The organism is Geodermatophilus ruber (genome assembly GCF_900114385.1).
GTDB classification, from domain to species: domain Bacteria; phylum Actinomycetota; class Actinomycetes; order Mycobacteriales; family Geodermatophilaceae; genus Geodermatophilus; species Geodermatophilus ruber.
In genome coordinates, this window is record NZ_FOSW01000014.1 from 1 (window position 1) to 57,034 (window position 57,034).

The 57,034-nt window shown below is 73.8% G+C and carries 51 protein-coding genes, 1 pseudogene and 2 riboswitches (1 of these 54 cut by a window edge); of the genes and pseudogenes, 19 read left to right on the top strand and 33 right to left on the bottom strand.

Annotated features, from left to right (window positions below):
* The 10 genes from BMZ50_RS18895 to BMZ50_RS18945 form a co-directional block, all read right to left on the bottom strand.
* On the bottom strand, positions 1-1,250 hold a 1,250-nt coding region (locus BMZ50_RS18895; protein ID WP_245753737.1), incomplete at its 3' end, for a methyl-accepting chemotaxis protein.
* Positions 1,251-1,519: 269 nt separating this feature from the next.
* The gene (locus tag BMZ50_RS18905; protein ID WP_245753738.1) at positions 1,520-3,091 is read right to left on the bottom strand and encodes a methyl-accepting chemotaxis protein; all 1,572 of its coding nucleotides are present in this window, start codon (positions 3,089-3,091) and stop codon (positions 1,520-1,522) included.
* Positions 3,092-3,504: 413 nt separating this feature from the next.
* Entirely contained in the window at positions 3,505-5,121 is a 1,617-nt protein-coding gene (locus BMZ50_RS18910; RefSeq protein WP_091328126.1) for a methyl-accepting chemotaxis protein, read from the bottom strand.
* Between the two features lie 403 nt (positions 5,122-5,524).
* Positions 5,525-6,268, bottom strand: a complete 744-nt coding sequence (otsB, locus tag BMZ50_RS18915) for a trehalose-phosphatase (protein ID WP_091328127.1) — start codon at positions 6,266-6,268, stop codon at positions 5,525-5,527.
* Positions 6,265-7,680, bottom strand: a complete 1,416-nt coding sequence (locus BMZ50_RS18920) for an alpha,alpha-trehalose-phosphate synthase (UDP-forming) (protein WP_091328128.1) — start codon at positions 7,678-7,680, stop codon at positions 6,265-6,267. The genes otsB and BMZ50_RS18920 overlap by 4 nt, the downstream gene beginning before the upstream one ends.
* A 160-nt stretch (positions 7,681-7,840) precedes the next feature.
* Complete coding sequence (locus tag BMZ50_RS18925) at positions 7,841-8,194, bottom strand: fluoride efflux transporter FluC (RefSeq protein WP_091328129.1); 354 nt, start codon at positions 8,192-8,194, stop codon at positions 7,841-7,843.
* Positions 8,191-8,577 carry a fluoride efflux transporter CrcB gene (crcB, locus tag BMZ50_RS18930; RefSeq protein WP_091328131.1) on the bottom strand — a complete coding sequence of 129 codons (387 nt, stop codon included), beginning with the start codon at positions 8,575-8,577 and terminating at the stop codon, positions 8,191-8,193. Before crcB ends, BMZ50_RS18925 begins: the two co-directional genes overlap by 4 nt.
* A 110-nt stretch (positions 8,578-8,687) precedes the next feature.
* Positions 8,688-10,445: an N-acetylglutaminylglutamine synthetase gene (gene ngg / locus BMZ50_RS18935; RefSeq protein ID WP_218146342.1), complete on the bottom strand. Its 1,758-nt coding sequence runs from the start codon at positions 10,443-10,445 to the stop codon at positions 8,688-8,690.
* A gap of 10 nt (positions 10,446-10,455) precedes the next feature.
* Positions 10,456-12,237: an N-acetylglutaminylglutamine amidotransferase gene (locus BMZ50_RS18940; protein WP_091328136.1), complete on the bottom strand. Its 1,782-nt coding sequence runs from the start codon at positions 12,235-12,237 to the stop codon at positions 10,456-10,458.
* A 166-nt stretch (positions 12,238-12,403) separates the two neighbouring features.
* Positions 12,404-13,855: a S8 family serine peptidase gene (locus BMZ50_RS18945; RefSeq protein WP_091328138.1), complete on the bottom strand. Its 1,452-nt coding sequence runs from the start codon at positions 13,853-13,855 to the stop codon at positions 12,404-12,406.
* A gap of 183 nt (positions 13,856-14,038) precedes the next feature.
* On the opposite strand from BMZ50_RS18945, the gene BMZ50_RS18950 reads away from it, so the two are divergent.
* Positions 14,039-15,031, top strand: a complete 993-nt coding sequence (locus tag BMZ50_RS18950; RefSeq protein ID WP_091328140.1) for an aldo/keto reductase — start codon at positions 14,039-14,041, stop codon at positions 15,029-15,031.
* Here BMZ50_RS18950 and BMZ50_RS18955 read toward each other — a convergent pair.
* Positions 15,001-15,852 (bottom strand): PaaX family transcriptional regulator, encoded by an 852-nt coding sequence (locus tag BMZ50_RS18955; RefSeq protein ID WP_091328145.1) that lies wholly within the window; start codon positions 15,850-15,852, stop codon positions 15,001-15,003. The two genes, BMZ50_RS18950 and BMZ50_RS18955, sit on opposite strands and share 31 nt — an antisense overlap.
* A 137-nt stretch (positions 15,853-15,989) precedes the next feature.
* On the opposite strand from BMZ50_RS18955, the gene BMZ50_RS18960 reads away from it, so the two are divergent.
* Positions 15,990-16,355 carry a hypothetical protein gene (locus tag BMZ50_RS18960; RefSeq protein WP_091328148.1) on the top strand — a complete coding sequence of 122 codons (366 nt, stop codon included), beginning with the start codon at positions 15,990-15,992 and terminating at the stop codon, positions 16,353-16,355.
* Positions 16,348-16,767: a hypothetical protein gene (locus BMZ50_RS18965; RefSeq protein WP_091328153.1), complete on the top strand. Its 420-nt coding sequence runs from the start codon at positions 16,348-16,350 to the stop codon at positions 16,765-16,767. The genes BMZ50_RS18960 and BMZ50_RS18965 overlap by 8 nt, the downstream gene beginning before the upstream one ends.
* 10 nt (positions 16,768-16,777) lie before the next feature.
* Here the strand turns inward: BMZ50_RS18965 and BMZ50_RS18970 are convergent, their stop codons facing one another.
* The 3 genes from BMZ50_RS18970 to BMZ50_RS18980 form a co-directional block, all read right to left on the bottom strand.
* A complete protein-coding gene (locus BMZ50_RS18970; RefSeq protein WP_091328156.1) occupies positions 16,778-17,434 on the bottom strand; it encodes a hypothetical protein in 657 nt (218 codons plus the stop codon).
* An 88-nt stretch (positions 17,435-17,522) separates the two neighbouring features.
* The gene (locus BMZ50_RS18975; protein WP_218146343.1) at positions 17,523-18,041 is read right to left on the bottom strand and encodes a flavin reductase family protein; all 519 of its coding nucleotides are present in this window, start codon (positions 18,039-18,041) and stop codon (positions 17,523-17,525) included.
* A 22-nt stretch (positions 18,042-18,063) separates the two neighbouring features.
* Complete coding sequence (locus BMZ50_RS18980) at positions 18,064-18,999, bottom strand: hydroxymethylglutaryl-CoA lyase (protein ID WP_091328159.1); 936 nt, start codon at positions 18,997-18,999, stop codon at positions 18,064-18,066.
* Between the two features lie 141 nt (positions 19,000-19,140).
* Here BMZ50_RS18980 and BMZ50_RS18985 point away from each other — a divergent pair, with 141 nt between their 5' ends.
* On the top strand, positions 19,141-20,025 hold the full coding sequence (locus BMZ50_RS18985) for a sensor domain-containing diguanylate cyclase (RefSeq protein ID WP_091328162.1): 885 nt from the start codon (positions 19,141-19,143) through the stop codon (positions 20,023-20,025).
* 23 nt (positions 20,026-20,048) lie between these two features.
* Here BMZ50_RS18985 and BMZ50_RS18990 read toward each other — a convergent pair whose 3' ends face one another.
* From BMZ50_RS18990 to pgm, 4 genes are all read right to left on the bottom strand, one after another.
* Positions 20,049-22,295, bottom strand: a complete 2,247-nt coding sequence (locus BMZ50_RS18990) for an MMPL family transporter (protein ID WP_091328165.1) — start codon at positions 22,293-22,295, stop codon at positions 20,049-20,051.
* 12 nt (positions 22,296-22,307) lie between these two features.
* Complete coding sequence (locus tag BMZ50_RS18995; RefSeq protein WP_143087224.1) at positions 22,308-22,928, bottom strand: TetR/AcrR family transcriptional regulator; 621 nt, start codon at positions 22,926-22,928, stop codon at positions 22,308-22,310.
* 75 nt (positions 22,929-23,003) lie between these two features.
* Positions 23,004-24,098 carry a M20 family metallopeptidase gene (locus BMZ50_RS19000; RefSeq protein WP_177212889.1) on the bottom strand — a complete coding sequence of 365 codons (1,095 nt, stop codon included), beginning with the start codon at positions 24,096-24,098 and terminating at the stop codon, positions 23,004-23,006.
* A 91-nt stretch (positions 24,099-24,189) separates the two neighbouring features.
* A complete protein-coding gene (gene pgm, locus BMZ50_RS19005) occupies positions 24,190-25,824 on the bottom strand; it encodes a phosphoglucomutase (alpha-D-glucose-1,6-bisphosphate-dependent) (RefSeq protein WP_091328170.1) in 1,635 nt (544 codons plus the stop codon).
* Positions 25,825-25,973: 149 nt separating this feature from the next.
* On the opposite strand from pgm, the gene BMZ50_RS19010 reads away from it, so the two are divergent.
* Genes BMZ50_RS19010 through BMZ50_RS19025 form a run of 4 tightly spaced genes read left to right on the top strand, consistent with a single transcriptional unit; the run spans position 25,974 to position 29,659 of the window.
* Complete coding sequence (locus tag BMZ50_RS19010; protein WP_218146344.1) at positions 25,974-26,642, top strand: ABC transporter permease; 669 nt, start codon at positions 25,974-25,976, stop codon at positions 26,640-26,642.
* Positions 26,639-27,859, top strand: a complete 1,221-nt coding sequence (locus BMZ50_RS19015; RefSeq protein ID WP_091328173.1) for a betaine/proline/choline family ABC transporter ATP-binding protein — start codon at positions 26,639-26,641, stop codon at positions 27,857-27,859. Before BMZ50_RS19010 ends, BMZ50_RS19015 begins: the two co-directional genes overlap by 4 nt.
* A gap of 2 nt (positions 27,860-27,861) precedes the next feature.
* On the top strand, positions 27,862-28,653 hold the full coding sequence (locus BMZ50_RS19020; protein WP_218146345.1) for an ABC transporter permease: 792 nt from the start codon (positions 27,862-27,864) through the stop codon (positions 28,651-28,653).
* 34 nt (positions 28,654-28,687) lie between these two features.
* Positions 28,688-29,659, top strand: coding sequence for a glycine betaine ABC transporter substrate-binding protein (locus tag BMZ50_RS19025; protein ID WP_091328176.1), 972 nt, complete (start codon positions 28,688-28,690; stop codon positions 29,657-29,659).
* Positions 29,660-29,782: 123 nt separating this feature from the next.
* Here the strand turns inward: BMZ50_RS19025 and BMZ50_RS25310 are convergent.
* Positions 29,783-31,045, bottom strand: a pseudogene (locus tag BMZ50_RS25310) (asparagine synthase-related protein); the annotation flags it as partial.
* 241 nt (positions 31,046-31,286) lie between these two features.
* Between BMZ50_RS25310 and BMZ50_RS19045 the strand changes: the two are divergent.
* Positions 31,287-32,033: a glutamine amidotransferase-related protein gene (locus tag BMZ50_RS19045; RefSeq protein ID WP_091328179.1), complete on the top strand. Its 747-nt coding sequence runs from the start codon at positions 31,287-31,289 to the stop codon at positions 32,031-32,033.
* A gap of 52 nt (positions 32,034-32,085) precedes the next feature.
* Here the strand turns inward: BMZ50_RS19045 and thiC are convergent, their stop codons facing one another.
* Both thiC and BMZ50_RS19055 read right to left on the bottom strand, forming a co-directional pair.
* The gene (thiC, locus tag BMZ50_RS19050; protein WP_091328182.1) at positions 32,086-33,846 is read right to left on the bottom strand and encodes a phosphomethylpyrimidine synthase ThiC; all 1,761 of its coding nucleotides are present in this window, start codon (positions 33,844-33,846) and stop codon (positions 32,086-32,088) included.
* A riboswitch (TPP riboswitch) is annotated at positions 33,840-33,952 on the bottom strand. (Overlaps the previous gene by 7 nt.)
* 22 nt (positions 33,953-33,974) lie before the next feature.
* Complete coding sequence (locus BMZ50_RS19055; protein ID WP_218146346.1) at positions 33,975-34,820, bottom strand: alpha/beta fold hydrolase; 846 nt, start codon at positions 34,818-34,820, stop codon at positions 33,975-33,977.
* A gap of 70 nt (positions 34,821-34,890) precedes the next feature.
* Between BMZ50_RS19055 and BMZ50_RS19060 the strand changes: the two genes are divergently transcribed.
* The 6 genes from BMZ50_RS19060 to BMZ50_RS19085 all read left to right on the top strand — a co-directional run bounded on the left by BMZ50_RS19060 (position 34,891) and on the right by BMZ50_RS19085 (position 41,136).
* Positions 34,891-36,618 carry a DEAD/DEAH box helicase gene (locus tag BMZ50_RS19060; RefSeq protein WP_091328186.1) on the top strand — a complete coding sequence of 576 codons (1,728 nt, stop codon included), beginning with the start codon at positions 34,891-34,893 and terminating at the stop codon, positions 36,616-36,618.
* Between the two features lie 118 nt (positions 36,619-36,736).
* Positions 36,737-36,835: riboswitch (TPP riboswitch) on the top strand.
* Positions 36,829-37,617 (top strand): hydroxyethylthiazole kinase, encoded by a 789-nt coding sequence (gene thiM / locus BMZ50_RS19065; RefSeq protein ID WP_091328189.1) that lies wholly within the window; start codon positions 36,829-36,831, stop codon positions 37,615-37,617. It overlaps the preceding riboswitch by 7 nt.
* The gene (thiE, locus tag BMZ50_RS19070; RefSeq protein ID WP_091328193.1) at positions 37,614-38,279 is read left to right on the top strand and encodes a thiamine phosphate synthase; all 666 of its coding nucleotides are present in this window, start codon (positions 37,614-37,616) and stop codon (positions 38,277-38,279) included. Before thiM ends, thiE begins: the two co-directional genes overlap by 4 nt.
* Positions 38,276-39,103 carry a bifunctional hydroxymethylpyrimidine kinase/phosphomethylpyrimidine kinase gene (gene thiD / locus BMZ50_RS19075; protein ID WP_245753739.1) on the top strand — a complete coding sequence of 276 codons (828 nt, stop codon included), beginning with the start codon at positions 38,276-38,278 and terminating at the stop codon, positions 39,101-39,103. The genes thiE and thiD overlap by 4 nt, the downstream gene beginning before the upstream one ends.
* A gap of 75 nt (positions 39,104-39,178) precedes the next feature.
* The gene (locus BMZ50_RS19080) at positions 39,179-40,534 is read left to right on the top strand and encodes a DNA polymerase IV (protein WP_091328196.1); all 1,356 of its coding nucleotides are present in this window, start codon (positions 39,179-39,181) and stop codon (positions 40,532-40,534) included.
* Entirely contained in the window at positions 40,531-41,136 is a 606-nt protein-coding gene (locus tag BMZ50_RS19085; RefSeq protein WP_091328199.1) for a class I SAM-dependent methyltransferase, read from the top strand. Before BMZ50_RS19080 ends, BMZ50_RS19085 begins: the two co-directional genes overlap by 4 nt.
* A 75-nt stretch (positions 41,137-41,211) precedes the next feature.
* Here BMZ50_RS19085 and BMZ50_RS19090 read toward each other — a convergent pair whose 3' ends face one another.
* From BMZ50_RS19090 to BMZ50_RS19100, 3 genes are all read right to left on the bottom strand, one after another.
* Positions 41,212-41,601 carry a hypothetical protein gene (locus tag BMZ50_RS19090; protein ID WP_091328204.1) on the bottom strand — a complete coding sequence of 130 codons (390 nt, stop codon included), beginning with the start codon at positions 41,599-41,601 and terminating at the stop codon, positions 41,212-41,214.
* A gap of 103 nt (positions 41,602-41,704) precedes the next feature.
* Positions 41,705-43,012: a CoA transferase gene (locus tag BMZ50_RS19095; RefSeq protein ID WP_091328207.1), complete on the bottom strand. Its 1,308-nt coding sequence runs from the start codon at positions 43,010-43,012 to the stop codon at positions 41,705-41,707.
* A gap of 135 nt (positions 43,013-43,147) precedes the next feature.
* Positions 43,148-44,335 carry a PucR family transcriptional regulator gene (locus BMZ50_RS19100; protein WP_091328209.1) on the bottom strand — a complete coding sequence of 396 codons (1,188 nt, stop codon included), beginning with the start codon at positions 44,333-44,335 and terminating at the stop codon, positions 43,148-43,150.
* A gap of 93 nt (positions 44,336-44,428) precedes the next feature.
* Between BMZ50_RS19100 and BMZ50_RS19105 the strand changes: the two genes are divergently transcribed.
* Positions 44,429-45,529 (top strand): ferredoxin reductase, encoded by a 1,101-nt coding sequence (locus tag BMZ50_RS19105; RefSeq protein WP_091328212.1) that lies wholly within the window; start codon positions 44,429-44,431, stop codon positions 45,527-45,529.
* 27 nt (positions 45,530-45,556) lie between these two features.
* Positions 45,557-46,753 (top strand): fatty acid desaturase family protein, encoded by a 1,197-nt coding sequence (locus BMZ50_RS19110; RefSeq protein ID WP_091328216.1) that lies wholly within the window; start codon positions 45,557-45,559, stop codon positions 46,751-46,753.
* A gap of 142 nt (positions 46,754-46,895) precedes the next feature.
* On the opposite strand, the gene BMZ50_RS19115 is transcribed toward BMZ50_RS19110, so the two are convergent.
* Positions 46,896-47,849, bottom strand: coding sequence for a hypothetical protein (locus BMZ50_RS19115; RefSeq protein WP_091328220.1), 954 nt, complete (start codon positions 47,847-47,849; stop codon positions 46,896-46,898).
* A gap of 72 nt (positions 47,850-47,921) precedes the next feature.
* Positions 47,922-49,490, bottom strand: coding sequence for a bifunctional 3-(3-hydroxy-phenyl)propionate/3-hydroxycinnamic acid hydroxylase (locus tag BMZ50_RS19120; RefSeq protein ID WP_091328223.1), 1,569 nt, complete (start codon positions 49,488-49,490; stop codon positions 47,922-47,924).
* 337 nt (positions 49,491-49,827) lie between these two features.
* Between BMZ50_RS19120 and BMZ50_RS19125 the strand changes: the two genes are divergently transcribed.
* Positions 49,828-50,628: a GNAT family N-acetyltransferase gene (locus BMZ50_RS19125; protein ID WP_091328227.1), complete on the top strand. Its 801-nt coding sequence runs from the start codon at positions 49,828-49,830 to the stop codon at positions 50,626-50,628.
* A 63-nt stretch (positions 50,629-50,691) separates the two neighbouring features.
* Here the strand turns inward: BMZ50_RS19125 and dnaB are convergent, their stop codons facing one another.
* The 6 genes from dnaB to BMZ50_RS19155 all read right to left on the bottom strand — a co-directional run bounded on the left by dnaB (position 50,692) and on the right by BMZ50_RS19155 (position 55,499).
* Complete coding sequence (dnaB, locus tag BMZ50_RS19130) at positions 50,692-52,062, bottom strand: replicative DNA helicase (protein ID WP_218146347.1); 1,371 nt, start codon at positions 52,060-52,062, stop codon at positions 50,692-50,694.
* Between the two features lie 710 nt (positions 52,063-52,772).
* On the bottom strand, positions 52,773-53,228 hold the full coding sequence (gene rplI, locus BMZ50_RS19135) for a 50S ribosomal protein L9 (RefSeq protein WP_091328234.1): 456 nt from the start codon (positions 53,226-53,228) through the stop codon (positions 52,773-52,775).
* 2 nt (positions 53,229-53,230) lie between these two features.
* Positions 53,231-53,467, bottom strand: coding sequence for a 30S ribosomal protein S18 (gene rpsR, locus BMZ50_RS19140; protein WP_091328237.1), 237 nt, complete (start codon positions 53,465-53,467; stop codon positions 53,231-53,233).
* A 92-nt stretch (positions 53,468-53,559) separates the two neighbouring features.
* Positions 53,560-54,039, bottom strand: coding sequence for a single-stranded DNA-binding protein (locus BMZ50_RS19145; RefSeq protein WP_091328242.1), 480 nt, complete (start codon positions 54,037-54,039; stop codon positions 53,560-53,562).
* Between the two features lie 2 nt (positions 54,040-54,041).
* On the bottom strand, positions 54,042-54,329 hold the full coding sequence (gene rpsF, locus BMZ50_RS19150) for a 30S ribosomal protein S6 (protein ID WP_091328246.1): 288 nt from the start codon (positions 54,327-54,329) through the stop codon (positions 54,042-54,044).
* 162 nt (positions 54,330-54,491) lie between these two features.
* Positions 54,492-55,499 (bottom strand): hypothetical protein, encoded by a 1,008-nt coding sequence (locus BMZ50_RS19155; RefSeq protein WP_143087225.1) that lies wholly within the window; start codon positions 55,497-55,499, stop codon positions 54,492-54,494.
* 125 nt (positions 55,500-55,624) lie between these two features.
* Between BMZ50_RS19155 and BMZ50_RS19160 the strand changes: the two genes are divergently transcribed.
* Positions 55,625-56,437 (top strand): deoxyribonuclease IV, encoded by an 813-nt coding sequence (locus BMZ50_RS19160; protein ID WP_091328253.1) that lies wholly within the window; start codon positions 55,625-55,627, stop codon positions 56,435-56,437.
* Positions 56,438-56,449: 12 nt separating this feature from the next.
* Here BMZ50_RS19160 and BMZ50_RS19165 read toward each other — a convergent pair whose 3' ends face one another.
* Positions 56,450-57,034, bottom strand: the 3' end of a protein-coding gene (locus tag BMZ50_RS19165) for a glycosyltransferase family 87 protein (RefSeq protein WP_091328256.1). 993 nt of this gene lie beyond the right edge of the window; only the last 585 of its 1,578 coding nucleotides appear in the window; its start codon lies beyond the right edge, outside the window; the stop codon is at positions 56,450-56,452.

Genomic DNA, 57,034 nt, shown 5'->3' on the forward strand with positions numbered 1-57,034 from the left:
GCCTCCCCGGCCCGCGCCGCCTCGATGGTGGCGTTGAGCGCCAGCAGGTTGGTCTGCTCCGCGATGCTGGTGATCACCTTCACCACGTTGCCGATCTCCGCGCTGGAGTCACCCAGCTTCGCCACCGTCGCCGTCGTGGTCTCCGCCGCACTCACCGCGCGGGCCGCGACCTCGCTGGCCTCCGCCGCGTTCGACGCGATCTCCCGGATCGAGGCACCCATCTGCTCCGCCCCGGCGGCCACCGTCTGCACGCTCCGCGACACCTCCTCCGCCGCACCCGACACCACGCCCGACTGCGCCGAGGTCTCCTCCGCCGACGCCGAGATCTGCGCCGACGAGGCCGACAGCTGCTCGGAGGAGGCGGCGACGGCGTCGGCCGACGCCACGATCTCCTCGACCGTCGACGCCATCACGGCCGCCGCGGTGTTGAGGGCGGTCGCCATCTCCCCGATCTCGTCCCGGCCGCGGACGGGCAGCCGCACGGTGAGGTCACGCCCAGCCAGCCGCTCGAGACCGGCCCGGATCTCGCGCACGCCACGGACGATCCCCCGGGCGACGACGAGGGCCACTCCACCGCCGACGACGAAGGCCAGGGCAGCCACGCCGAGGGAGATCAGAAGGGTCTCGGACTCCGCGTGCTCGACCTCCGCCTCGGTCTGCGCCACCCGCGCGTCCACGGACTCGACCAGGGAGGTCATCGCCTGGTCCAGGACATAGAAGACGTCCCACTTCTCGCCGGTGGAGACGGCGTCACCCTCGTCCAGCCGGTCCTGCGACCAGAGCGTGAAGATCTGGTCGTTGTAGTCGCTCATGACCGCCCAGTTCTCCTCGATCGTGTCGAGGCTCGCGCGCCCCTCCGCGTCGAGCTGGCTCCGGTCGAGGTCGAACAGCCGCTCGAAGGCCTCGGCGCCGCCGCGGTAGGTCGTGACGTTGTCGCCGTCCGGTGCAGCCGCCACCGCACCGCCGTCGACCCGCGCCCGCCAGGCGGTGATGTTCTGCCAGTTGGCCGCCCAGAGCAGGTCGTATCGCGCCGTCTCGACCGTCCGCTGGACCGCGGCGGCCTCGTCTGCCTCGGCATTCAGGTCGGCGACGCGGTTCATGCCGACGGCCCCGGTCGCGGTGGCCGCCACGATCCCGAACAGCAGGGCGCCGCTGAGGGCGAGGATCCGGGTGGCGATGCCCCGGTCGCGGTACCAGTGCCGCCCGGGAGACGACGGGGCCGTCGTCCCCGCCTGTGGTGCTGTGGACATTCTGCTGCTCTTCTCTCGTCTGCTCTCGGCCTTGCGGGTGGGCTCCGACCCGTTGGAACGCGTGATGCGCGTGGGGATCCTGAACGACGAGAACCCAATTTCTCAGCGCTGAGATAAACGTGTCGGGAATCGGCGCCGAGATTGGTCGGCGACCGTCCCGATTCTGTTGTCTTGTCGACAGGAGCGAGCCCGGAAAAGCAAGAAAGCGCACGGCCCGGTCCGGCCGTGCGCTTTCCTGCTCGTCTACCGCCCGCGGCGGCGTCGTGGTCTCAGTAGGTGAACCTCCCGACGGTGGAGCGCAGGTCGGCGGCCATGCGGGAGAGCTCGTCGACCGCGGTGCGGGTCTGGGTCAGCGCCTGGGTGGTCGAGTCCGCCGCGGTGGAGACGCCGGTGATGTTGTCGGCGATCTGACCCGAGCCGCTGGCCGCCTCCTGCACCGACCGCGACATCTCGTTGGTGGTCGCGGTCTGCTCCTCCACCGCGCTGGCGATGGTGGTCTGCCGATCGGAGATCTGCGCCACGATCGTGGAGATCTCCCCGATCGCCGAGACGGCGGCCCCGGTGTCGTGCTGGATGGCCTGCACCCGCCGGGCGATGTCCTCGGTCGCCTTCGCCGTCTCCTGCGCCAGCTCCTTGACCTCGTTGGCCACCACCGCGAAGCCCTTGCCCGCCTCCCCGGCCCGGGCCGCCTCGATGGTGGCGTTGAGCGCCAGCAGGTTGGTCTGCTCGGCGATCGAGGTGATCACCTTCACCACATTGCCGATCTCCGCCGAGGACTCCCCCAGCTTCGCCACCGTCGCCGTCGTCGTCTCCGCCGCGGTCACCGCCCGCGCCGCCACCTCGCTGGCCTCCGCCGCGTTACTGGCGATCTCCCGGATCGACGCGCCCATCTGCTCGGCACCCGCCGCCACCGTCTGCACGTTCCGCGACACCTCCTCGGCCGCACCGGCCACCACACCGGACTGCGCCGAGGTCTCCTCCGCCGACGCCGAGATCTGCGCCGACGAGGCGCTGAGCTCCTCCGAGCTGGCCGCCACCGCATCCGCCGAGGCCACCACGCCGGCGAGCACATCGCGCAGGCTGGCCTGGGCGGTGTCGAGCGCGGCAGCCATGCGGCCGATCTCGTCGCTCCGGTCGACTCCGCTCTTACGAGTCAGGTCGCCTTCGGCCATCGCCGTGGCCACGGAGGTCACGGCGTCGAGGGGCCGGACGATCCGACGGACCACGGCGATCGTGGCGCCGAGGAGGACGAGCGCACCCAGGGCGACGACGATGATCATGTTCCGGGTCGCGGCGGCCTGCTGGTCCTCGGCAGCCTGGTCGGCCGCCTCGATCCGCTTCTCGACCGACTCCCGCAGCGCGGTCGTCGCGTCGATGATCTCGTAGTAGACGGGGTAGCTGTCGCTCAGGATGAGGGCGTCGGCGGCCTCCGTGTTGTCCTGGGCGTACAGCGCGGCGACCTGCGAGTCCACGGCGAAGAAGTCGTCCCAGCTCGCACTGAGTGCCTCGAAGGAGGCCAGCTCGCTGCTGGTCAGCGTCTCGGTCGGCATCGTCTCGAGCTCGGCGCGGAGTTCGTCACCGAGGCGGAGGAAGCCCTTGCGGTTGTGGTTCTCCGGGTCCACGGCCTCCGGCGCCCCGATCCGGCGGGTGTCCCACGCGTAGGCGCTCTGCCACCCGACGATGTCGGCGTTGTAGTACTCGATCGTCTGCGCACGCGAGAACACGTCGTTCAGCGCGGCAACCTCCTGGCGGGTCTCGCCGTCCGAACTGAAGCCGCCGAGGGCGAGGCCGCCGACGCCGAGCGCGGCGACCATGCCGACCGCGCCGACGGCCGAGATCATTCCTCGGACTCCGAGGCTGCGCCGCCGCGCAGCGGGCGGGTGTGACTGCGTCATGACTACTGTTTCCTCGTTCCGTGGAAATGGATCGAACACGTAGCGGTCGGACCGGTGAACGGCCCGCAGCCGGCGAGCTGCCCACCCACACCGGCGCAGGTCCTCACACGGACCGACCTCGGAGGCCTCAGCAGTCACAAGCGTTGCCGGGAAGAAATTAGAGCGATCCCGTATCGCATGTCGATCATTCGCAGGTGTCGTGTTGGAATCGGTACCAGAAACAATGGTGACCGACTTTCCCCTGTCGACTTGACGTCTTTCGCGACAATGGCTGAGATTGTCCCGCACAAAGCGCCGGGCCGGGTGGCGACCGATGTCGTCGGTCGCCACCCGGCCCGGGTGGATCGGGATTCAGCCGATCAGTAGGTGAACCTGCCGACGGTGGAGCGCAGGTCCGCGGCCATCCGGGAGAGCTCGTCGACCGCGGTGCGGGTCTGCGTGAGCGCCTGCGTGGTGGACTCGGCGGCGGCGGAGACGCCGGTGATGTTGCCGGCGATCTGCCCCGTGCCGCCGGCCGCCTCCTGGACCGAACGGGCCATCTCGTTGGTGGTGGCCTCCTGCTCCTCCACCGCCGAGGCGATGGTGGTCTGCCGGTCGGAGATCTGCGCCACGATCGTGGAGATCTCCCCGATCGCGGCCACCGCCGCGCCGGTGTCTTTCTGGATCGCCTCGACCCGGCGGGCGATGTCCTCGGTCGCCTTCGCCGTCTCCTGCGCCAGCTCCTTCACCTCGTTGGCCACCACCGCGAAGCCCTTACCGGCCTCGCCGGCACGGGCCGCCTCGATGGTGGCGTTGAGCGCCAGCAGATTCGTCTGCTCGGCGATCGAGGTGATCACCTTCACCACGTTGCCGATCTCCGCCGAGGACTCCCCCAGCTTCGCCACCGTCACCGTGGTGCTCGCCGCCGCCTCAACCGCCCGGGTGGCCACCTCGCTGGCCTCCGCCGCGTTACTGGCGATCTCCCGGATCGACGCGCCCATCTGCTCCGCCCCCGCGGCGACCGTCTGCACGTTCCTGCTGACCTCCTCCGCCGCCGAGGAGACCACCCCGGACTGGGCCGAGGTCTCCTCCGCCGAGGCGGCGATCTGCGCCGACGACGCGCTCAGCTCCTCCGACGAGGCCGCCACCGCATCCGCCGACGACACCACCGACGACAGCACCTCCCGCAGGCTCTCCTGCGCGGTCGCCAGCGCGGCGGCCATGCGGCCCAGCTCGTCCGCCGAGCGCGACTCCGGCACCACGGTCAGGTCACCGGTCGCGAGGGCCTCCACCGACCGCTGCACCGAGCCCACCGTGCGGGTGATCTGGCGCACGACCAGGAGCGCGATCACGGTGGCGGCGGCGACGCCGACACCGAGCGACAGCCACAGCAGCAGGGTCGCGCCGGCGGCCATCGACGCCCCGGCCTGGGCCTGAGCGCTGCCGTCCCGGGACAGGTTGGTCTGGAGCTCGTCGAAGCCGTCCATCACGACGTCGGTGGCGTCCTGGACGGGGCCGCTGACCAACGCCGCGGCCGCCGCACGGTCGCCGGCGTCCACCGCCGGGACCAGCTGCTGGTCCACGACGGCGTAGTACTGCACCAGGAGCTCGCGGAAGGCGGCGAAGGTCTCGGGGTCCTCGGTCTTGCCGGCGTACTCGTCCAGCTTCGCCTCGATGTCAGTGCGGCGCTCGGCCAGTTCCTGCGTGAGCTGCGCCCGCGTGGCCTCGTCGACGACCGCGTAGCTGATGTACCGGGCCCGGTCGCCCTGATAGGCGCGCTGGAGGTTGGCCAGCTCCTCCATGGTGACGACGTGGTGCTGGTACAGGTCCTCCTGATCGGCGCTCAGTTCTCCGATGCGTTGCACGGCCAGGACGGTCAGCCCGACCGCGACGGCTGCGAGCAGCGCCAGCGCGGCGCCGATCTTGACGCCGATCGGCCGGTCGGCGAACCAGCCGCCGGTGCGGCCGGGCCGGCCGGGGGGAGTGGGAACTGTCATGGCGGTGCTCCTGGGAACCGGGGAGTGGCGAGGGGCTGAACCTGTTCGTTCCCACGACGGGTGGCGATCCGAGTGAGGCGTGGTGCTCGTGGGGTGTCGCACATGGTCGAGATTCCGAATGCCGCCGTCCCGCATTCTTCGCGCGTGTCGTGGCGCATTTTCCGAGAAAGTCCGATGCCCGTTCTTCAGCCGTCCCCTTGTCGACATCTCCGCGCCGTTGCGACGGTTCCGCCGGCCGTTCGTGCCGGGGAGCGGGAGAGGGGAATGCCGTTCCGGCTCGCTGCCCGAATGGCGGACGCTCGGCTTCCGGGAAACGGCTGGCCGATGATTCTCAGAAGGGGGGAGAAGCGAGGTGGTGACCGCCGACGGGCCGTCCGGTCACCCCGGCGGCGTGTCGCCGGTGTCAGGCGAGCGCGCCGGCCAGCGTGTCGAGGACGGCGACCACCGCGGCGGGGTCCGTGACCCGGTACCGGGCGGCGGTCTCGCCCTCGCCGACCTTGACCGTGACGTCGCCCGGCGGGAGCGCGCGGAAGGCGTCCTCATCGGTGAGGTCGTCACCGAGGTACAGGGCGGCGGCGACCCCGAGCTCGTCGCGCAGCCGGCGCAGGGCGCTGCCCTTGTCGGCGTCGGTGACGGCGAGCTCCAGCACCTCCTTGCCCGGCTTCATCGTCAGTGACGGATCCGCCTGCCCGCACACCTGCTCGAGCAGCGCCGCCGCCGCGGGGCGGTCGGCGACCTGCCGCACGTGCACCGCCACGCTCGCCGGCTTGACCTCCAGCCGGGCGCCCGGCACCGTCGCGACCAGAGGGGCCAGCCGCTGCGCCAGCGCGTCCCGGCGAGCGGCGAGCGCACCGGTCAGCGGCCCGTCGAACTCCGCCCCGTGGCTGCCCACCCACCGGTAGGGGCCGGTGAACCCGCTCACCGCCTGCAGGTCGGCCACCCCCCGCCCGCTCACCAGCGCGACGACGACCCCCTCGCGAGCCGCCAGCCGGGCCAGCACCTCGGCGATCCCGGGGGAGGGGAGTGCGGCGGACGGGTCGCCGACGAGGGGGGAGAGGACGCCGTCGTAGTCGCTGGCCACCAGCAGCGGCCGGCGCGTGGCGAGCGCGGCGAGCGCGGCCGTCAGATCGGCCGGTACCGCCCTCACGCCTGCGCGCGGAGAGCGTCGAAGAACGACGTCGCCCAGTGCTCGAGATCGTTCTTGAACAGGTGCCGGCGCATCGCCCGCATCCGCTTGGCGAGCTCGTCCGGCTCGCTGCGCAGGGCGCGCACCAGCTGGTTCTTGACGCCGGCGATGTCGTGCGGGTTGACCAGGAACGCCTGCCGGAGCTCGGCGGCGGCCCCGGCGAACTCCGACAGCACCAGGGCACCGCCGAAGTCCCCCCGTGCGGCGACGTACTCCTTGGCCACCAGGTTCATGCCGTCCCGGTACGGCGTCACGAGCATGACGTCGGCGGCCCGGTACAGGGCGGCGAGCTCCTCGCGGGGCACCGACTGGTTCATGTAGTGCACCGCCGGGCCGCCCAGCGCGCCGAAGATGCCATTGATGTGCCCGACCTGCTGCTCGATGGTCTCCCGCATGTGCACGTAGTGCTCCACACGCTCCCGGCTGGGGGTGGCGACCTGCACCATCACGGTGCTTGGAGCCTCGACCATGCCGTCCTCGAGCAGCTCCTGGAACGCCGAGAGCCGGACGGCGATGCCCTTGGTGTAGTCCAGCCGGTCGACGCCGAGAATGATCCTGTCCGGCTTGCCCAGTTCGGCGCGGATCTCCGCCGCCCGCGCCACGACCTCGGGGGAACCGGCCAGCTCGTCGAAGGCGGCGGCGTCGATGGAGATGGGGAACGCGCGGGCGGTGACCGTCCGGCCGTCGTACTCGATGGTGCTTCCCCGGGCGGGCAGCTCGTGCAGCCGACGGGCGAGCTGGACGAAGTTGGCCGCCGCACTGGGCCGCTGGAAGCCGACCAGGTCGGCGCCGAGCAGCCCTTCCACGATCGCCGAGCGCCACGGCAGCTGGGTGAACAGCTCGTACGGCGGGAAGGGGATGTGCAGGAAGAACCCGATGGTCAGATCGGGGCGCCGCTGCCGGAGCATGGCCGGCACCAGCTGCAGCTGGTAGTCGTGCACCCACACGATCGCGCCGTCCGCGGCCACCTCGGCCGCCCGGTCGGCGAAACGCTTGTTGACCTGGACGTAGGTGTCCCACCACGTCCGGTGGTACTCGGGCTTCTCGACGACGTCGTGGTACAGCGGCCACAAGGAGGCGTTGGACATGCCCTCGTAGTAGCGGTCGACCTCCTCCTCGGAGAGCGGCACCGGGACCAGGGACATGCCGTTGGACTCGAACGGCTCCGGGGCCTCACCGGCCGAGCCGTCCCAGCCCACCCAGGCGCCCCCGCGGCCGGCCACGAACGGCTCCAGGGCGGTCACCAGGCCACCGGGGCTGCGCTGCCAGCGGCTCGAGCCGTCCGGATCGGTCACCCGGTCGACCGGCAGCCGGTTTGCCACCACGACGACGGGGCTGTCCGCCCGCTCACTGCCTGCCGATGTCGAAGCCATACCGCCCCTGACCCTACTGAGCCCACCCTCTCGGCGCTCGGTACGCGCGCCCGATCAGCGTCGTTCTCCCCGGAACGCCGTCACATCCGGCACTGCGCGGCTGACGCCCAGCGTGGCCACCGCGATCATGCTGAACCGGCCACCTGTCGACTGTCGCGGGTCAGAGCCCCGCCACCACGTAGCCGAGCGCCGCAGCACCGATGCTCAGCACCAGGGTCGCGGCGAGGTAGCCCAGGAGGCGGGTGAGCGCGCGCCGCTCGAGCAGCCGCACCACGTCGGCGCCGAAGGCCGAGAAGGTCGTCAGCGTGCCGCAGAAGCCGGTGCCCACCAGCGCCAGCACCTGGGCGGGCACGGCCGACAGCCCCATCAGGACGCCGAGCAGTGCGCTGCCGGCGACGTTGACCATCAGGGTGCCCAGGGCCGGGTCGCCACCCCACCGGACGGCGAGCCGGGTGGCCAGCAGCCGCAGCGGCCCACCGGCCAGCGCGCCGGCGGCGACCAGCAGGGCAGTCACGCCCGCCGCCGGGCGGACATCGCCCGCACCAGCATGGTCCCCGCGACCACCGCCAGCACCCCGCCGACGGCGGAGACCAGCACGTAACCGGCGGCGAGGAGCACGGCGCCCGCGGCGGTCAGGTCGACGACCTCCACGGCGAAGGTCGAGTAGGTCGTGTACCCGCCGAGGACCCCGACCCCCAGCAGGGGCCGCACCCAGGCCGGCTCGGGGGAGCGGGCCGCGAGGACGGCGGTGAGCGCGCCCAGCAGCAGGCAGCCGGTGAGGTTCACCAGCAGGGTGGCCCACGGCCAGCCGGCGGGGGAGTGGGGGAGGGCCGCCGCGATCCCCCAGCGGGCCAGCGCGCCGGCCGCTCCTCCCAGCGCCACGAGCAGGTAGGCCACGGTCCGCCTCCTCGCTCAGCCCGACGATCATGAAGTTCCGGAAGCGACACTCCGGCCAGGGTCGGCGCGTCCTCTCCGCAACTTCATGATCGTCGCGGGTGGGCCGGGAGTCAGCGACGGCGGGTCTCCGGGAAGAGCAGGTCGACGAAGCGCGCGACGGTCGGCTGCGGCTCGTGATTGGCCAGCCCGGGCCGCTCGTTGGCCTCGATGAACACGTGCTCGGGGCCCTCCACGTCGGGCACCAGGAAGTCCAGCCCGGTCACCGGGATGCCGATCGCCCGGCTGGCCCGCACGGCCGCCGCGGCGATCGACGGGTGCAACCGGTCGGTGACGTCCTCGATGGTCCCGCCGGTGTGCAGGTTCGCCGTCCGCCGGACCCGGATCCGCTCGCCCGTGGGCGGGACGTCGTCCATCGCCCAGCCGGACGCGGCGACCACCTCGACGGTCGTGTCGTCCAGCGGGATGCGCGACTCCCCACCGGTGGCCCGCTCCCGGCGCCGGCTGGTGGCCTCGACCAGCTCGGTGATCGGGCTGCGACCGTCACCGACCACCTCGGCCGGGCGGCGCACCGCGGCGGCGACCACCTCGTGGTCGATGACCACCACGCGCAGGTCGTCCCCCTCGACCAGCTCCTCGACCAGCACCTCGGGACAGAACTGCAGGGCGAGCGCCACCGCGCGCTCCAGCGCCTCGGGGGAGGACACGCCGACGGTGATGCCCCGCCCCTGCTCGCCGCGGGCCGGCTTCACCACCACCTCGCCGCACTCCTCGAGCAGCGCGCTCGCCCCGGCCAGGTCGCCCTCGGCCGCCACGGCCCCGCGGGGCACGCGGACCCCGGCGCTCTCCATGATCCGGCGGGTGACCCGCTTGTCGTCGCAGCGGCTCATCGCCACCGCGGAGGTGAACTCCGACAGCGACTCGCGGGTGAGCACCGTGCGCCCGCCCAGCGACAGCCGCATCTCGCCCCACGCGGCGTCGGTGACCTCCACCCGGATGCCCCGCTCCAGCGCCTCCTCGGCGATGATCCGCGCGTAGGGGTTGAGCTCCTCCAGCCCCTCCGGGCGCGCGGCGAACAGCGGCGTGTTGATCGGGTTCTTCCGCTTCACGCACACCGCGGGCGTGCGCTGGAACCCCAGCTTGCGGTACAGCGCGATCGCCCCGGTGTTGTCGTGCATCACCGAGAGGTCGAGGTAGGCCCGGCCACGGCCGACATACCGCTCGGCGAGCACCCGGACCAGCGCCTCGCCGGCGCCGGGCGGGGCGTCCTGCGCGTCCACCGCCAGGCACCACAGGCTGGTGCCGCCCTCCGGGTCGCCGAAGGCGAGCACGTGGTCGATCCCGGTCACCGTGCCGACGATCTGCCCGGTGCGCCGGTCCTCGGCGACGAGGTAGGTGAAGGTGCGGGTGCGGTGGTTGTCCCACATGGTGGCCGGGTCGCCGGTGACCATTCCGTTGCGGGCGTAGATGTCGTTGATCTGCGCCATCTCCTCCAGCGAGGTCACCGTGCGCACGAACACGCCCCGGATGAGCTCGGCCCGCGGCCGGTAGCGGTGGAGGTCCAGCCGATAGGTGTAGCTGGGGTCGATGAACAGTTCGTCGGGGGCGAGGCCGACCAGCACGTGCGGGTCACGCGGGTAGATGCAGATGTCGCGGCGGCCGCTCTCCTCCGCGCGCAGCGCGTCGACGACGCCCCCCAGGTCGGCGAAGGTCTGCCCGAAGACCAGCCGTCCCCAGCCGAGGTCGAGGACGACCTCGGACTCCATGCCCTGCCGCTGGTGCGCCGACGGCTCCTGCCAGGAGCGGCTGGTGAACGACGGGGTCTCGGAGACCGCCGCGCGTCGGCGGTGCCCGGCGAGTCGGGGGCCCATGGACATCCCCTCAGACCCCGTGCGCCTGCAGCCAGAGCTCGAGCAGGCCGAGCTGCCAGAGCTTGTTGCCGCGCAGTGGCGTGAGCTCGGCGTTGGGGTGCTCCAGCAGGGCGTTGACGTACTCGGGCCGGAACAGCCCGCGGGCGCGGGCGGCCTCGCCGGTCAGCGCGTCGCGGACCAGGTCGAGCACCTTGCCCTGCAGGTGGGTGATCGCCGGCACGGGGAAGTACCCCTTGGGCCGGTCGATGACCTCCGGCGGGATGATCCGCCGGCCGATCGCCTTGAGCACGCCCTTGCCGCCGTCGGCCAGCTTGAGCTCCGGTGGGCAGGCCGCGGCCAGCTCGACCAGGTCGTGGTCGAGGAAGGGCACCCGCGCCTCCAGACCCCAGGCCATGGACATGTTGTCCACCCGCTTGACCGGGTCGTCGACCAGCATGACCTCGCTGTCCAGGCGCAGGGCGGCGTCCACCGCGGTCTCCGCGCCCGGGGCGGACATGTGCTGCCGGACGAACGCCAGGCTGGGGTCGCCGGGGACCGCGTAGCGGTCGGCGACCAGGCGGGCCATGTCCGCGGCGTCCCGGTCGAAGAAGGCGGCGGCGTAGCGCTCGACCGCCTCCTCCCGGCCGACGTCGGCCAGCGGTGGGTACCAGTGGTAGCCGGCGAAGACCTCGTCGGCGCCCTGACCGGACTGCACCACCCGGATCGACTGGCTGACCCGCTCGGACAGCAGATCGAAGGCGACGACGTCGTGGCTGACCATCGGCTCGGCCATCGCGCCGATCGCGTGCCCGAGGGCGGCGGCGAGCTCGTCGGAGGCCACCCGGATCCGGTGGTGGTCGGTGGCGAATCGCTCGGCGATGACGTCGGAGTAGGCGAACTCGTCGCCCTCGCGGCCGCCCACGGCCTCGAAGCCGATCGAGTAGGTGGACAGGCCCGTCTGCCCCTCCTCGGCCAGCAGGCCCACGATCAGGCTGGAGTCCAGGCCGCCGGAGAGCAGCACGCCCACCGGGACGTCGGCGACCAGCCGCCGGCGGACGGCGACCCGCAGCGCCTCCTCGATCGCGTCCTCCCAGTCGCGGGACGACCAGTTCGCGCGTTCGGGGCTGCGCTCGTAGCGGGCTTCCCAGTAACGGTGCTCGCGGCTGGTGCCGTCGGCCTCGACGATCCGCACGGTGGCCGGCGGCAGCTTGCGGACGCCGTTGAGGATGGTCCGCGGCGCCGGGACGACGGCGTGCCAGGTGAGGTAGTGGTGCAGGGCCACCGGATCGATCGAGGTGTCGACGTCCCCGGCCTTCAGCAGCGCCGGCAGCGAGGAGGCGAACCGCAGCCGGCCGGGGGTCTCGGCCAGGTAGAGCGGCTTGATGCCCAGCCGGTCGCGGGCCAGCACCACCCGGCCGGTGTCCCGCTCGTGGATGACGAACGCGAACATGCCGTGCAGGTGCGAGACGAGGTCGGGACCCCAGTGGTGGTAGCCCTTGAGGATCACCTCGGTGTCGCTGGTGGAGAAGAAGTGGTAGCCGTGGCCCTCGAGCTCGGCCCGCAGCTCCTTGTAGTCGTAGATGCAGCCGTTGAAGACGGCGGTCAGGCCGAGGTCGTTGTCCACCATCGGCTGGGCGCCGTGGGGGGAGAGGTCGATCACCGACAGCCGGCGGTGCCCGAAGGCCACCCGGCCGTTGCTCCAGGCCCCCTGCCCGTCCGGGCCGCGGGGGACGAGGCACTCGACCATCCGCGCCACGGCGGTGGTGTCGGCCAGGGCGCCGTCGAACCGGATCTCGCCACAGAGACCACACATGCACACTGATCTAACCTGCGGTCCCGGGGCTTGGCGACGCGGCGAGGAGAACGTCACACCCCGCAGCACGGCCCGGTTCCACGTGGAACCGGGGCCCGACCTGGGGCCTTTGTGGCCACGACGGCACGCCCGTGGGCGGCCGAAGTGGCCACAAAGGCCCTCCTGGTCAGCGCAGGGCGGCCACCGCCGCGACCACGTCGACCAGCCCGGCCCCCTTGTCGAAGGATGTCGTCCGCCCGCCGACCACCCGGTACGGGGCGCCGTCGGCGTACCGGTGGGCGGTACCGGTCAGCGCCGCCTCGATCTCCGCGGGCGTCGCGGTCGGGTCGGCCTGGACGAGCTGGGCGACGATCCCCGCGACGTGCGGCGCGGCCATCGACGTCCCGCTGATCGTGTTGAAGGTGCCGACGTCGAACATCCCCGGGCCGTTGCGCGGGTCCAGGCCGGTGGCGCAGATCGGCAGGTACGGGCGGCAGGCCGAGGTGATGTCCTGCCCGGGGGCGGAGAGGTCCGGCCAGGTGGACGGGTCGGCGGCCGCGCCGCGCGAGGAGAACTCGCTCACCGTGCCGTCGCGGGTCCCGGTGTCCCCGTCGGAGTAGGAGGCGACGGAGAGGATGCCCCCCGTCGGGTCCTGCCCCGGAGGGTTGGTCAGCGACACCGAGCCGTCACCGCCGTCGTTGCCGGCGGCCCACACCGTCACCACGCCCTCGGCGGCCAGCGCGCGCTGCAGCTTGACGGTGGCCGACTCCGGGTCGAACTCCCCGCCGCCCGAGGGGCCGTAGGAGTTGTTGGTGACCCGGATCGGCGGGCAGACGTCGGCCGGCACGCCCGCACCGCAGGGCGCCTCGTGGTTCTCCAGCACCCAGTTCAGCGCGGCGTCGGCGCCGACGATGAGCAGCACCGCGCCGGTGGAGATCGAGACGACGCTGGCGCCGGGGGCAGCACCCTGCAGCGTCGCGCCGTCGAGAAGGGTCGTCGGGCGCCCGGCGACGATGCCGCTGACGTGCGTGCCGTGGCCGCCGACCGACAGCGTGTCGGTGTCCAGGGACTGCGGGACGGGGACCACGCAGCCGGTGCCGGTGTCGGGCTCGATCAGGCAGACGCTCTTGAGGTTGGCCACCACGGCGTCACCGAGGTAGGGGTGGGCCGGGTCGACACCGGAGTCGATGACCGCCACGGAGACCCCGCGGCCGTCCAGCGGCTGCCCGTCGGCGCCGGTCAGCGTGGCCGCCGCCTCGGCGCCCCGGGTCGCGGTGTTCGAGGTCTGCTGGAAGAACTCGATGGGCCGGTTGCCCTCGAGGTAGGTGATCCCCGGCTCGGCCCGGGCGGCCGCCACCTGGGCCGCGGTGCCGGAGGCCACGGCGACCCCGATCCGCTCGAACTCGGTGACCGGCGCCATCCCGGTCGCCGCCACCGCGGCCCGGGCGGCGGCGATGTCGGCGCCGTGGACCAGCACCGTCGTCGGCGCCGCGGCGGACAGGCCGGCCAGCTGCTCGGCGAGGAAGTCCTGGACCGGGGCGAGCGGCGGGGCGGCGGAGGCGGGCGGCGCGAGGAGGGTGCCGGCGACCAGCGCCGCCAAGCTCCCTCCGGTCAGCAGCGCGCGGGCGGATCGGTTCATGGGCACTCCAGGGTCAGGGGGCGGGTGCGGGCGCCCTGCCTGAACGAGCGGCTGTGGCCCGGGTCACGCCCAGGGGACACCGATCCGCCGTCCGGCCAGCTCGTGCACCTCGACCTCGACGTCGAAGACCTTCCGGGTGCCCGCGCCGGTTCGGACGACGACGCGAGGGGCAGGGGGAGACCCATGCAGACGCGCACACTCGGACAGCTGACCGTCTCGGCCCAGGGGCTGGGCTGCATGGGGATGAGCGAGTTCTACGGCACCGGCGATCAGACCGAGGCCGAACGCACCATTCAGCGGGCGCTGGATCTGGGCGTCACCTTCCTCGACACCGCGGACATGTACGGACCCTTCACCAACGAGCGGCTCGTGGGCCGCGCGATCGCCGGCCGGCGCGACGAGGTCGTCCTGGCGACCAAGTTCGGCAACGAGCGCGGCGAGGACGGCTCCTTCCTCGGCGTCAACGGCCGGCCCGAGTACGTCCGGCGGGCCTGCGACGCCTCGCTGCGGCGGCTCGGCGTGGACGCCATCGACCTCTACTACCAGCACCGGGTGGACACCACCGTTCCGGTGGAGGAGACCTGGGGGGCGCTGCGGGAGCTGGTCGAGGCCGGCAAGGTGCGGCACGTCGGGATCTCCGAGGCCGCGCCGGAGACCATCCGCCGCGCGCACGCGGTGCAGCCGGTGACGGCGGTGCAGACCGAGTACTCGCTGTGGACCCGCGACCCCGAGGACGACGGCGTGCTGGCCACCTGCGCCCAGCTCGGGATCGGCTTCGTCGCCTACTCACCGATCGGCCGCGGGTTCCTCTCCGGGCAGATCCGCAGCGTCGAGGACCTCGCGCCCGACGACTTCCGCCGGCACAACCCGCGGTTCCAGGGCGAGAACTTCGCGAAGAACCTGGAGCTGGTCGACCGGGTGCGGGAGATCGCCGACGAGAAGGGCGTGAGCGCCACCCAGCTGGCGCTGGCCTGGGTGATGGCGCAGAGCGACCGCGGGGGCAACCCGAGCATCGTGCCGATTCCCGGCACCAAGCGGGTGGCCTACCTGGAGGAGAACGTGGCGGCCGCCGACGTCCGGCTCTCCGACGACGACCTGCGCCGGCTGGACGAGGCCGCGCCGGTGGGGGCGACGGCCGGGGACCGCTACCCGGACATGTCCACCGTGCACCGCTGATCCGCGCCGACGGCGATCCGCTCCGAGCCGGCCAGCACCGCGGCGACGTGCCCGCGGGCCGGCTCGGCCAGCCGCGCGCAGAACTCCGCCCACGCCAGGCGCATCTCCGCCCCCGGCCAGCCCGGCGGGCGGAGCGCCTCCGGGAGCAGCGGGTCGCGCAGGACGGTGCGACGCACCTCGGCGAGGGCGCGCAGGTGGGTCACCAGCGCCGCCGGGCCGGCCAGCGGCGGCCCGACGAGCACGGCCCGGAGCCGGTCGATCTGCCGGCGGTAGGCCCCAGCGACGCCCTGCAGGTCCCAGCATCGGGCAGCGAGCTCCCGGTCCGAGCCGCCGGTCTCGGCGGCGACCTGCGCGGTGAGCAGGTGCAGCCGGCTGACCGGCTCACCGGCCAGCTCGGTCCGCACGTCGTCGAGCGCCCGGCGGTGCGGGGACACCCAGGTGGCCGGGGCCAGCGGTCCGAAGCCGTGCCGGGTGAGCGTCCGGCGCACCCGCTCCCGGGCCGAGCGGTCGGTCTCGGGGACGGTGTAGATGACCACCCGCCAGCGCCCGTCCCAGGGGCCGAGGCACTCGTCGAGCCGGGCCGAGCGCCCGCGGACGCTGCCGCGGAGGACCTCGGTGGGCGTGTAGAGGGTCTCCCGGCCGCGGCGGGAGGCGGCCAGCCAGCCCTCCCGCCGCAGGGCGGCCGTCGTCATGCGCGCGGTCGGCTCGGCGACGCCGAACCCCCTGAGCAGCTCCACCAGCGCCTGCAGCCGCACCGGCTCGGTGGTGACGGCGTCGATGTGCTCGGCGAAGAGGTCGGTCACGAGGTCCCGGACGGTCATGGCGATCCTTTCGGCGCAGCCGTGCTCTGGGCGCCCACGGGAATGATCATCCTTGACGACGGGTCGGTGTCCAGGGCGTTCCCCCGCCGCGGGAAGATGGCAGCCGTGCCTGGAGCCGCCGTCACAGGGTCTGCCCGGTGACTCCCGTGCTCGTGGTGGCCGTGACCGTCGTCGCCGCACTGCTGGCCCTGGCCGGGCTCGCCTCCACGCTCGCCCGGCGGCGGATCGGCCTGCTGCACCTGTGGGCCGCGGCGGTGCTGGAGGCGCTGCTGGTCATCCAGGCGGTGCTGGCCGTCGCCGCCCTGGTCGGCGGTGAGCGGCCGCCGGACATCCCGACGTTCCTCGGCTACCTCGGTGGCATCCTGCTCCTCCCGGTCGCCGGGGTGCTCTGGGCGCGGTCGGAGCCGACCCGGTGGGCCGGCACGGTGCTGGCGGTGGCCGCGGGTGCGGTCGGCGTGATGATCTGGCGGCTGCTGCAGCTGTGGGAGGCAACGGGTGGCTGAGCCGACCGACGAGCGGGGGAGCACCGGGACGACAGCCGGCGGGCCCGGCCGGGTCCTGGTCGCCGTGTACGGGATCTTCACCCTCGCCGCCGGCGCGCGGGCCGCCGTCCAGCTGGCCACCCGTTTCTCCGAGGCGCCGGTCGCCTACCTGCTGTCCGCGTTCGCCGCGGTCGTCTACGGCGTCGCCACGGTGGCGCTGGCCCGCGGCCGGTGGCGGCTGGCCCTGGCCGCCTGCTCGGTCGAGCTGGCCGGGGTGCTCGCCGTCGGCACCCTGTCGCTGCTGGACCGGGCCGCGTTCCCCGACGAGACGGTCTGGTCGGTGTACGGCCAGGGCTACCTGTTCATCCCGCTGGTGCTGCCGGTGATCGGGCTGCTGTGGCTGCGGCGGTCACGCCCGGGCGCCCGGGCGTGACCGCCGCGGCTCAGAACTCCCCGCCGCCGAAGTCGCCCCCGAAGTCCCCGCCGAAGTCGCCCCCGGGGTCACCCTGGTCGGAGCCGTCGGAGTACCCCTCGGCGTAGGCCTCCTCCTCGCCGCCGCCGAAGAGCCCGGAGTCGCCCATCCCGGTGTCGAAGAGCGCATCGGCCACCGCCGTTCCCACGACCAGGCCGCCGACCGTGCCCAGCAGGCTGGCGCCCATCATGCTGCCGAAGCTGGGGCCGGTGCGGACTCCGCCGGGGCCGTAGCCGCCGGGTCCGGAGCCGCCGAAGGCGCGCTCGAGCGTGCCCGGCTGGCGCATCTCCGCGCGGGTGGCGGCCCGGGCCAGGCTGCGCGGGTCGTCGGAGGGCGGTCGCTCGCCGGTGGTGACCAGCTGGTCGAGCACCTGTCGGCGCTGCTCGGGGGTGAGCTGGGCGAACGCCTCGGCGTGCGCCTCCTCGATCTTGTCCGGGGGTGCCGTGCGCAGCAGGTAGCGGTAGCGCTCGATGGCCTGCTGGTCGGCCCCCTGTTGACCGGTCGGCGCGCCCGGTGGGGGTGGCTGGTAGCCGCCGTACCCCTGCTGGCCGTAGCCCTGGTTGTAGCCCTGCGCCGCGCCGTGTCCGGAGTCGGATCGGCGGCCGAAGAGCCGGTCGAGCAGTCCCATGGTGATCGTCTCCCTCCGCGAGGTGTACGCCGTGCCTGCTCGGGGAGTTCCCGCCCCGCGGCGCCCCACACCCGCGGCCGGGCCGGACTCAGCCGCGCGGGCCCTCCAGGAGGCCGTAGGCGCCGCGGTGGAACAGCAGCGGGCGGCGGTCGGGGTCGGCGCCGAGGTCGAGCACGCGGGCGGCCACCAGGGTGTGGTCCCCGCCGTCGTACTCGGCCCACAGCTCGCAGTCGATCCAGGCCACCACGTCGTCGAGCACGGGGGCACCGTGCCGGCTGGGCCGCCAGTGCACGCCGGCGAACTTGTCCGACCCGGAGCGGGCGAACGCCGCCGACACCCCGGTCTGCTCCTCGGCCAGCACGTTGACGCAGAACCGGCCGATGTTCCGCAGCCGCGGCCAGGTGCTGGAGGTGCGCGCGGGGGCGAAGACGACCAGGGGCGGGTCGAGGGACAGCGAGCTGAACGACTGGCAGGTGAAGCCGATCGGCCCCTCGGCGGTGTGCGCGGTCACCACGGTCACGCCGGAGGCGAAGTGCCCGAGCACCTCGCGCATGACCTGCGGGGAGATGGCCTCGACCGGACCGTCGGCTTCGGGGACGGCGCTCATGCTCTCAGCCAACCACGCGCGCTCAGCCGATCGGGGCAGAGCGGGGCTCCGAGCGACCGCCCGCCCGGTGCAGCGAGCTGGGCAGCGCGTGCCCGACGGCCCGCTCGGTGACCCGGGCGGCGGTGAGGACCGCGTCGAGGTCCAGGCCGGTGCGGACCCCCGACTCCTCCAGCATGTAGACCAGCTCCTCCGTGGCGATGTTGCCGCTGGCCCCCGGCGCGAACGGGCAGCCGCCGAGACCGCCGACGGAGGAGTCCAGCTGGGTCACCCCCGCCTGGATCGCCGCGAGCGCGTTGGCCTGCCCGGTGCCCCGGGTGTCGTGGAGGTGGACGCCGACCGGCACGCCGGGGCAGGCCCGGCGGACGGCGTCGAGCAGCTGGACCACCCGCAGCGGCGTCGTCGTCCCGATGGTGTCGCCCAGGCACAGCTGGTCGGCGCCCGCGGTGACCGCCGCCCGCGCGACGTCCACGGTGCGGGGGATCGGGGTGCGGCCGTCGAAGGGGCAGTCCCAGGCGGTGGCGATGATGACCTCGAGCGTGCCGCCGGCCCCGTGGGCGAGCGCGGCGATGTCGGCGACCGCGCCGACCGCCTCGGCGGTGGAGCGCCCCGCATTGGCCCGGCTGTGCCCCTCGGAGGCGGAGACGACGTACTCCAGGTTGGCCACGCCGGCGTCGACCGCCCGCGTCGCCCCGCGGGGGTTGGCCACCAGGGCCGACCAGTGCACACCGCCCCACCGGGAGAGCTCGCCGGCGACCTGGTCGGCGTCGGCCAGCGCGGGCACTGCCTTCGGCGAGACGAACGAGGTCGCCTCGATCCGGCGGACGCCGGTGGCGACCAGCGCCTCGAGCATCGCCAGCTTGGCCGCCAGGGGCACCGGCGCCTCCAGCTGGAGGCCGTCGCGCATGCCGACCTCGCGGATGTCGACGACGGCGGGCAGCACCAGATCGAACTCGTTCACGACCCCTCCTCGCGGGCGATCGGCGCTCATCCTGCCCCGTCCGGAGGTTCCACGTGGAACCGGTCGGGGCACCCACCGGCGCGAGAACGTGCTGGACCAGGACGCTTTTCGCGCAGAATGTCCCGGACACGGAGGTGGGACGTGACGAATACCGCGAGCACGCTTCCCCCGGCGGACCGCCGGAGCGCGTTCGACAACGCGCCGATGGGCATCGTCCTCGCCACGCCGTCCGGTCTCCTCGTGGACGCGAACCCAGCCTTCGCCGCCATGCTCGGGCGGGCCGCCGACGAGCTGCGCGGCTGCTCGGTGCTGGACATGATCCACCCCGAGGACGCCCCCACCGCGCGCGAGTCCTACACCCAGCAGATGAGCCGCGGCCGGCCCAGCCGGCAGGAGCTGCGGCTGGTCCGCGGCGACGGCAGCACGCTCCCGGTGCAGGTCACCACGTCGTGGGTGGCCGGCACCCCGGAGGGGGACCCGCCGCACCTGGTCGTGATCCTGGAGGACATCACCGAGCGCAAGGAGCTCGAGGCCGCGCTCGTGCACCGCTCGCTGCACGATCCGCTGACCGGCCTGCCCAACCGGATCCTGTTCGGCGACCGGCTCAAGCACGCCCTCGAGCGGGGCCACCGGGAGCGCACGCCCACCTGCGTGATCGGCATCGACCTGGACGGGTTCAAGGAGATCAACGACCGGCACGGCCACCCGGTCGGCGACCAGGTGCTCGTCGCCTTCGCCGAGCGGCTCACCTCCGTGCTGCGCGCCAGCGACACCGCCGCCCGGGTCGGCGGGGACGAGTTCAGCATCGTCTGCGAGAACAGCGAGCGCGCCGACGCCGAGGCGCTGGCCGAGCGGCTCCGGCACACCGTCACCGACCCGCTGCAGATCGGCGCGGTGACCATCCCGCTCGGCATGAGCATCGGCATCGGCACCGTCACCGGGGGCATCGAGCCCGACCCGGCGCTCGACCAGCTCGTCCGGGAGGCCGATGACGCCATGTACGCCGACAAGGCGCGGCGGCGGTAGCTCACCGGGCCGGGACGGCCCGCTCACCGGGCCGGGACGGCCTCCGGCTCCCCGGCGCGGGCCGGCGCCGGCGGGGGGCCGAGCCGGGCGCCCTCGACGTCGAGGTCGGGCAGCAGCCGGTCCAGCCAGCGGGGCAGCCACCAGGCCGCGCGGCCGACCAGCGCCAGGACGGCGGGGACCAGGGTCATCCGGACCACGAACGCGTCGAGCAGGATGCCCACGGCCAGCCCGAAGGCGATCGCCTTCACGATGACGTCCTCGATCGTCACGAAGCTGGCGAAGACCGAGAACATGATCAGCGCGGCGGCGACGACCACCCGCGAGGCATGCCGCGCCCCGGCGAGCACCGCGGCCCGCGGCTCGGCGCCGTGCACGTACTCCTCGCGCATCCGGGAGACGAGGAAGACCTCGTAGTCCATGGCCAGCCCGAACAGCACCGCGATGAGGATGACGGGCATGAAGCTGATGACCGGCCCCGTCGTCGGGACGCCGAAGACGTCGGCCAGCCAACCCCACTGGAAGACCGCGACGACCGCGCCGAAGGAGGCGGCGACCGACAGCAGGAAGCCGGCGGCGGCCTTGACCGGCACCAGGATCGAGCGGAACACCAGCAGCAGCAGGAGCACCGCCAGGCCGACGACGACCAGCGCGAAGGGCAGCAGCGCGTCGTCGAGCCGGTCGGAGACGTCGATGGCGACGGCCGTCTGACCGGTGACGGCGAGGTCGGCACCGGTCTGCTCCTCCAGCTGCGGGGCGAGGTCGCGCAGCGAGGCGACCAGGTCGCTGGTCGCGGCCTCCTGCGGCCCGCTCTCGGGGACGACGGTGACCAGCGCGGCCGTGCCGTCGGGCAACACCCGCGGCGCGGCGTAGGCGACGTCGGGCAGGCCGCCCTCGAACTCCCCGGGCGTCGGGGTGGGCGTGCCGCCGACGGCGACGGCCACCTGACCCGCGGCCTGCTGGGCGGTGGCCGGGTCCAGCCCGTCGATGAGCACGACGAGCGGGCCGTTGAGGCCGGGGCCGAACGTCTCGCTGATCAGGTCGTAGGCCTGCCGCTGGGGGGTGTCCTCGGCGGCGGTGCTGTTGTCGGGCAGGGCCAGCTCGAGCTGCGCGGCCGGGACGGCGAGGATCCCGAGGCCTGCGACGGTGGCCAGGACGGTGAGCAGCGGCCGGCGGGTGGCCAGCGCCGTCCAGCGCTCACCCATCGAGCGGTACGAACCCCCGGTAGCGGCGACGGCTTCCTCCCGGCGGGCGGCGCGGGAACCGGGCTTCGGAGCGAGCCGGTGGCCGGCGAAGCCCATCAGCGCCGGCAGCAGGGTCAGCGCGACGAGGACGGCGACCACCACGGTGGCGGCCGCGGCCAGGCCCATCACGGTGAGGAAGGGGAGGCCGACGACGGAGAGCCCGGCGAGCGCGATGACGACGGTCAGGCCGGCGAAGACGACCGCCGTCCCGGCCGTGCCGGTGGCCCGCCCCGCCGACTCCTCGGGGTCCATGCCCGCTGCCAGCTGGGTGCGGTGCCGGGACAGGATGAACAGCGCGTAGTCGATGCCGACGGCCAGGCCGATCATCAGCGCCAGGGTGGGCGCGGTCGACGACAGCGAGATGAACCCCGAGAACGCGAGCAGGCCGCCGAGGCCCACCGCGATGCCCACGATCGCCGTCAGCAGGTTCATGCCGGCAGCCAGCAGCGACCCGAAGGTGAGCACCAGGACCAGGACGGCGACCGCGACGCCGACGAACTCGGTGACGCCGATGTGGACGCCGGTGGTGCCGAACGCGTCCCCGCCGACGGCGACCTGCAGGCCGGCGTCCTCGGCGGCCCGGGTGGTCTCCTCGAGCGCGTCGAGACTGCCCTCCTCGAGCCCCTCGCGCTGCACCGTGTACTGCACGGAGGCCAGCGCCGCCCGGCCGTCGGGGGTCAGCGCCTGGCTGGCGAACGGGTCGACGGCGACGGCGACCTGCGGCGCCTCGGACGCCGCGGCCACCACCTCGCCGATCGCGGCCGCGTACCGCGGATCGGCCAGCGTCTGGCCCTCGGGGGCGAGGAAGACGATCTGCGCCCCGGCTCCGGCGGCGGCCGGCTGCAGCTCGCGCAGCCGGTCCAGCGCGGCCTGGGACTCCGAGCCCGGGATGGTGAACCGGTCGTCGAACTCACCCCCGACGGTGACGAGCGCGGCGACGACGGCCGCGAGCACGAGGACCCACAACGCGGTGACGAGCCGGCGGGCGCGGTACGCGGCCCGGCCGAGCCGGGCGAGCAGGGAGGCCATGGGTTCTCCGGATCAGTCGGAAACGGCCGCGCGGAGCAGGAGCAGCAGCGCGGTGTGCTCGAGGTCGGGCCCGCCGGGCGGCCCGGCATCGGTGATCTGCTGGACGGCGACGCCGTCGTGCAGAGCCAGCAGGATCCGGGCCAGCTGCCCGGCGGGGACGGTCAGGGACAGGCCCACGCGAGCGCTCGCGTTCTCGATGAGCGCGGTCAGCTGGGCGTGCAGCGCGGCCGTGTGCTCGCGCAACGCGGCCGCGGCGGCGGGGTGGCGGGCGGCGTGGAGGGCGTACTCGGTCTGCACGAGCACCCAGGTGCGGTCGGCCCGGAAGGTGGTGAGGCAACGCTCGACGGCGGCGGCGACCGGGTCCTGCTCGGACTCGATCCCGGCCAGCTGCTCCTCGGTGCGGGCCAGGTTGCGCGCGGTCTCGCGCGTGAACAGGGCGGCGAACAGCTCGTCCTTGGTGCGGAAGCTGGAGTAGAAGGCGCCGCGGGTGAAGCCGCCCCGGCGGCAGATGTCCTCGACGCTGGCCGCGGCGAACCCCACCTCGGCGAAGGTCTCCAACGCGGCGTCGAGCAGCCGCTCCACCGTGGCCTCGCGCCGGCGCTTGGGGCGCTTCTCGGGATCGGCCGCCGTCACGATGCGGGACTGTATCGGATACGCCGGTGTATCGAACGGAGCCGGGCGGTTCTCGCCATACCCGGCGGTGCAGAGTCAGGTGCCCCAGCGGGTGAGGACGTCGGTGAAGGCCGCGGCCGCCTGCTCCAGCTCGGCGACCTCGACGTACTCGTCGACGGCGTGCATCACCGCCGGCGTTCCGGGGCCCCAGACCACGATCGGGGCGCCGTCCACCACCTGGCCGAGCACCGAGGCGTCGGTGAAGTAGGTCGCCGGCCCGGGCTGAACGACGGCGGGCAGTCCGGCTACCCACGGGTCGTCGGCCGGGGTGCCCACCGGTGGGAGGTCGACCCGGATCTCGACGTCGGCGATCTCCGGCTGCTCGCGCCACCAGCGCAGCAGCGCGCCACCGTCGGCGACGGTGCGCATGTCGATGACCGCCTCGGCCCGGTCGGGAACGACGTTGGCGACGGTGCCCCCGGTCACCACGCCCGGGTTCCACGTCTCGCGGCCGAGGAAGGGGTCGGTGCGGAACGGCAGCCCGCTGCCCGCGCGGGCGAGGACGGCGACCAGGTCCAGGACGGCGTTGTGCCCGCGCTCGGGGGTGCTGCCGTGCGCGGCCCGGCCGGCGGTGCGGACGGCCAGCCACAGCGCGCCCTTGTGGCCGAGGACGACCCGGTTGCCGGTGGCCTCGGGGACGATGACCGCACCGATGCGCTGCTCGGCGACAGCGGCGGCAGCCGCGGCGGCGCCCTTCGAGCCGATCTCCTCGTCGCTGGTGAGCAGCAGCGCGACCGGGGTCTGCGGGTCGGCCCCCGCGAGGGCGGCGGCTGCGGCGACCAGGCCGGCCTTCATGTCGCTGCCGCCGCGGCCCCACACCCGTCCCTGCTCGAGGTCGGCACCGAAGGGGTCGCGCTGCCAGGCGCCGGGCTCGGCCGCCGGAACCGTGTCGACGTGGCAGGCCAGCAGCAGCTGCGGGCGGGCCGGGTCGGTCGGCGTCCGCAGCAGTGTCCAGGGGTGGTCGCGGTCGCGGCCCTCCGTCACCTGCAGGTGCGGAGCGCGCTGCCGCAGCACCTCGGTGACGGCGCCGAGGGCGTCGCGCTGCGCGCCGGCGTCCCCGGAGACGGTGTCCCGGCCGACGAGCTCCCGCACCAGCGCGACCAGGTCCAGTGCGGGGTTCGCCGTCGTCATGCGCCGATCCTCACCCCGGACCTCCGGTGCCGAAAGTCCAGGACGAGGCCGCCGGCATTCGCGACGACCGTCCCGTCGCCTCTGGCAACGGTCAGCCGCCGAGGGCGGCCGTGACGACGGAGCGGGCCTCCTCCTGCACCTGCGTCAGGTGGTCGGGGCCCTTGAAGGACTCCGCGTACACCTTGTAGACGTCCTCGGTGCCCGACGGGCGGGCGGCGAACCAGGCGTTCTCGGTGACCACCTTGAGCCCGCCGATCGGCGCGTCATTGCCGGGCGCGCGGGTGAGCTTGGCGAGGATCGGCTCGCCGGCCAGCTCGGTGGCCGTCACGTCCTCGGGCGAGAGCTTGGCCAGCGCCGCCTTCTGCTCGCGGGTGGCCGGGGCGTCGATGCGCGCGTAGGACGACGCGCCGTGCCGCTCGGTCAGCTCGGCGTGCAGCAGCGAGGGGGACCGGCCCGTCACGGCCTGGATCTCGGAGGCGAGCAGGGCCAGCAGGATGCCGTCCTTGTCCGTCGTCCAGACGCTGCCGTCGCGGCGGAGGAACGAGGCGCCGGCCGACTCCTCGCCGCCGAAGCCGACCGACCCGTCCAGCAGGCCGGGCACGAACCACTTGAACCCGACCGGCACCTCGACCAGCCGCCGGCCGAGGTCGGCGACCACCCGGTCGATGAGGGACGACGACACCAGCGTCTTGCCCACCACGGTGTCCGGGCCCCACTGCGGCCGGTGGGAGAACAGGTAGGCGATGGCGGCGGCGAGGAAGTGGTTGGGGTTCATCAATCCGGCGTCGGGGGTGACGATGCCGTGCCGGTCGGCGTCGGCGTCGTTGCCGGTGGCGATCTGGAACTCCGACCGCCGGCCGATGAGCGAGGCCATGGCCGAGGGCGAGGAGCAGTCCATCCGGATCCTGCCGTCCCAGTCCAGCGTCATGAACCGCCAGGTGGGGTCTACCAGGGGGTTGACCACGGTGAGGTCGAGACGGTGCCGCTCGGCGATCGCCTCCCAGTAGTCGACGCTGGCGCCCCCCAGGGGGTCCGCGCCGATGCGCACCCCGGCGTCGCGGATCGCGTCGAGGTCCAGCACCGACGGCAGGTCGTCGACGTACTCGCCGAGGAAGTCGTGCGGCCGGGCCGCGGCGCGGGCCCGGGTGAACGGGATGCGGCGGACCCCCCTCAGCCCGTCCCGCAGCAGTTCGTTGGCGCGGGCGGCGATCGCGCCGGTGGCGTCGGTGTCGGCCGGGCCGCCGGAGGGCGGGTTGTACTTGAAGCCACCGTCGCGCGGCGGGTTGTGCGACGGGGTGACGACGATGCCGTCGGCGAGGCCGCTGGTGCGCCCCCGATTGGCGCGCAGGATCGCGTGGCTGACCGCCGGCGTGGGGGTGTACCGGTCGGCGGCGTCGACCAGCACGGTCACGTCGTTGGCGGCGAGCACCTCCAGCGCCGAGGCCCAGGCCGGCTCCGACAGCGCGTGGGTGTCCCGGCCGAGCAGCAGCGGCCCGTCGTAGCCCTGCGCCGCGCGGTACTCGCAGATCGCCTGGGTGGTGGCCAGGATGTGCGCCTCGTTGAACGCCGCGTCGAACGCCGACCCGCGGTGCCCGGAGGTGCCGAAGGTCACCTGCTGGGCGGGGTCGGCCGGATCGGGCTCGCGGGTGTAGTACGCGGTGACCAGCGAGGCGACGTCGACCAGGTCGCTGGGGGCGGCGGGCTGTCCGGCGCGGGGGTCGGTCATGGCGCTGATCCTGGCCCGGCAGCCGCTCCCGCCGCGACCCGGTCCACAACGATCCGGTCCCGAATACGCCCGGGCGGGCAGCGGGATTTGCATTGCCTGCACGATCTCTGAATCGTCTGTCCGCACCGACACCCCGGCCTCCATGGCCGATGCACCCGGGAGGAGCCGACATCCTGGACTTCCTCGACTTCGTGTGGCAGCGGCGCGAGGAGGTCCTGCAGCGCAGCCTCGAGCACGTCGGCCTCGTCGCCGCCGCCGTGGCGCTCTCCGCCGTGCTCGGCGTCCTCCTCGGCCTGCTCACCTACCGCAACGCCACCGCCCGGACCGCCGTGATCGCGGCCACCGGGACCTTCCTGACCATCCCCTCCTTCGCCCTCTTCGTCCTCCTGCTCGGCATCGTCGGACTGGGGACGGCGCCGGTGGTCATCGCGCTCACCATGTACGGGCTGCTGCCCGTCGTGCGGAACACCGTCACCGGCCTGCTCCAGGTGGACCCGGCGATCGTGGAGTCCGCGCAGGGCATGGGGCTGTCCCGGCGGCAGCGACTGCTGCAGATCGAGCTGCCGATCGCGTGGCCGGTCGTGCTCACCGGCATCCGCGTCAGCACGGTGGTCCTGGTGGGCATCGCCGCGATCGGGGCGATCGTCAACGGGCCCGGCCTGGGCCACTTCATCTTCAACGGGCTGGCCCGGGTGGCGACCCCGGTCGCCGTCGACCTGGTGCTCACCGGCATCGTCGGCGTCGTCATCGTCGCGATCCTGTTCGACGCCGTGTTCACCCTGCTGGGCAAGCTGACCACCTCGGAGGGCCTGCGATGACCGAGCGCCCCGCGCGGACGACCGGGAGCGACCGGCCGATGATCCGCCTGGAGCACCTCACCAAGGCCTACCCCCGCCAGCCGCACCCCGCGGTGCAGGACCTGACGCTGGACGTGCCCGAGGGGGAGATCGTCGTCCTCGTCGGCCCGTCCGGCTGCGGGAAGACGACCACCATGAAGATGATCAACCGGATCATCGAGCCGACGTCCGGCCGGATCGTGCTCGACGGCGAGGACGTCACGGGCGCCGACCCCGACCAGCTGCGCCGCCGCATCGGCTACGTCATCCAGCAGATCGGGCTGTTCCCGCACCGGACGATCGCCGAGAACATCGGCACCGTGCCGCGGGTCCTCGGCTGGAACCGGCGGCGCATCGCCGCGCGCGTCGACGAGCTCCTGGAGACCATCGGCATGGATCCGGCCGTCTACCGCGACCGCTACCCCAAGGAGCTCTCCGGCGGGCAGCGGCAGCGGGTCGGCGTCGCCCGCGCCCTCTCCGCCGACCCCGACGTCATGCTCATGGACGAACCGTTCGGGGCGATCGACCCGATCACCCGGGAGCGCCTGCAGAACGAGTTCCTCCGGCTGCAGTCGGAGGTGCGCAAGACGATCGTCTTCGTCACCCACGACATCGACGAGGCGATCAAGATGGGTGACCGGATCGCCATCCTCCGCGAGGGATCGGAGGTGGTGCAGTACGACACCCCCGAGCGGATCCTCACCGCCCCCGCCGACGAGTTCGTCTCCGACTTCATCGGCGCCGGCGCCTCCCTCAAGCGGCTCAACCTCAGCCGGGTCCGGGACATCGAACTGAGCCGCCGGCCCACCGTCGGCGAGGACGCCACCGCCGAGGAGGCGCTGGGTGTGCTGCGCGCCTCCAGCCACCCCGCCGTCCTCGTCCTCGACCGGCAGGGCCGGCCCCGCCGGTGGCTGGGGGAGGCCGATCTGAAGCGCGCGGACGGCCGGCCCCTGACCTCGCTCGGAATGCCGCCGGAGGCCGTCGTCGAGCCGCACGCCACCCTCAGCGACGCGCTCAACGAGCTCATCGCCGCCTCCTACAGCATCGCCACCGTCGTCGACGGCGCCGGCGTCTACCAGGGCGTCGTCGACATCGACCGGATCAGCGACGCCATCCGCGCCATGCGCGGGCACGGGCGCCGGCCCGCGGACACCGCTGCGGTGGAGGACGGCGTGCACGGTCCGGCCGGGAGCGCCTGACCGTGGCCGCGCCCACCGCCTACTCCCCGACCCGCCCCGCCGCGCCGCGGAACAAGGGGCCCGGGATCCGCGGCCGGCTGCTCGGCTGGCTGGCGATGCCGGTCGCGCTCGCCCTGGCCTGCCTGGGGCTCTGGCTCTACGTCCGGGCGCAGGACCTGGACACCATCGAGGCGCGGAGCCTGAACGCGGACACCATCCGCACCGCGGTGGTCCGCCACATCGAGCTCGCGGCCGTCTCGACCGTGCTGGTGGTGGTCATCGCGGTGCCGCTGGGCATCCTGCTCACCCGCCCGTTCACCCGGCGGTACCGCGGGGCGCTGCTCACCGTGGCCAACATCGGCCAGGCGGTGCCGACCATCGGCGTGCTGGCCCTGCTCGCCGTCGCCTTCTTCTTCCTCGGCTTCTGGGCCGCGATCGTCGGCCTGGTCGTCTACGCCGTCCTGCCGGTGCTGCGCAACACGATGGTGGGCCTGGAGCAGGTCGATCCCGCGGTGCTCGAGGCCGGTCGCGGCATGGGCCTGTCCCGGGGTCAGGTGCTGCGCGAGCTGGAACTGCCGCTCGCCGTCCCCGTGATCCTCGCGGGCGTGCGCACCGCGCTGGTCATCAACATCGGGACGGCGACCCTCGCGGCCTACATCAACGGCGGCGGCCTGGGCAGCATCATCGTCGCCGGCTTCTCCACGAACCGGTTCCTCGTCTCGCTGACCGGGGCCGTGCTGACCGCCGTCCTGGCCCTGCTCGTCGACCACCTCGCCGGCATCGCCGAGGACCTGCTCCGGCCCCAGGGCCTCTGACCTCAGCACCACCCGCCCAGAGAGAGGAACACCCATGACGACGAGGAGATGGCCCGCAGCGGCCGTGCTCGGGGTCAGCGCCCTGCTGCTTTCGGCCTGCGGGGGCGACACGGACCTGAGCGACGCGGGCGGAGGCGGCGGGGACGCCGCGGCCGGCGGCTCGATCGCTGCCGACTACGACCTCTCCGGGCTGTCGGCCACGGTCGGCTCCAAGGAGTTCACCGAGTCGCAGATCCTCGGCCAGATCACCCTCGCCGCGCTCCAGGCCGCCGGTGCCGACGTCAGTGACCAGACCGGGCTGACCGGCACCGACACCGTGCGCGCCGCCCTGGAGTCCGGCGACATCGACATGTACTGGGAGTACACCGGCACCGGCTGGGTGAACATCCTCGGCAACACCACCACCGAGCTGCCCGAGAACCTCCACCGGGCGGTCTCGGACGCCGACGCGGCGAACGGTGTCGCCTGGCTGGAGCCCGCGCCGTTCGAGGACACCTACCGGATCGCCGCCACGTCGGCATTCGCGGAGGAGCACGGCCTGGAGACGATGACCGAGGTCGCCGGGTACGTGCAGGCCAACCCGGCGGAGGGCACGCTCTGCGCGGCCAGCGAGTTCCTCAACCGGGACGACGGCCTGCCGGGACTGCAGCAGGCCTACGGCTTCGAGTTCAGCGAGGTCGTGGAGCTGGACCTCGGCCTGATCTACACGCAGGTCGGCGAGAGCTGCAACTTCGGGGAGGTCTTCTCCACCGACGCGCGGATCGTCTCCAACGACCTCGCCGTGATCGACGACGACCAGAGCTTCTTCGTCCCCTACAACGGTGCGCTGACCGTGCGGCAGGACGTGCTGGACGAGAACCCCGAGCTCGCCGACCTCATGGGGGAGATCAGCGCGCTGCTCACCGACGACACGATCACCGAGCTGAACTCCCGGGTGGACAACGACGGCGAGGAGTACGACGCGGTGGCCCAGCAGTTCCTGCGGGACAACGGCTTCATCGACTGAGCCGCACCACCCGGCCGCCAGCTCCGGCCCCGCGACGCTGGCCAGCACCGCGCCCAGCGGGTCCTCCCCGGCGGAGGACCAGGAGTCCGCGAGCACCCGGTCGACCAGGTCTCCCACCCCGGTGCCCTCGTCGAACTGCGCCTTGGTGCGCCACACGATGTCGGGGGGCAGCAGGTCGGCGACGGCCTGGCGCAGGACCCACTTCTCCGGCCCGCCGGCCGGCAGCTTGAGCTCGACCGGCACGCGCAGCGCGGTGTCGATGAAGTCCAGGTCCAGGAACGGCACCCGGGCCTCGAGGCTGTGCGCCATGGTCATCCGGTCCACCCGCTGCAGGTTGACGTGGTGCATCTCGCCGAGCGAGCGCACCAGCTCGGCGTGCAGCAGGTCCCGCGGGACATCCGCGTGGTACCGGTAGCCCGCGAACAGCTCATCGGCGCCCTCCCCGGTCAGCACCACCTTGACGTACCGGGCGGCGAGCTCGGAGACGAACCAGGTGGGGACGGCGCTGCGCACGAGGTCCGGGTCCGTGGACTCCAGCGACCACACGATGCGCGGCAGCGCCGCGGCGATCTCGCGCGGGTGCACGACCCGCTCGTGGTGGACCGTCCCGAGGTGCTCGGCCACCCGCCGCGCGGCGGCGAGATCCGGGCTGCCGGCCAGGCCCACCGCGAAGGTGCGCAGCCCGGGCACCCGGCGGGCCAGCAGCGCGCAGATGGCGCTGGAGTCCAGCCCACCCGAGAGGAAGGCACCCACCGGCACGTCGGCCATGAGGTGCCGGTCCACCGAGCGCTCCAGTGCCGCGCGCACGGCGCGCACGTGCGCCTCCGCCGGGCGGGGCTCGGGGTCGGGCGCCGGGACGGAGCCGAAACGGGTGACGCCGGTGCGGGAGGACCACAGCGTGCCGGGGGCCAGCGGCTGCACCTCACGGGTGCCGGGCGGCAAGGCCTTCACCTCGGAGGCGAAGACGGTGTCGGCGCCCCGGCGGCCGACGTAGAGCGGCTTGATCCCCATCGGGTCGCGGCCGACCAGCAGCTCGCCGTCGCGCTGCACCGCGAAGGCGTACATGCCCCGCAGCCGGGCCGCCGCCGCCGCGTCGTCGCGACCCGCGGCGTCGGAACCCGCGCCGGCGTCGCGACCGCCGAGCAGCCGCAGGACCACCTCGCTGTCGGAGCCGGTCTGCCAGGAACCCCCGCCGGCGAGCTCGGCGCGCAGCCCGGGAGCGTTGTAGATCTCCCCGTTGACGACCACGACGACCGCGCCGTCGACGATCGGCTGGGCGCCGTGCTCCGGGTCGACGATGGACAGCCGCCGGTGCCCCAGCACGGAGGACCCGGTCGCGTGCACCCCGGCGGCGTCGGGGCCACGGTGGGCGAGGGCCGCGGTCATGGTTTCGACGTCCTCCGGCGCGACGGCTCCCCACCCGCCGGCGATGCCGCACACGGGTTCCTCGCCTCCTCCGGGGACGGCGCCCCCCTCGTCCGACCGTATCCCCGCCCGTCGGGAGCCGCCCGGTGGACGACGCGCCGATCCGTGACCGGGTCGACATCGTGTCGACACCGCGCCGTGCGGCCCGGCGCGTCATCCTTCGCGCGCAGCACCCACCGGGGGCGCAGGAGAGCGGGGTGCCGTGGAGGCAGTGGTGTGGCAGGGCAGCGGCGAGGCCTGGCCGGGGACGTCGTGGGCCGACCCGGTCCACCGGCTGCTCGTCCGGCTGGGCTGGCGGGTGACGCTCGTGCCGTGGGGGGCCACCGGGGCGGAGCACCGGGGCCGGGCCGGCGTGCTGCACGTCTTCAGCGGCGGCGAGGAGCCGGTCGGCTCGGGGTCCGCGGCCATGCTGGACCGGCTCGCCGCCGTTGCCGCCGCGCTCGGGACCGCGCAGCAGGACGGGTGCGCGGTCGTGGGGATCTGCCTGGGCGCCCAGATGATCGCCGCGGCCGGCGCGGGCCTGCCGCCACGGCCGGTCGCCGGCGGGGGAGAGGCCGGGCTGACCACCGTGCGCGGCGCCGAACCCGGCGTCCGGGACCTGGTGGTGGCCACCGCCCACGTCGCCGAGGTGCCCGAGGAGATCCTCGCCGTCCCCGGGGTGCGGCACCTGTGGAGCAACCCGGTCACGACCGTCCAGGGCTTCGGCTGGGGCGAGCGGGTCGTCGGCGTGCAGTTCCACCCGGAGCTGTCCGCGGAGGAGGGGCGGCGGGCGGCCCTGAGCTTCCGGCAGGGGTTCGCCGCGCCCCCGGTGGATGCCCCCGACCAGGCGGTCGACCCCCGCCGCACCCTGCAGACGATCCTGCGGGCGGCCGGGGCACACCGGCTGGTCGCGGACCGGGAGCGGCGCGAGACCCCCGAGGTCGCCGCGGCACCGGCCGTCCGGGGCTGAGACGCGGCGTCCCAGGGCCCTCCACGCGGAGGGCCCGGGGACGCCGCGTGGGCTACTCGGCCAGCGGCAGGTACAGCCGACCGCCACGGTCGGTGTACTCGGCCGCCTTCTCCCGCATCCCGGCCTCGATCGCCTCCGCGTCGGTCAGCCCACGGTCCTCGGCGAACCGGCGGACATCCTGGCTGATCCGCATGGAGCAGAAGTGCGGGCCGCACATCGAGCAGAAGTGGGCGGTCTTGGCCGGGGCCGCCGGCAGCGTCTCGTCGTGCATCGAGCGGGCACTGTCCGGGTCGAGGGCCAGGTTGAACTGGTCCTCCCAGCGGAACTCGAACCGGGCGTCGGACAGCGCGTCGTCCCAGGCCTGCGCGCCGGGGTGCCCCTTGGCCAGGTCCGCGGCGTGGGCGGCGATCTTGTACGCGATCATCCCGTCCTTGACGTCGTCCCGGTCGGGGAGACCCAGGTGCTCCTTGGGCGTGACGTAGCAGAGCATCGCCGTCCCGTGCCAGGCGATCATCGCCGCCCCGATGGCCGAGGTGATGTGGTCGTAGGCCGGCGCGATGTCGGTGGTCAGCGGCCCGAGCGTGTAGAACGGCGCCTCGCCGCAGATCTCCTGCTGGAGGTCGACGTTCTCCTTGATCCGGTGCATCGGCACGTGCCCGGGGCCCTCGACCATCACCTGGACGTCGTGCTCCCACGCGATGCGGGTCAGCCCCCCGAGGGTGCGCAGTTCGGCGAACTGGGCCTCGTCGTTGGCGTCGGCGATGCTGCCCGGGCGCAGCCCGTCGCCGAGGGAGAAGGTCACGTCGTAGCGCCGCAGGATCTCGCAGAGCTCGGCGAAGTGGGTGTAGAGGAAGTTCTCCTCGTGGTGGGCCAGGCACCAGGCGGCCATGATCGAGCCGCCACGGCTGACGATGCCGGTCTTCCGCCGCGCGGTGAGCGGCACGTAGCGGAGCAGCACGCCGGCGTGGACGGTCATGTAGTCCACGCCCTGCTCGCACTGCTCGACCACGGTGTCCCGGTAGACCTCCCACGACAAGGCCTCCGCCCGGCCGCCCACCTTCTCCAGTGCCTGGTAGAGCGGCACCGTCCCGATGGGGACGGGGGAGTTGCGCAGGATCCACTCCCGGGTGGTGTGGATGTTGCGGCCGGTGGAGAGGTCCATGACCGTGTCGGCGCCCCACCGGGTCGCCCAGGTCATCTTCTCGACCTCCTCCTCGATCGAGGAGGCCACCGCCGAGTTGCCGATGTTGGCGTTCACCTTCACCAGGAACTCCCGGCCGATGACCATCGGCTCGGACTCCGGGTGGTTGACGTTGGCCGGCAGGACGGCGCGGCCGCGGGCGATCTCGTCCCGGACCTGCTCGGCCGGAACACCCTCGCGGACGGCGACGAACTCCATCTCCGCGGTCACGGTCCCCCGGCGGGCGTGGGCCAGCTGGGTCACCGGCGCACCGGGGAGCCCCCGCTGCGGGCGCCGCCCCTCCCGCGCGAACACCGCGTCGAGCCCGCGCAGGTCCCCGGTCCGGCGGCCGTCGTCCTCCGGCCGCGGCGGGCGGCCGTCGTAGATCTCGGTCTCCGCGCGCTCGGCGATCCACTCCGCCCGCAGCGGCGGCAGGCCGCGGCGGACGTCGGCCTCGTACGCGGGGTCGGTGCACGGCCCGGAGGTGTCGTAGAGGACGACGGCGTCCCCGGTCGTCAGCGTCACCTCCCGCATCGGCACCCGCATCCCGGGCCGCGGTCCCGGCAAGTACGTCTTGCGGCTGCCCACGGCGCCGCCGGTGGTGGTGGACGAGGTCTCGGACGCAGCCGTCATCGGCTCTCCCTCCCTACGCCGGTATGACCCGGATCAGGTTGTGGCGGTCAGCGGCCGTCTCAGCCGACTTCTCAGCCCGGTACGCCGGGCTCCCGCGGTGGCAGGGAGGACTGTAGCCACCGCCCGGGTCAGGCCTCGACGCGCTCCAGGAAGCGGCGCAGCGTCTCCACGAAGACCTCCGGCTGCTCGGAGTGCACCCAGTGACCGGCGTTCTTGACCCGCACCAGCCGGGTGGAGGGGAAGAGCTGCTCCATGCGCGGGCGGTCCTCGGGCAGCACGTAGGCGGAGTCCGCCCCGGCGATCCACAGCACCGGCCCGTCGTACCGCGCACCCGCCGGCGGCTCGGGGAAGTCGCGCAGCTCGCCCAGGTCGCGCTCGAGCAGCTCCAGGTTCAGCCGCCACCGCCAGCCGCCGCCCTCACCGGGCCCCTCCCGGACCAGGCTCTGCAGCAGGAACGAGCGGACCATCCGGCTGGGGACGGCGGTGCGCAGCGCGGCGTCGGCGTCCTCGCGGGTCGTCAGGGAGTCGAGGTCGAGCGCCCGCATGGCGGCGATGTACGCGGCGAAGGGGGAGGCCTCCTCGTCGGGGTCGTCGGTGCGGCCGCCGGAGACGGGGTAGTCGGTCGGGGCGATGTCGACGACGACCAGCGCGCGCAGCAGCTCCGGGTGGCGCAGCGCCAGCTGCATCGCCACCTTGCCGCCCATCGAGTGCCCGACGAGGGTGACCGGCTCGCCGAACGACCGCAGCTCCGCGGCCACCATCTCGGTCATGTCGAGGTAGTCGACCCGGTCGGTCCACGGCGAGTGCCCGTGGTTGGGCAGGTCGACCAGGGTGACCCGGTGGTCGCCGGCCAGGCCCTTGCCGATCGTCGTCCAGTTCCTTCCCTGGCCGAACAGGCCGTGCACGAACACCACCCGCGGGCCGGTCTCACCCAGGGCCCGGGCGTGCAGCCGCTCCTCGGAGTTCGCGCTCACCCGGCGATTCCACCAGATCCGCGCCGGCCGCCGACCTACCGTCGTCGACCGACGAAGGGGGAGCACACCCATGCCCGGACGGCGCCGCCGGACGACCACCCGCTCGACCGGCACCACCCGCACCGCGACGACGACCCGCCGGAAGGCGGCGGCCCGCCGCACCGCCACGCCCGTCCCCGAGCGGCCGGTCGCCGGCCCGGGGGAGCGGGTGTGGGTGCTGGCCGTCCCGTTCCGGGCGCCGGCGCCGGGTGCCCAGTGGCGGCCGGACCTGCAGGCGCACGTGTGGGTGGGCCGCGAGCTGCCGCCGGAGCTGGCGCCCTACGACCCGCCGCCGTACACCTTCGAGCGCTTCCTCGAGGACGAGCTCAACGCCACCCCGCGCCCGGTCCCCTCGACCCGGCCGCTGGTGCCGCGCGAGGAGCAGGCGACCGGCGCCGAGGCGGTGGTGGCCTCCGCCGCGGCCGGGCACCGGGTGTTCCTGCTCGGTGACGACCCGGGGGTGGGCAAGACCGGGACCGCCGTCCTGGCCGCCCGCGAGATCTGCGAGCTCCGGGGCGGCGACCGTGTCCTCGTCGTCGCCGACCGGCCGGCGGCCATCACCATCCCGCACTGGACCCGGTCGATCGCCGGCTTCGGCGACGGCGGGCTGCGCTGGTGCGTCACCACCTGGGACCGGCTGGCCAAGGTGGCCAGGCTGCGGTTCGACGTCGTCATCGCCGACGAGGCGCACATGGTCCGGCACACGACGACGCAGCGCTGGAAGCACTGGAAGGCGGTCTCCGGCGCCGGGCGGGTCAAGGACGCGCCGTTCGTCATCGCCGCCACCGCCACCCCGGCGCACACCCCGCTGGAGCTGCCCTACCTGGCACCGCAGTTCGCCCAGCGCCACGGCGAGCCGCTGCGGGCCTGGGCCGACCTGCCGGCGAAGCTGGCCGAGCACGGGTTCCACGTGGAACGCGGCCGCTACGGCTGGGCCTGGACCGAGGACGCCGAGCGCCGCCGCACCGACCTCGCGCGGCTGCAGGGCTGGCTGGCCGAGGGGAACCCGCCCGCCACGCTGCACCGCCCGGCGCCGTGGGGCCCGGTGTCGGTCACCGGGACGCCGGTCGCGCTGACCCCGGCCGAGCGCGCCGCCTACGAGTCGGAGTGGCAGGAGTTCCGGGCCGAGATGCAGCTGGCCCGGCGGGCCCGGCAGACCGCGCGCGGGCGGGCGGCGCTGCTGCGGTTCCGGCAGAAGGCCGGCCTGATCCGCGCCTCGGCCACGGTCGACTGGGTGAAGGCACAGGTCGAGGCCGAGCGTCAGGTCGCGGTGTCGGTGGAGTTCGTGGAGACGGCGGCCGACCCGATCCGCGAGGCGCTGCTCGACTCGGGGATCGCGGTGGCCGCCATCTACGGCCGCGACCGGTTCGACGTCGAGGCCGAGCGGCTGCGCTTCCAGACCGGGGAGGCGCCGGTCTGCGTGTTCACCGTGACCGCGTCGATCAGCCTGCACGCCGGCGAGCTGCTGCCGTCGGGTTCGGCGGCGTCGGGCACGCCCCGGGTCGGGCTGTTCCACCAGCCGCGCTTCTCCGGCATCCAGGCACGGCAGGTCACCGGGCGCACCCACCGGGACGGCCAGGTGTCCCCCTGGCGGGTGGCGTTCGCCGAGGACACCGTGGAGGAGCAGGTCGCGCGGGTGATGGTGGAGCGGCTGGCGGTCAGCGGGTCCACCGCGGGCGCGGACACCTCGTCGCTGCAGGAGATCGCCGAACTGCTCGACGCCGACTGGCTGCCGCCCGCCGTGCTCACCGACGCCTGAGCACGCGACGGACTCGATCATGGGGTTGTTGCCCCCCGCCACGCCGGTCTCGCGCGTGTCCCGCGGCAACAACCCCATGATCGCGGCCGGACGACGCGCCGGTGTTACGTTCGGAGGCGTACGTGGCACGGGGTGTCCCCGCCCCTCGGGGACTGAGAGCACACCCGTCGAACCTGCTCCAGTTCGCACTGGCGAAGGGATGTCACCGGCATGTCCGCCGTCGACCTGCGCGCCGCCCACGCGGCGCTGCGCGCCCGCACCCCCCTGGTGCACTGCCTGACCAACACGGTGGTGCAGACGATCACCGCCAACGCCCTGCTCGCCGCCGGCGCCGCACCGGCGATGGTCGACGCACCCGAGGAGGCCGGCGACTTCGCCGCGGTCGCCTCCGCGGTGCTGGTCAACGTGGGCACGGTGAACGCGCGTACCGCCGAGGCGATGCGCCTGGCGGCCCGCTCGGCCGGCGCGGCCGGGACCCCGTGGGTCCTGGACCCGGTCGCCGTGGGCGCCCTGGCCTACCGGACGCAGCTGGCCGCCGAGCTGGTCGAGCTGCGGCCCACGGTGGTGCGCGGCAACGCCTCGGAGGTCATGGCGCTGGCCGGCGCCGGGGGCGGTGGCCGCGGCGTGGACAGCACCGACAGCACCGACGATGCGGCGAAGGCCGCCGCCGAGCTCGCCGCCCGCACCGGCGGGGTGGTCGCCGTCAGCGGCGCGGTCGACCTGGTCACCGACGGGCGGCGGACGGTCCGGGTGGGCGGGGGTTCGCCGCTGCTGACCCGCACCACCGGCGCCGGCTGCGTGCTCGGCGCCCTGGTGGCGGCCTACGTGGCGGCCACCGACGACCCGTTCACCGGAACGGTGGCCGCGCACGCGCACGTCGCCGTCGCCGCCGAGCGGGCGGCGCGGATCACCGCCGGCCCGGGGACCTTCGCGCCCGCCTGGCTCGACGCGCTGGACGCCGTCGACGGGGCGGCCCTGGCCGGGGCGGAGCTGCGATGAGGCCCCCGTTCGACCCGACCCTCTACCTGGTCACCGACACCGGGTTGTCCCGGCCGCGGCCGGTCGCCGACGTCGTCCGCGCCGCGGTGGCCGGCGGCGTGACCGCCGTCCAGGTGCGGGACAAGACCGCCTCCCGCCGGGAGCTGCTCGAGCTGACCCGGACCGTGCAGACCGCGCTCGCCGACCGGCCGGACGTCGCCGTGATCGTCAACGACGCGGTCGACGTCGCCCTGATCGCCGGCGCCGACGGCGTGCACGTGGGCCAGGACGACCTGCCCCCGGCCGAGGTGCGGGCGCTGCTCGGCCCCGGCCGGCTGGTGGGGTTCAGCGTCTCCTCGGTCGACGAGCTCGACGTCGCGCTCGCGCAGCCGGCCGGCACGCTCGACCTCGTCGGCATCGGCCCGGTGTGGGCGACCCCCACCAAGCCGGACGCCGGCAACGCCCTGCGCCCCGACGGCGTACGCGCGCTGGCCGCCGCCGCCCGGGCCGGCGGGCTGACCACGGTGGCGATCGGCGGGATCGACGCCACGCGGGCGGCCGAGGTGGCCGCGACCGGGGTGGACGGCCTCTGCGTCGTCTCGGCGGTGTGCGTCGCGCCGGACCCTGCCGCGGCCGCGCGTGCACTCCGCACCGCCATCGAGCAGGGCCGGGTGGCCGCGTGAGCGGCGGGCGGGCAGGGGTGCCCACAGCGCTGACCGTCGCGGGCAGCGACCCCAGTGGCGGCGCGGGCATCCAGGCCGACCTGAAGACCTTCAGCGCGCTCGGCGCCTACGGGACGGCGGTGCTGACCGCGCTCACCGCCCAGAACACCCGCGGGGTCACCGGGGTGCACTCCGTGCCCGCCGACTTCGTGGCCCAGCAGCTGCACACCCTGCTCGACGACGTCGAGGTACACGCCACGAAGCTCGGCATGCTGGGTACCCGGGAGGTGGTCCGCGCGGTGACCGGCGTCCTCGCCGAGCACCCCGCCGGGCCGGTCGTCTGCGACCCGGTGATGGTGGCGACCAGCGGTGACCGGCTCATCGACGACGCCGCGGTGGACGCCGTCCGCACCGACCTGCTGCCGCTGGTCGACCTCGTCACACCCAACGTTCCCGAGGCGGCGGTGCTGCTCGACCGGCCGGCCGCCACCGACGTCGACGAGCTGCCCGGCCAGGCCACCGCGCTGCTGGCGCTCGGCCCGAAGGCGGTGCTGCTCAAGGGCGGCCACCTCGGCGGCGAGGAGAGCGTGGACGTGCTGGCCACCACGGCCGGCGTGACGGTCACCCGGCGGCCCCGCGTGGCGACGACGGCGACGCACGGCACCGGCTGCACGCTGTCCTCGGCGCTCGCGGCCCTCGCCGCCCACCACCGCACCGACGACTGGGTCCGGCTGGTCGACCCCGCGCGGGACTACCTGCAGCGGGCACTCGTCGCCGGCGCCGGGCTGGGCATCGGGTCCGGGCACGGCCCGGTGCACCACTTCGCCGGCATCTGGGGGCAGTGACCCTGTCGTCCTACCGGACGACACCGCGGCCACGTGCCCTCCCATGGAGGCGGACCGGCGACAGGGAGGTGGGGCGTGCGGCGGGAGGCGAGCATCCTCCACCTGGACCTCGACGCCTTCTTCGCCGCGGTCGAGCAGCGGGACAAGCCGTCGCTGCGCGGGCGGCCGGTGGTGGTCGGCGGTGTCGGCGGCCGCGGGGTGGTGGCGACGGCGTCCTACGAGGCGCGGGCCTACGGCGCCCGGTCGGCGATGGCGACGGCCGAGGCACGGCGGCGGTGCCCTCCGGGGACGGCGTTCCTGGGCGGCCGGTTCAGCGCCTACCGGCGCACCTCCGACGTCGTGATGGAGCTGCTGCGCGAGCTCTCCCCGCTGGTGGAGCCGGTGTCGATCGACGAGGCCTACGTCGACCTGGCCGCCGGTGAGGTGCGCGACCTGTCGGTGGACGGCGTGACGGAACTGGCCCGCGGGCTCAAGGCGCGGATCGCCGAGGCGACGGGCGGGGTGACCGGGTCGGTCGGGATCGGCTCGTCGAAGCTCATGGCGAAGATCGCCTCCGACCTCGACAAGCCCGACGGGCTGGTCGTCGTCCCTCCGGGCAGCGAGCTGGGCGTGCTGCACCCGCTGCCGGTGACCCGGCTGGGCGGGGTGGGGCCGGCAACCGCCGAGCGGCTGCACCAGGTCGGGGTGAGGACGGTGGCCGACCTCGCCGCCAAGTCGCTGCCCGACCTGATCGCGCTGGCCGGGCGGGCGCACGGGGCCGGGCTGTACGCGCTGGCCCGGGCCGAGGACGACCGCGCGGTGGTCGCCGAGCGGGAGGCGAAGTCGATCTCGCAGGAGTCGACGTTCGAGCGGGACCTCACCGACCTCGCCGTCCTCGGCCGGGAGATCGACGCGATGGCCGCCCGGGTCGCCGGCCGGCTGCGCGCCGCGGACTACTCGGGGCGCACGGTGACGCTGAAGCTGCGCCGCTACGACTTCACCACGCTGACCCGTTCGCAGACCCTGCCGCAGCCGACCGACGACCCGCGGACCATCGCCGCCATCGCCCGGCGGCTGCTCACCGAGGCCGGCACCCAGGGCGGGCTGCGGCTGCTCGGCGTCGGCGTCTCCGGGCTGTCCCTCTACGCGCAGGGCGACCTGTTCGCCTCCGACGAGGAGCCGGCGGCGCCCGACGAGGTGGCCGTGCCCGTCCAGCCCGGCCCCGCGGAGCCGGTCCTGGCACCCGCCGAGTCGCGGTGGTGGCCGGGGCAGGACGTGCACCACGACGAGCTCGGCCCCGGCTGGGTGTGGGGCCGCGGGCTGGGTCGGGTGACGGTGCGCTTCGAGGGGCCGCGCACCGCGCCGGGGCCCGTGCGCACCCTCGCCGCCGACGACCCCGCGCTGCACCCCGCCGAGCCGCCGGACTGGCGATCGGCGACGATCCCCGGGTGACCGAGCAGAGCATGTGGGTGCGGATGACCCAGGAGGACCCGGGCCACTCGGCTGCCTACGTGCAGCGCTTCCGGAGCCTCGCCGACCAGGGCTTCGATCTCGCGGGGGAGGCCCGCCTGGTCGACGCCATGCTCGGCCGCGGCTCCCGGGTGCTCGACGCCGGGTGCGGGCCGGGCCGGCTGGGTGGGTTCCTGCACGCCGCCGGGCACGACGTGGTGGGAGTGGACGTCGACCCGGTGCTGATCGCGGCCGCGGAGGAGGACCACCCCGGGCCGCGGTGGCTCGTCCGCGACCTCTCCGAGCTCGACCTGCCCGCCGCCGGCATCGACGAGCCGTTCGACGCGATCGTGTGCGCCGGGAACGTGATGACCTTCCTGGCGCCCAGCACGCGGGTGACCGTGCTGCGGCGGCTGCACGCGCACGCGGCCGCCGGCGGGCGGGCCACCATCGGGTTCGGTGCCGGCCGTGGCTACGGCTTCGACGAGTTCCTGGACGACGCCCGCGCCGCCGGATGGGTGCCGGAGCTGCTGCTGGCCACCTGGGACCTGCGCCCGTTCACCCCCGAGTCGGACTTCCTGGTCGCCGTCCTCCGCCCCGCCTGAGGGCGGACCGCATGTTCGTCGGTGGGTTCGGGGTCGGCGGGCCGGCTGCTGCGGGTCCGCCGGCACCGGGCCGGATCAGCGGTGCTGCGGCTCGATGCCGGTGACCGTGAAGTTCTCGCCGACCTCCACGGTCACCCGCTCGCCGCCGCGCGTCACCAGGTGCGCCTCGTAGGCGCCGTCGGAGTCGCTCTCCACCCGCCGGACCGTCGCGCCGGGGTACTCGGCCAGCGCGGCGTCGGTCACCCGCTCGGCGGTCGCCCCGGTGAGCGGCTGCTCGTGGGCGCGCCCGCCGTCCCGGTGGTCGCGGGCGTCGCCCTGGGTGACCGGGGACCGGTCGCGGAAGTCGTCCGTGGCGGCGTTGACCACCAGGGTTCCGGCGATCACGGCGCCGGCGAGCACCCCTGCCCCCACGAGCGCGGTCGACCGCGCCCGTCCCCGCGTGCGCTGCTGCACGTCGCCCGGCATGAGGACCTCCTGTGCCCGTTCGATCCCGACGAGCCCCCGCGCAGGACATGCTCCCGGAAAGAGCTGGCAAACGGCTGTGGAGGAGCTGGCAGTTCGGGAACGATCAGGTCCGGGGCCGCCAGGCCGGCCGGGTTCCCCCGACGAACTCGGCCGCCGCGCGCCAGGGCGGTGACCCCGGCGGTGCGACGAGCGTGACCGTCCCGGTCGCCGAGGGCAGCGTCACCAGGTAGCGCGCCGGGTCGACCGGCTCGCCGTCCTCCGCGGGTCGCCGGGGCGCAGAGAGCAGCCAGTGCGCGGTCCGCGCGAGGGAGAGCTCCCCGTGCCAGCCGCCGCCCTCCGCCCGCTGCCGGGCCAGGGCACCGAGCACCGTGGCGGCGGCGAGGTGGCCGGTCGCGTGGTCGAGGGCCTGGGCCGGCAGCACGCCCGGAGCGTCGGCCGTCCCGCACACCGCGGCGATCCCGGTCGCGGCCTGGACCAGCGAGTCGAACCCCCGCCGGTTCCGCCACGGGCCCTCGCCGCCCCACGCCGACAGACTCACCACGACCAGGTGCGGGTGCCGCTCGGCGAGCGCGGCGGGGTCCAGCCCGTAGGCGGCCAGCGCGCCGGGCCGGTACCCCTGCACGACGGCGTCCGCGGCCGCGAGGAGCTCCTCGACGGTCCGCCGGTCGGCCGGCGCGGCCAGGTCCAGCGCCACGTGCCGCTTCCCGGGGCCGGTGTCCACCAGCGCCGCCGGGTCCTCGGGCAGCCGCGGGCTGTCGATCCGGAGCACGTCGGCGCCGTACGAGGCCAGCGTGCGCGTCGCGACCGGACCCGCGATCACCCGGGTGAGGTCCAGCACGCGCAGCCCGGTGAGCCCGACCGCCCGCGGTGCGCCGTCGGCCACCCGGCGCAGCCCGATCAGCGGCAGTTCCGCGACGGCCCGGCCCTGCGGGGAGTTCGCCCACGCCGACGGCGTCCGGACCGCGGCGGCCGCGCCCCCGGCCGCGACGACGGCGGACTCCAGCTCCTCCGCGGCCCACCGGGCAGCGGCCGCCTCGACGTCCTCTCCGAGCACCCGCAGCGCCGCGGCCCGGTGGTGCGGGTAGTTCCCGTGCAGCCGCAGCCAGCCGTCGGCGGTCCGCCAGAACCGGGACAGCGGGGCGAAGCCCGGCCCGGCCGGCCGGCCGGCCACCTGCGCGTGTCGCTCGCTGCGGAAGGCCAGCCCGACGTGCGCGGCGTCCACCGCGACGGCGGCGTCCGTGACCGGCCGACGGGCGGCCAGCAGCTGGGCGGCGACCGCCCCCACGGCCAGGTCGGGCACCGGGAGCGGGCCGTCGAGACCGGTCGCGCCGGTGACCTCCACGGCCGGTGCCGGGGCGGCGGTCAGCAGCGCCCAGGCCTCGGCCAGCAGGCCGGCGCCGAGGGCGCTCATGCGCCCCGGCCGGTGATCCGCACCGCCGGTTCGGTGCACCAGTGCTGCCCCTGGCCGGCCGGACGCCGGTTCTCCCACCCGTGCGCCACCAGGAAGCTCCGCATGCGGTGATCGTAGGAACGGCTCCGCGCCGGGTCAGGGCTCCCTGGCGGCCAGCGCGAGGGTGAGCTCCAGCACGCACTGCGGGTCGTCGAGCCGGCTGCCGAACAACTCGCGCAGCTGGCCCATCCGGTACCGCACCGTCTGCGGGTGCACGAACAGCTCCGCCGCGATCCGCTCCCGGCGGCCGTGCAGCAGCAGCCACGAGCGCAGCGTCTCGACGAGCTTCTCCCGCGGGCCGGCCCCCAGCCCGTCCAGTGGGGCGAGCACCTGCGCGCGCAGGTCGGCCAGCGCCTCGCCGTCCGCCCGGAGGACGAGGTCGGCCAGGCGCTGCTCGGTGTCCACCGGGGCGTCGCCGTCCGGCCGCAGGCCCAGCTGCAGGGCGCGCAGCGCCCGCGAGTAGGACGCGCGCGCCTCCTGCCACGGCCGCGGGGGGCCGACGACGGCCTCCCGGCCCTGCAGCGCGCGCAGCAGCGTCGCCCGGGCGAACCCCTCCGCGTCGGGCACCAGGAGGACGGCGCGCTCGGCCGCCGGCTCCGCGCCCGGTAGGTCCTCGCCGGACTGCAGGGTGCGCGCGTCGAGCTGGCCGAGCGCTCCCCGCGCCCGGACCTCGGGCAGCAGCACCGCCGTCAGCGTGCGCGGCGGGGTCCAGTCGGCGCGCTCGGCCGCGGCCACCAGGTCGTAGGCCGGGCTCCCGGTGAGCAGCAGCTCGGCCAGCCGCTCCAGGTGCCGCCGGCGGAACCGCCCGCTGGTGGCGAGCTGATCGGCGTGCCCGGCCACGCTGGAGGCCGAGAGCTGGTCGATGTAGGCGAAGACCAGCTCGGCGAAGCGAGCCAGGGAGTCCACCGGCATGCCCGCGGCGACCGCGGTGGCGCTCATGTGCCGCCAGGCGACCCGGGCACCCACCCGGTAGGCGGCGAGCAGCGCGTCCATCGACCGCCCGCTGCGGGCCTCACCCCGGCCGAGCGCGTACGCCCCCTCCAGCGCCGGCCCGATCGGGCGGCTGGGGTCGGCGACGCTGGTCGCCGTCGCGAGCTCGAGGAAGCCGCCGAGCGCCAGCTGGACGGCGTTCTCGATGGCCCGCCCCATGTCGCCCCGGAACGCCTCGGTGTAGCCGGGCACCTCGACGACGATCGCGGCGACGGTCTGCTCGGCGACCGCCGGCAGCTCGGCCCGCATTGCGGCCACCACCCCCGGCGCGAACGTGGTGAGCTCCGGCACCATCCCCCCTCACTTGTTCCAGCCGAACAAAAACTACCGGTCTATTCACGTCGGGTGCACAGGTAATTGCGCTCCAGGCTGGGAACGATCGGAGACGTGACCTCGACCGTCCCGCGCCCTTCCCCGGCCCGGCCGGCGCTGACCGCCCTGCGCGACCGGGCGCTGCGGCTCGCCGAGCTGGTGACGACGCCGCTGCTGCCCGCCGACTACCTCGACCTGATCCACCCCCTGCGCGCCGGGGCCGACCTCCGCGGCCGGATCGAGGCGGTGCACCGCGAGACCCGCGACGCCGCCACCCTGGTCATCCGGCCCGGGGCCGACTGGCGCCCCCACCTGCCCGGCCAGTGGGTGCGGATCGGCGTCGAGGTGGACGGTGTCCGCCAGTGGCGGGCCTACTCGCTGACCTCGGACCTGCCCCGCACCGACAGCTGCATCAGCATCACCGTCAAGGCGATCCCGGGTGGCCGGGTCAGCAACCACCTGGTGCACCGCACGCAGCCGGGCACCCTCGTACACCTTGACCAGGCCACCGGCGAGTTCGTGCTGCCGACCCCGGCCCCGGCCAAGGTGCTGTTCGTGACCGCCGGCTCCGGCATCACCCCGGTGATGGGCATCCTGCGCAACCGCACCGACCTCTCCGACGTCGTCCTCGTGCACTCGGCGCCCGCCGCCGATGACGTGGTCTTCGGCGCCGAGCTGCGCGCCCTGGCCGCCGCCGGCCGCCTCCGGCTGGTCGAGCAGCACACCGACACCGCCGGCCTCCTCGACGCCGCGGCGATCGCCGACCTCGTCCCCGACCTGGCCGAGCGGGCCACCTGGGCGTGCGGCCCGGTCGGGCTGCTCGAGGCGCTGGAGGAGCACTGGGCGGCGGCCGGCCTGGCCGACCGGCTGCACACCGAGCGGTTCCGCCCGACGGTGCTGGTGCCCGGCGAGGGCGGCACCGTCACCTTCGCGAGGTCCGGCACCACGCTGGAGGCCGACGGCTCGACGCCGATCCTCGACGCCGCCGAGGAGGCCGGCGTCCTCATGCCGAGCGGCTGCCGGATGGGGATCTGCTTCGGCTGCGTGCTGCCGCTGCGGGAGGGCGCCGTCCGCGACCTGCGCAACGGCGAGCTCACCACCGCCGCCCCGGGGGACGGCGTCCTCGTCCAGACCTGCATCAGCGCCGCTGCCGGCGCCTGCGACATCGACTACTGAACCACCGAGCACCAAAGAGGAGCCCGCATGACCGCGCTGCAGAAGAAGCCCGTCAACCCCATCGCCCACCTGAGCGCCGACGACATCGAGCTCATCGGCAAGGAGCTCGACGAGATCCGCCAGGGGGTCATCGACGGCCGCGGCGAGGCCGACGCGCGCTACATCCGCAAGGTCATCGACGTCCACCGGAAGCTGGAGCTGGGCAGCCGGGCCGTCCTGCTGGCCTCGGGTTTCCCGCCGGCCTGGATCGTCGGCACGATCGGCCTCTCGGTCGCCAAGATCCTCGAGAACATGGAGATCGGGCACAACATCCTGCACGGCCAGTGGGACTGGATGCGGGACCCGAAGATCCACTCCACGACGTGGGAGTGGGACATGGCCAGCCCGGCCGCGCAGTGGAAGCACTCGCACAACGAGCTGCACCACACCTACACGAACGTGATCGGCAAGGACAACGACCTCGGCTACGGCATCATGCGCGTCGACGAGGACCAGCCGTGGCACCCGTTCCACCTGGGTCAGCCGGTGTGGAGCTTCATCAACGCCTGCTTCTTCGAATACGGCATCGCCGCCTACGACCTGGAGCTGGGCGCGGTGATCGCCAAGAAGCAGACCAAGGACCCGGAGTTCCGGGCACGCGCCAAGGCGGTGCTGCGCAAGATCGGCAAGCAGGTGGCCAAGGACTACGTCGCGCACCCGCTGCTGTCGGGGCCGAACTTCGTCTCCACCCTGGCGGCGAACTTCACCGCCAACATCGTGCGCAACCTGTGGTCGAACTCGGTGATCCTGTGCGGCCACTTCCCGGAGGGCGTGGAGACCTTCGAGAAGAAGTCGATCGACGGCGAGACCCGCGGCGAGTGGTACCTGCGGCAGATGCTCGGCTCGGCCAACATCTCCGGCTCGAAGGCGATGCACATCCTGACCGGCAACCTGTCGCACCAGATCGAGCACCACCTGTTCCCCGACCTGCCGAGCAACCGGTACGCCGAGATCGCACCCAGGATCCGCGATCTGTTCGACCGGTACGGGCTCAACTACCACTCGGCACCGTTGCCGAAGCAGGTCGCGTCCGCCTGGCACAAGATCATCCGACTGTCGCTGCCCAACGGCTGGCTGGAGCGGACGACACCGAGGAACCTGCCGTCCCAGCTGGTCACGCTCTACAAGATGACGACCGGCGGCCCGAAGGTGCGCCGCCGCCTGCAGCGGCTGCTCGCCGCGTGAGCATGCCGGGTCGGGGTGGGGTCAGCACTCACCCACCCCGACCCGGCCGTCCTCACCCGAGGGGGTCGGCGACCTCACCAGGGTGTGCTGGGAGTGGACGGCACCGCGGGTTCCCGGCGGTCGGCTGTCCCCTCCCGATCGCTCAACGAGCGTGGGCAGAACGGGTCACGTCCGGTGCAACGTTCTGCTGTCCCCGTCGCAGCCGGCCGTTGTCGCGCAGGACGGTGAGGGCCTCGACGGTGCGGTGGCCACGCCACTCCAGGGCCGCGGCGGGGGAGTAGCTGGCGAAGTCCACCGGCCAGCCACCGTCGGCCTGCTGCTGGCTCGCGAGCCGCTGCAGCTCCTGCTGCATCACCTCGGGCCGGAAGAGATCGCGCGCGGGGCGGTCCGGGGAGGGCGCGAAGTCCAGCGGGCGCATGAACTCCTCGTCCGCGCCTCCGGCGACGTGCACCAGGCCGTCGGCCGGGATGTGCACCCGGAGCCGGGCGAGGAGCTCCCGCGCCTCGGGGTGGGTCGCGTGCGCGGTGTCGAGGAACCGCACCGCGAAGGCGAGCTCCAGCGCGTGCGGCTGCGGGCCGAGGTCGCGCACGGCGGTCAGGCAGAAGCCGGTGGCCCGGGCCAGCCACGGGTGGCCGGCGACGGCAGGATCGTGTGCGGCCACGCGGTGCGCGACGGCGACGACGACCGCGGTGATCTGCAGCGAGGACGTGGTGGGGTCGGCCGTGGCCCAGAACGGCGCGCAGCCGGCGGGGTCGGGCACCGGGAGCGCGAACGGCAGGCCGCCGTCGGGCAGCGTGACGGAATCCAGCCAGTCGCAGAGCTCCCGGGCGCGCTCGGTCGTCACCGGCGCGACGTCGGCGAAGACCTCGAAGGCGTGCAGCGCTCCGCCGGGCTGGCTGGTGCGCGAGCGCAGGTCGGGCTCCAGGCCCCAGCCGTAGCCGCCGTCGGGGTTGCGGTAACCCTCGACGGCGGACAGGGCGGCGGCCGCGGCCTCGCCCCGGTCGCCGTCCCCGAACAGCAGGTCGAAGCGGCGGCGGTCGAACAACCGGGCGTGGGTGGTCATGAAGGCGGCAGCGGCGGAGAGGTCGGCGCTCATGCCCCCACCCTGGCGCAGTTCCCCTACCCGGTCAGCAGGTTCCCGGGCATCGCACGAGCGTCCCGACCCGCGTCATCGCCCGCTGCTGCCGTGGTCCATGGTCGGCACCGCGAGCCCGGACACGTCGGCGGCCGCCACGAACCGGTCCGGCCGCAGCGCCACGACGCGGGCCCCGTGCGCCCGCAGCCATCCGCCGACGACCCCGTCGATGTCCACGATCTCCTCGGGCCCCGTCGTCCCCTTGGTCGGCGGCCGGACGATCAGGTAGCGCGTTCCCAGGGCATCCCACTCCGCCTTCTCGACCGGACTGAGGAGGGAGGCCGGATCGACGTCATCGCCCAGGAGAGCGAAGCAGTCGCCGATCACGTCGTCGAGCAGGCCGATCCGACCCCGGGGAGTGGCGACCAGCGGCTGCGGGACCATCTTGCCCACGGCGCTGGCTTCGTCGAGCGGACCCCGGAACCAGCCCGCCACCAGGAACGGCGGCAGCACGAGCGGCGGGGGCGGCGGTTCCTCGCCCTCGGGCGGCGGCGCCATGACCGCCGCCATCTCCTCCTCGGAGAGCTCCTGCTTGATGATCTTGCCCAGCCCGACGGACATCTCGGTGAACATGGCGACGTTCGGCCCGCGCTCCATCTGGTAGCTGTCCAGGAACGAGTCGGGGGCCCTTCCCGCCAGCACGGCGGCCAGCTTCCAGGAGATGTCGTAGGCATCCCTGATCCCTGACTGCATCCCGTTCCCGGCCCAGGGCGGCATGAGGTGCGCGGCGTCCCCCACGAGGAACACCCGTCCCACGCGCCAGCGGTCCGCCATGCGGACGTGGTGCTTGTAGAAGGCGTGCTGGTGGATCTGCACGTCGTCCTGCGTGATGCCCATCGCCTCCAGCAGGGGCCAGATCTGCTCGGCGGTCGCGAAGTTCTCCACCGATTCGTCCCGGCCGAGCGGGATCTCCCAGCGGTGGTTGCCCTGGGCCAGCGGGATGTCGACGACGGGCCGCACCTTGTCCGACCAGAACGTCAGCTTGTTGCGGTCGGGCCACCACCGCTTGACCCGCGCGTCGATCACCACCCAGGTCACGTCTTCCGTGTCGCCCTGCAGCGTGGCGCCGATCGCCTTGCGCGTGGCGCTGCCACCCCCGTCGCAGCCCAGCGCGTAGCGCGCCCGCGTCGTGGTCGTCTCCCCGGTCGAGCGATCCCGCGCGGTGATCGTCACGCCCTCCGTGTCCTGAGCCACCCCCACTACCTCGCAGCCGAACCGGACGGAGACGACGTCGGGGAACCGCTCGGCCCCCCGACGCAGCGTCTCCTCCATCACGGGCTGGTACAGCATGTACGAGCTCGCGCCGTCCCCCAGCGTCGAGGGCGGGAAGTTGATCGAGTAGATCTCCTGCCCGGCGTAGTTCACCCACCGCAGCGAGTTGTACGGGGTCATGTCCTTGCGCAGGGCCTCGTGAAGACCCACGGCCTGGAAGACCCGCATCGTCCACTCGTTGACGGTGACGGCTCGGGCACGCGGATAGATGTCCTTCTCCGCCTCGAAGACGATCGTCGGGACACCCCTCGCCCCCAGAGCGTTGGCCGCGGTGACTCCGCTGGGGCCGTAGCCGATGATCGCGACGTCAGCGTCGAACGGAAGGGTCACGGGGGGCTCCGGTCGTGGTCGTGGACGGCGGCAGTCGCCAACGGGCTGCCTCGACGACAGCCGCGTGCCGCGTCCGCGCGGTGTCCGGCGGCGTGGTCGCAGCAGTCATGGCGGGTTCCTCGGGTTGGCTGGCCTCGACCCTGCCGCCCGGCCGTCCCACGCACACGTAGCTGTTCCGCTCGCTGGAACCGCACCGGTCGGGGTGGTAGGACCAGGCGATGGCGCCGACCGAGGCAGGATGCTCCCGCCACGATCCGTCACGTGATCCACGTGGAACACCCGCTCCTGGGCTCGCCACGCGCCCCTTCCACCAGCTCGACCTGCGCGGCTGAGCCGGATGGACGTCGTCGCCGTCCTGGCCGCCTACGACGTCCAGTTGCGCCGGGACGTGTCACCAGGGCCGACGTCGGTGGTGGAGCGGCAGGACGGCATCACTCGCGAGGTGGGGAGTGACGGCACCTGGGGTGCGGTGCTGTGGAGCGACCTCGACGAGGACACCGCCGACGCCGTGATCGCCGGCCAGGCCGCCCGCTTCGCCGGCATCGAGTGGGAGTGGAAGCTCCACGGCCACGACCGCCCGGCCGACCTGCCGCAGCGGCTGCGTCGCGCGGGACTGCTCCCGGAGCCGGCCGAGACGCTGCTGGTCGCCGATCTGCGCGAGGTCGACCTGGAGCCCGTCACGCCCGACGGCGTCCGGGTGGTGCCGGTGGACGACGAGGCCGGGGTCGCCACCGTGCTGGAGGTCCACCGGGCGGTGTTCGGCTCGGTGCACCCGGACACCCGGGCAACGCTCCTGCGGGCGCTGGAGCTCACACCGCGGCCGGTCGAGGCCGTGGTGGCCTGGGCCGGCTCCGAGCCCGTCTGCGCCGGCCGGGTGGAGTTCCGCCCCGGCACCGACTTCGCGAGCCTGTGGGGCGGCGGGACGCTGCCGGGGTGGCGTGGCCGAGGTGTGTTCCGCACCGTCGTGGCCCACCGCCTGGCGCTGGCCCGGGCCCGGGGCGTCCGCTACGTGCACGTCGATGCCACGGACGCGAGCCGGCCGGTCCTGGAACGGCTGGGATTCGTCCGGCTCACCACGACGACACCGTGGATCGGCCGGCCCCGCGCGACCATCTCCGATCGGGCGGCGGAGCGGTGAATCAGAGGGGCCCGGGACGATCGTCCCGGGCCCCTCGGATCCGGTGGTGCAGGGGGTCGTGCGTCAGTTCGCCATGTCCACGAAGCGGCTGTAGTGGCCCTGGAAGGCGACGGTGACGTTCGCGGTGGGACCGTTACGGTGCTTCACCAGCATGATGTCTGCCTCACCGGCCCGCGGCGATTCCTTTTCGTACATGTCTTCTCGATGAATCATCATGACCATATCCGCATCCTGTTCGATCGAACCCGATTCGCGGAGGTCGGAAAGCATGGGCTTCTTGTCCTGGCGCTGTTCTGAGCCGCGATTCAGCTGGCTCATCGCGATGACAGGAACTTCCAGTTCCTTGGCCAGGAGCTTGAGCGCACGCGAGAACTCGGAGACCTCCTGCTGGCGGCTCTCCACGCGCTTGCCCGACGTCATCAGCTGCAGGTAGTCGATGACCACGAGCTTGAGGTCGTTGCGCTGCTTGAGCCGCCGAGCCTTGGCCCGGATCTCCATCATCGTCATGTTCGGCGAGTCGTCGATGTAGAGCGGTGCATCGGCGATCTCACCCATCCGGCGGGCGAGTTTCGACCAGTCCTCGTCCGAGAGCGTGCCCGCGCGCATGTGGTGCAGCGGCACCTTCGCCTCGGCCGACAGCAGACGCATGGTGATCTCATGCTTGCTCATCTCGAGCGAGAAGATCGCCGCCGGCAGGTGGTGCTTGACCGACGCCGACCGCGCGATGTCCAGTCCCAGCGTCGATTTCCCCACACCGGGACGCGCCGCGATGACCACCATCTGGCCGGCCTGCAGGCCGTTGGTGAGCTCGTCGAGGTCACGGATGCCGGTGGGCACACCGCGAGCGGTGCCACCCCGGGAGGCGATGGCGTCCAACTCGTCCATCGTCGGCTGCAGGATGTCCTCGAGGCGCGAGTAGTCCTCGCTCATCCGCTTCTCGGTGACGTCGTAGATCTCCTGCTGGGCGCGGTCGACGATGTCGTCGACGTCGCCCTTGCCGCCGGCCGCGCCGTAGCCGAGCTGGACCACCCGGGTGCCGGCCTCGACCAGCCGCCGCAGCACGGCCTGCTCGGCCACGATCGCGGCGTAGTAGCCCGCGTTGGCCGCGGTGGGCGTCGACTGGATGAGCGTGTGCAGGTAGACCGCGCCGCCCATCCTCGACAGCTGATCGGTGCGATTGAGCTCCGCGGCGACGGTGATCGCGTCGGCCGGCTCGCCCCGCCCGTACAGGTCGAGGATGCAGTCGAAGATCACCTGGTGCGCCGGCCGGTAGAAGTCCGGGCCCTGGAGCACCTCGACGACGTCGGCGATCGCGTCCTTGCTCAGCAGCATGCCGCCGAGCACCGACTGCTCCGCAGCGACGTCCTGCGGCGGCTGCCGGTCGTACTCCGGCGCCGTCGGGACCGGCCGGCTGAACTCGTCGGCCACCGCCACGTTGGTCCTCCATCCACTCACCGGCGCACCCGCGAACAGACCCCGGCCGGAGCGACCGGGGTCTGGTGGGGGAAGCACCAGAAACGCTGCACCTGACTCGAACATCTGTTCGGGTCGTTGCTACCGCGGGACGCCGACAGTTCCGGCGCAGCGGTCAGCCGAGGAGGACGTTAGGAAGACCGGACGGACCAGTCCAACACCGATGTGCACCCGGTTCTGCACAACTTGTGGACAAGTCGGTGGACACAGGCATGTCGACATGTGGAGACAGCGGGGGAAGCCGTCCGCCCTGCCAGCCGATCGGCGTGCTGACCTGCACAGACTCAACGCACCGGGTGTGGACAGGAGAAAGTTCGGAGAAATCCCGGTGTGCCGTCACCGGCGTGTCGCCCAAGGTGACCACCAGCCCCAGCGGTCACACCCGGCGGCCGTCGTCCACAGCCACCCGCAGGGTGCCGCAGCCCGGTCGGCCCTCGTCGGGGTCGCTCGCGGGTCACGCCGGGGGACCGAAGACAGCCATGCTGGCAGGCGGCCCCGTCACCACCGGCCCCGGAACGCCGCGAGGGGCGCCGGACCGGAGTCCGACGCCCCTCGGGCGGTGCTGTGGCCCCCTCCTGGCGTACCCCGAACGTGCGAAGGGCTCGAGGAGGGTGGCCCCCTCCAGGGCACCGCCCCGAGCGTGCGAGGGGTGGGGAGGAGGGGGTCCTTTCTCAGCCGGGGACGACCTCGATGGCCAGCTGGGTGACCACCTCGGGGTGCACCCGCACGGTGACGGTGTGCTGCCCCGTGGTCTTGATGCTGCTGGGCAGCTCGACGCGGCGACGGTCCAGCTCCGGCCCGCCGGCGGCGGCCACGGCCGAGGTGACGTCGGCGGTGGTGACGCGGCCGAACAGGCGACCGCCCTCACCGGAACGGGCCGGCACCCGGACGGTCAGGCCCGCCAGACGCCCGGCCACGGCCTGGGCCTCCTCGAGCGAGCGCACCTCGCGGGCGGAACGCGCCCGGCGCAGGGACTCGATCTGCTTCTCGGCCCCGCGGGTGGCGGCGATCGCCAGGCCACGCGGCAGGAGGTAGTTGCGGGCGTAGCCGCCCTTGACCTCCACCGTGTCGCCGGCAGAGCCGAGACCGGAGACCTCCTGGGTCAGGATCAGCTTCTGAGTGCTCATGATCAGCGCGCCGTCGAGGTGTAGGGGAGCAGGGCCATCTCGCGAGCGTTCTTGATCGCGGTGGCGACGTCCCGCTGGTGCTGGCTGCAGTTACCGGTCACCCGGCGAGCGCGGATCTTGCCGCGGTCGGAGATGAACTTGCGCAGCAGGGTGACGTCCTTGTAGTCGATGTAGGTCACCTTGTCCTTGTGGAACTGGCAGACCTTCTTCTTGGGCTTCCGAACAGGGGGCTTGGCCACTGGGTTCTCCAGAGTTCAGTAAGAGGGGCCGGCCCCGTCCAAGGGCCCGCCCTGAGCTTGCGAAGGGTGGGGAGGACGGGGTCCTTCGACTTTCAGAAGGGCGGCTCGTCCGACGGCGGTGCCGGGGTCGACCACGGGTCGCTCGCCCCACCACCGCCACCGAAGCCGCCACCGCCACCGCCGCCGAAGCCGCCGCCACCCTCACCGCGGGAGGCCTTGGTGACCTTCGCGGTGGCGTAGCGCAGCGAGGGGCCGATCTCGTCGACCTCGAGCTCGACGACGGTGCGCTTCTCGCCTTCCTTGGTCTCGAACGACCGCTGCTTGAGCCGGCCCGAGACGATCACCCGCGATCCGCGGGTCAGCGACTCGGCGACGTTCTCGGCCGCCTGCCGCCACACGTTGCAGCGCAGGAAGAGCGCCTCGCCGTCCTTCCACTCCTGCGACTGGCGGTCGAAGGTCCGCGGCGTCGAGGCGACCGTGAAGTTGGCGACCGCGGCACCGGACGGCGTGAAGCGCAGCTCCGGGTCCGACGTCAGGTTGCCGATGACGGTGATGACGGTCTCGCCAGCCATGGTCAGTGGACCTCGGGCCGCATCAGCTTCGTGCGCAGGACCGACTCGTTGAGGTTCAGCTGCCGGTCGAGCTCGGCGACCGCCGCCGGCTCGGCCTGGATGTCGATGACGGCGTAGATGCCCTCGACCTGCTTGTTGATCTCGTAGGCCATCCGACGCCGGCCCCAGATGTCGGTCTTGACGGTGCCACCCGAGTTGGTGACGACGGTCAGGAACCGCTCGAGCGAGGGAGCGATGGTCCGCTCCTCCAGGTCGGGGTCGAGAATGACCATCAGTTCGTAGTGACGCACGGAGAACCCCACCTCCTCTGGTCTTCACGGCTGCAGGGCATCTGCAGCAGGAGGGTCGTACACGCGTCGCGCGCCCGGCCCGCCGGGAGCCGACGGTGGACGCGCACCCGACAGGCTACCAGCGGGAGCGTCGCCCGAGGACGGCGCCGCCCACGGGGAGGGTCAGCGGCGGGCCAGGTGGGTGCGCACCAGCGCCGCGGTCGTGCCCGCCAGCGCCACCACGGCGACCAGGGCCGGCAGCGGCAGGGCCTGGCCGGCACCACCCGGGGCGGCAGCCACGTCCGTGTCGCTGCTCTCCTCCTCGATCATGGTGCCGTTCAGCCCCGCGAGCTGGCCGAAAACCGGCACCGACGCACCGTCGTAGGTGCCGGGGACCCCGCCGGACCCGCCCGCCGCGCCGCCCGCGGTGAGTCCCGGGCGGTTCGCGACGCCGGCCCGGGCCGGGTCGAAGGCAGCCGCGACCGCCTCATCCACCGGCGACATCGCCACCGCGGTCCCGCCGGTGTCGTAGCTGTAGGGCGTCCCCCCGACGGTGGGTGCCGGGGCCTGCGGTGCCGGTGCGGGCGCCCCGGGGGCGGGCGCCTCCGGCCCGGGTGTGGGCGACGCGACCGGGGGGGCGACCGACGGAACCGGCAGCGGGACGGTGATCGGCGGGGGCGAGGGCAGGTTGACGCTCGGCAGGTTCGGGAGCGGGAGGACCGTGTTGACGACGAAGGGCACGCCCACCGGCAGCCCGGGCAGCGTGGCGATCGCCTGGCCGAGCAGTGCATCGGTCAGCCCCGGCCCGCTCAGCGCCCGGTAGGTGTAGGTGATCGCGCAGGTGACGCAGCTCGAGTCGAACCGCTCGGTGACACGCTGACCGGGCTGCAGCGCCCGGGCGCCCGACGGCAGCCGCAGCGAGACGTCGGTCTGCACCGTCACGTTCACCAGGCCCAGGGGGCCGACGCCCACCTGCACGGTCTTGTCCTGGATCTGGTTGACGAAGGTGACCGAGCCACCCGCGTCGACCGAGACGACCGGCGGGGTGAGGTCACGGATGGCCACGGTCTCGCTCGGCGCGGCGCTGGCGCCGGGCGCCAGGAGCACCGACCCCCCGACGGCGGCCAGCCAGCCCAGGAGCAACCCGGCGAGCCCTCGGCGGGCGGTACGTCGGATCCGACCGGTTGCCATCAGCCTGTCTGCCTCCACATCGCCCGTTCCTACCGGGGAGTAACCCCCGTCACGCTGCAAGAACGAGAATGTGACCTGGGCGATACGGCTAAACCTCGGAAAACTCCCGAACTAGGGTCGGCGGGGTGGCAGCTCACCCGATCGGCGTACACGTCGGACCCGGCCTGACCGAGGACAACGAACTCGACGCCGGTGGGCCGCTGGCCCGCGCCGCCGAGATGGGCACCGACGGGGTGCAGGTGTTCCTCGCCGATCCCCAGGGTTGGACCGCCCCGAAGCCGCGGCCGGACGCCGAGGCGCTGCTCGCCTCCGACGTCATGGTCGTCGTCCACGCGCCCTACGTGCTCAACGTGGCCACCACCAACAACCGCATCCGCATCCCCAGCCGCAAGCTGCTGGACAGGCACGCCCGGGCCGCGGCCGCCGTCGGCGCGGTCGGCCTGGTGGTCCACGGCGGGCACGTCCTGGCCAAGGACGATCCGGCGACCGGCGTCGACAACTGGCGCAAGACCTTCGCCCGGCAGGCCGAGGACGGCGGCTTCGCCGTCCCCCTGCTCATCGAGAACACCGCCGGCGGGGGCAACGCCATGGCCCGCGACCTCGACGCCCTCGCCCGGCTGTGGGAGGCCGTCGGCGAGTTCGGGGCCGGCTTCGTGCTCGACACCTGCCACGCCTGGGCGGCCGGCTGGGACCTCGCGACCGTGGTGGACGACGTCCGGGCGATCACCGGCCGGATCGACCTGGTGCACCTGAACAACAGCCGCGATCCGTCCGGCTCCAGCCGGGACCGGCACGCACCGCTGGCCGGCGGGGAGATCCCGACCGAGCTGCTGGTCGAGGTCGCCCGGGCGGCCGACTGCCCGATCATCCTCGAGACGCCGGGCGACGCGGCCGGCCACGCCGAGGAGGTCGCGGGGCTGCGCGCCGCGCTGGGGTGACCTCGTCCCGGCTCACGGCATGGCGTCCCGGCTCGCCGGCGGCGGTGAGCCAGGACCCCGACGACCAGCTGACCCGATCAGCCTGCGGCGGCGCAGCACCACGCGATCCCGGGCGTGGTCGAGGACTCCTCCGGCGGGGTCGTCGACGCCGAGCCAGGTGGTGCGCACGACGTCGCGGTCGGGGTGCCAGATGTCGCGCACGACCAGCGCCATGAGGACGACGACGGCGATGTCGCGCACGATCACCGCGAGGAAGAACCACTCGACCTCGACCCCACGGTTGTCGGGGCCGAGGTAGTGCAGCATCGTCAGGACCCACACCAGCACCTCGGTGGCCTGCCAGAGCAGCAGCGAGCGCCAACGGGGCCGCGCGAGCACCAGCAGCGGCAGCAGCCACAGCGAGAACTGCGGGCTCCACACCTTGTTGAGCAGCAGGAACGCGGCCAGCAGCAGGAACGCGATCTGCGGCACCCGGGGCCGCACCGGTGCGGCCAGCACCAGCCAGCCCACCCCGCCGGCGAACAGCACCAGGAGCACCGCCACCACCGCGTTGAGCACCGCGGGCGCCTCGCCCCGGGCGAGCGGGCCGTCGAGGAT

Coding starts and splice junctions, on each gene's coding strand:
- BMZ50_RS18905 (WP_245753738.1), bottom strand. CDS start 3,091: ATGATCTCGGCCGTCGGCGCGGTCGGCATGGTCGCCGCGCTCGGCGTC.
- BMZ50_RS18910 (WP_091328126.1), bottom strand. CDS start 5,121: ATGACAGTTCCCACTCCCCCCGGCCGGCCCGGCCGCACCGGCGGCTGG.
- BMZ50_RS18920 (WP_091328128.1), bottom strand. CDS start 7,680: ATGGCTTCGACATCGGCAGGCAGTGAGCGGGCGGACAGCCCCGTCGTC.
- ngg (WP_218146342.1), bottom strand. CDS start 10,445: ATGGGCCCCCGACTCGCCGGGCACCGCCGACGCGCGGCGGTCTCCGAG.
- BMZ50_RS18940 (WP_091328136.1), bottom strand. CDS start 12,237: ATGTGTGGTCTCTGTGGCGAGATCCGGTTCGACGGCGCCCTGGCCGAC.
- BMZ50_RS18945 (WP_091328138.1), bottom strand. CDS start 13,855: ATGAACCGATCCGCCCGCGCGCTGCTGACCGGAGGGAGCTTGGCGGCG.
- BMZ50_RS18950 (WP_091328140.1), top strand. CDS start 14,039: ATGCAGACGCGCACACTCGGACAGCTGACCGTCTCGGCCCAGGGGCTG.
- BMZ50_RS18955 (WP_091328145.1), bottom strand. CDS start 15,852: ATGACCGTCCGGGACCTCGTGACCGACCTCTTCGCCGAGCACATCGAC.
- BMZ50_RS18970 (WP_091328156.1), bottom strand. CDS start 17,434: ATGGGACTGCTCGACCGGCTCTTCGGCCGCCGATCCGACTCCGGACAC.
- BMZ50_RS18975 (WP_218146343.1), bottom strand. CDS start 18,041: ATGAGCGCCGTCCCCGAAGCCGACGGTCCGGTCGAGGCCATCTCCCCG.
- BMZ50_RS18990 (WP_091328165.1), bottom strand. CDS start 22,295: ATGGCCTCCCTGCTCGCCCGGCTCGGCCGGGCCGCGTACCGCGCCCGC.
- BMZ50_RS19000 (WP_177212889.1), bottom strand. CDS start 24,098: ATGACGACGGCGAACCCCGCACTGGACCTGGTCGCGCTGGTGCGGGAG.
- pgm (WP_091328170.1), bottom strand. CDS start 25,824: ATGACCGACCCCCGCGCCGGACAGCCCGCCGCCCCCAGCGACCTGGTC.
- BMZ50_RS19010 (WP_218146344.1), top strand. CDS start 25,974: ATGCACCCGGGAGGAGCCGACATCCTGGACTTCCTCGACTTCGTGTGG.
- BMZ50_RS19015 (WP_091328173.1), top strand. CDS start 26,639: ATGACCGAGCGCCCCGCGCGGACGACCGGGAGCGACCGGCCGATGATC.
- BMZ50_RS19025 (WP_091328176.1), top strand. CDS start 28,688: ATGACGACGAGGAGATGGCCCGCAGCGGCCGTGCTCGGGGTCAGCGCC.
- thiC (WP_091328182.1), bottom strand. CDS start 33,846: ATGACGGCTGCGTCCGAGACCTCGTCCACCACCACCGGCGGCGCCGTG.
- BMZ50_RS19060 (WP_091328186.1), top strand. CDS start 34,891: ATGCCCGGACGGCGCCGCCGGACGACCACCCGCTCGACCGGCACCACC.
- thiM (WP_091328189.1), top strand. CDS start 36,829: ATGTCCGCCGTCGACCTGCGCGCCGCCCACGCGGCGCTGCGCGCCCGC.
- thiE (WP_091328193.1), top strand. CDS start 37,614: ATGAGGCCCCCGTTCGACCCGACCCTCTACCTGGTCACCGACACCGGG.
- BMZ50_RS19090 (WP_091328204.1), bottom strand. CDS start 41,601: ATGCCGGGCGACGTGCAGCAGCGCACGCGGGGACGGGCGCGGTCGACC.
- BMZ50_RS19095 (WP_091328207.1), bottom strand. CDS start 43,012: ATGAGCGCCCTCGGCGCCGGCCTGCTGGCCGAGGCCTGGGCGCTGCTG.
- BMZ50_RS19100 (WP_091328209.1), bottom strand. CDS start 44,335: ATGGTGCCGGAGCTCACCACGTTCGCGCCGGGGGTGGTGGCCGCAATG.
- BMZ50_RS19110 (WP_091328216.1), top strand. CDS start 45,557: ATGACCGCGCTGCAGAAGAAGCCCGTCAACCCCATCGCCCACCTGAGC.
- BMZ50_RS19115 (WP_091328220.1), bottom strand. CDS start 47,849: ATGAGCGCCGACCTCTCCGCCGCTGCCGCCTTCATGACCACCCACGCC.
- BMZ50_RS19125 (WP_091328227.1), top strand. CDS start 49,828: ATGGACGTCGTCGCCGTCCTGGCCGCCTACGACGTCCAGTTGCGCCGG.
- rplI (WP_091328234.1), bottom strand. CDS start 53,228: ATGAGCACTCAGAAGCTGATCCTGACCCAGGAGGTCTCCGGTCTCGGC.
- BMZ50_RS19145 (WP_091328242.1), bottom strand. CDS start 54,039: ATGGCTGGCGAGACCGTCATCACCGTCATCGGCAACCTGACGTCGGAC.
- BMZ50_RS19155 (WP_143087225.1), bottom strand. CDS start 55,499: ATGGCAACCGGTCGGATCCGACGTACCGCCCGCCGAGGGCTCGCCGGG.